The organism is Liquorilactobacillus capillatus DSM 19910 (assembly GCF_001434915.1).
Classification (GTDB): Bacteria; Bacillota; Bacilli; order Lactobacillales; family Lactobacillaceae; genus Liquorilactobacillus; species Liquorilactobacillus capillatus.
Window position 1 is genome coordinate 1 of sequence record NZ_AZEF01000016.1, and the last position, 57,671, is coordinate 57,671.

Below are 57,671 nucleotides of genomic sequence, written 5' to 3' on the forward strand. Positions count from 1 at the left end.
ACACCACCCAAAGGTGATGCCAAGATCTCCATCAATACGATTTGACTTTGACCCATATTAATTGTCTCTTCGCACATCTAAACCCTGAATCGCATTATCATATGTCCACTGTTTAACTCTTGTCATATCATTAGTGCGGTAATAATCAGCAATCAACTCGTTCCATTCATCCCACTTATCTAGGGGAACATTGATCAACCCAGCACCCCCGTCAATCATGATTTTATTGGCACTTAAAGTCGCTGTCCGTTTATTACCGACCCCAAAGATTTGCTGACGCATATTATGATACATAACCGTCAAGGCTTTATCAGTTGTTGTCGTCTGCGAATCAGCCAACGTTTTTTGTAAAAATACTTGTTCCTCTTGTTCGTTAATCAGTGGTGGTTCAAAGAATTCTTCACTCCCTAAATTAACCCCACCTTGTCCCTGCCGCAACTCGCCAGGAACTAGGGCATCTTCGGCAGCCACTAATTTATTGATTTGCTTTTCTATTGGCAGGGTTAAAGGTTCACTTTGGGACGTCACATATTGCCAGCCCCGTTTTAAATTAACAATCGTTAAAACATCTTCAACTGGCACACCTGCAACGCTCATACCATCCATGATTGTTTGCGTTTGTGGCAGTGTTGTATTAACCCCCTCAAAACGAGCATTAGTATGCACTAACTTGGTAAAGTTTGACCGTGCAAAACGTCGATTTTCTTCGGACGTGAAATTGTACTTGTCTGCATAAAATTCCATATCTGTTCATCTCCTTATCCTTACTGTACAAAATAATTTATTTTAACCAAAATCAATTTGATCCAACGTAGTTTCGGTACTTGCCTGGTCTAAGCCTAAATAAGCTAAGGATCAATTTATTGGCTGATAGTAGAACGCTGTTTTTGGATCCACTTGTAAATTATGAGCATTTTTCAAAACTGTGTTTTTAAAAATCCATACCGAGCTTTTACCAGGGTGCATATTCCGTGTATATATAAAATATACTCTCTTATTAACACGTTCATAGAAAATCCCACGTCTTCTATATAAATTAAAAAAATATGTTCTGGAAAAACCAAAACTGTTATTTTGAGTAGTAAGCACATAATCCCTACCATGTATTTTAATCTTAAAACTTTTTGAATTAAACATTTGAATAGCATAAACTTCATTTGTCGAATATCGATTTTCATGTGTATAGATAATCACAGCACCTAAACTGAGAAGAATCATTAAACACATTAATTTTGAAATTCCTTTTGAAAGCTTCCTTGAGTAACTATCAAGATAAACTAACCCTACAAATAAAAACATAAAAGTTATAATCGCAACTAGCACTTTAGGTGTTTGCAGCATTACTTTATTTGAAAAAAACAGAGTCACAACAAAAGCGAATAGAAAAAGTAAGTATTTACCATAGTCTCTCATAGCTATTCTCCTCAAATGATATCATTGCCAAAAATAAACCTTAATTAATCAATGCTAAAATTATACTAACAATAATTAATACTATATCAGCAATCGGCAATGAGAAACCACCTTTTTATTCCTATTTAGAATCCAATTTTACTTTTCATGATCTTTTAGGTTAATATTAAAAATATATAAAAGGAGATTCTAATGTTTAAAATAATTTTTGCTGTATTTTTATTTCTGGCATTCGCATTCTTAGCCTTCTTTAGTGGAAGAAAAAATACACTTTTTCAGAAAAAGCTACATCCTAAAATAAAAGTAATAATAAATCAACTTAATAACAACAATTTTGAAAAAGTTAAACATACAGAAAAAGAGAAGCAAGAAATACTTGGCTTAAAAAAAAGCTCTTCAGACTTGAAAAAAGATGCCAAATGGATTAGAGAAAAAAGTTCGAAACAATACAAAAGATTTTGGATTTTGTTTTATATTTACTTTCTTTTTTGCCTTAGCGTCTTGCAATTATACTATGCAGGTTTATGGCTACTAATATTGAACTTATTTGTTGGTCTATTTCAAATTGCTTTTCTTATTAACCTCAACATTACACTTTCAAAAAAAATTACTGCAACCTTACGGAGAATAAACATCTTTACAGATACTAACTACATCGAAGAACTAAATGGTATCGGCAGACAGTTTAAAATTGAGCTTTTTTTTGAGATATTGGCAATATTTTCGGCATATTATATGCTTTATAATATATATTTGTACACTTATTAAAAATTAAACTACTATTACATAAAAAACATTGAATGGTTGCTCTTCCTGCTAACATTCAATGCTTTTTGATTCTGATCGAGAATTTAATCAAAAGAAATACTTGCAAATTTAGTTATCCATGCTGATATAGTAGTTCCTACAGTTGTCAAAGTCTCACTGGTAACTTCAATTGTTTCTTCGCCCCAAACTGGATTTTTGGTTAATAAGATTACTCCAAAACCTGCAACAACTGCCAATCCCCATACAGCAATTCCCTCAGAAGGTATTTTAAAAGTTTTTTTTTCCGCAATAGGAGCACTAATAGGAGTTGGATCAATAGGTTGTTCTGGATAGTTAGAATTAAAAGCCATGCTAAGTGTAATAGTATACTCTAGATCAGTATCTACACTACTGATCTCTTTCTTAATTGTTCCTTCAATTAACGTCTTAATTCCTAATTTTCCATTTAACATTGTTGGCCCAGACTTAACATTACCATCTCCTATCAATGGTGCTAAGTCATCTATTACAGCACTAATATTATTTTCTGATAAATCTTTTACAGTACCAAAATATTTTTTTAAAGTGCTATTTGCTTCTAAAACAGGTTTGCCATTTTTTACACTTATAACTCCTAAACTTGCTTCATCTCCCGCACTCCAAGAAGTGCTATATTCAACTTTAAAATCGGCCACTGGTGTTCTTTCTTCTACAGATTTTTCAGCAACAAGCCAATCAACTTTCCCAAAAACATTTTTGAAAATTGGAAATGATTTTAAAATTGATGGAATAAGTTTTACTATTTTATAACCATCTGACGAAGAATCTTCAAATAATTGACACCCCTGATCTTTCCCGGAAGCAGCATCTTGATCAATATCAATCCCAGTTGAACCTGCTGTATATTCTTTAAACTGATCAAAACTCCAGTTTAAAGGCATCTTAAAACCTAAGTTACCACTCCAGCCATAAGACATATTAGCGACAAAACTGTACTTAACCCCGATTTTTTCTGCATACAGACAAACATTACGCGTTCCATAGACCCCAACTTCGTAACCAGAATCTGCGACTGCGGCGAGAACTCCCTTCAAGTACGGAATAACCGTTCCGTCGATATCACCATCTTGAATGTCAACATCAACCGCAAAGTAAATAGTAGTTCCTTCAGGAAAATCTAACTTACGTGCTGCAGCAGTTGCAATGCCACCATCTATTGTTCCTTGACTGTTTGTAAAATATTTTTCTTCATAACCACCATCTTCATAAATTGGAAAGATACGCAGACCAGCTGATGTAATTGCTGTAATTTCATCAGCTGTTAAATTCTTAGGACGTTCATTGCTACCTGTCCCAACTGTTCCCGTAAGGTAACGACCTACAATTTCAAAACCTGCATTTTTAAATTTAGTTACGGTTCCTGAAGTTAAGCGTGTAGCGGTATCAAAAGCTATTGAGTCACGGTCAGTATTTCCATTACTTGTTAATAATCCTTTAATAACAGTTAAGTCAGCTGTTGTAGTATAAGGTTCTAAGTCCATAAACTTACGGAATGCCACAATTGCATTTCCTACTGTCTCGGTAAAGCTACCATCAAAAGCTCCTGTATAAAACCCATTGACATATAAACCATATTGGATAATCTGCACAATTTCACCTGTTGTTCCTTCAGAAACAGTAGGTGTCCTAGCAATTGTTTCCGCTCCATAATTCCCATTAGCTGTAGTTGCGTCTATCCCTTCAACTCGCTGCAACGCATAAATCAACGCTGTATTAGTTCCCCGTTGATAAACACCATCACATGGCAAAATCCCTAAATCATTACTATATTTTTTATTCAATGCCTGTTGCATTTCACGGATTCTCTTATCACCATTCTCTAACAAGGTGAAAGCACTCATATCAAACAAAGCAGACATCAAATTAACCGTTAAATTACCGTCAGTATCCACCCCCGCATCACGCTGCAAAGATTTAATTGCCGCAACTAGATCTTCATCATAACTTTCTGTAAAACTATTTGGACTAATACCCTTGCACCAAAAAGCTCCTTTAATCAATTTAACAATCTTACTTGAAGTATTTTTCTTAATAGTATCAATTACTTTTGCCAGAGCAGCTTTAGTTTGATCGCCAAAGCCCTCACCTAGCTCAGACAACTTCAGTTCATGCTGCAATCCTTCACGTAAGCTATAAATTGTTGACCAACCTGTTTGACCATTTTCAGGTGCTTTATGGAATCCATTAATACCTCCGTATGTTTTATTAAGCCACTGTTGTGTTGCTAATACCATTTGATCCATCTAGAAAACTTCCTTTCCTTTAATCTGGACCAAGCATAAAACCTATTTTTAAAATCATCAAACGTATGTTCGATATTTATTTGTTTAAATTTATTGATACACAATTCTACAAAAAGATAATTCCAAGTAAACAAATAGACTCCAACAATTAAGTTGGAATCTATAAATGAAACAGATTGATTAAGTCTGCTTAAAGTGATGCATTCTAAGTACTATAACAATTTATCTATCTACTGACTTAGTAATCAAGCTAATTATTTATATCTAGCCTTGAAAGCTAACAAAAAGTAGATTTAAAGCACCAGAATTTAATTATCCTGATATTTTTGATTATTTTTCAGTTTCTCCTTTTTTTTAAATGAATTAATATAACTTTACAATGTCTGCTAAAATTTCACTTAATTTAGAACCTCATGCATCCTAGCCTTTTGTATCAGCTTGCTTGATTATAGATACGAAAAAAGGCCCCTAAATCCAAGGTGTCCCCTTGTGGTAGCCAATAAGTACCAAACATATCCTAGGCCTTGATCATCTAATTTTTATTGTGAGGTTCTATAAACGTCAAAAATCGATGATTCCAAATCTGATCTTGATAAAAGTTACTCGTCTGTTGGGCAGTCATCATTTGATTGGATATAGTTGTTGTTAACCCTCGAACCATTTCTAAATGGTATCCCAAACCATGCGCCATCTTAATTGTTGTATCTACGCAAAATTCAACCTGTGCGCCACAAATCTCAATTGACTTAATCTCATACTTATCTAGTATTTTTTGCAGATCAGTATGATAAAAAGAGTTAGCATGAACTTTTTGTATTAATATGTCATGAGAAGACACCTTAAAATCATTAATTATCTTCCAGTTATAACTATTTTTAACTAGGTCTTCATCATTATGCTGAACAAAAATTACAGGTTTATTTTGTGAGTGATAAATGTTAATACGTTCCTTAATTCCAGAAATGACTTTTGTTAAGTTTGCTAATGGTTCTGAGCTACGGCATACTCCGTTTTGCATGTCGATAATCATTAATACATCTGCCATATTTTTCTCCTTTAACATACACAGTATTTAATGTAATTACTACTTATTAACCTACTAACGAAAAACCTTATCAATAAAACGGATTACCGTACTTCTCACAATACTGGTAAAATCCAAACCTATACAAATAAATATCTTTATCTATTTGCTCATTGTTTTTAAACTTAATCATCTTCAAAACCTGCTGTGTAAATTCTAGTGGTGCAGTCCCATTAGCAGTAACCAAGTTATGATCGCGTACTGTTTGTTCTTCAAGAAAATCTGATTTATTTTGATACTGATCAAAGTCTTTCCACAAATATTGCGTATTGCCAGTATGTTTGAAATCAGTAAGTAATCCGTTTCTAGCGAGATAATCCACTGCACCACAGATTGCACCCACAAACTTGTTATTCGTTAACCGTTCTTGAATCAGCTGTTTTAGTACATTATTTTTAATTTGCCAAGAATTTCCACCAATTAATATCAACAGCTCACAATCAGCCGGTATTTGCTCCAACTGATAATCCACTGCAGTTTTAAAGCCACCAATTGAAACTACCTCTTGCTTGATCGAAGTAGTTTTTACTTCCCAATTAGGATCTTGATTTAATGTACTTGAAAGATAAGCACCTTCCCAATCAGCATATTCATCTAACAATACAAAAATTGCTTGTTTCATAATAATAAAGTCCCCTATTCTATTGGGATTAGTATCTCACAGTATCCCAAACTTACTAATTCCTGTTTATATCGTTCAATAATTGGCTTGTTGAGAACCTTAAGTTGCTTTTCACAGATAATTTGTTTCATTTTTTGATAAAATTCATTAATTGCTATTTCAGTATGAGGTATTTTAAAAACAGCGTACTTTACAGCAGTTAAAGTCCTTTGATTAATACAGTTATTTTTTAAATTTTCCTTATTGATAATTAAACAAACATCATATCTACAATTCGCATTAGGAACATTCCGCGGATTATCCAAAGCTATACCTAGTATGATTGATCCTTTGAATAGTTTCTCTGCCTTAACCCATTGTTTAAAGGAACGCATTAATTTCCCGTTTTCAGTACCATAAGCGCCTATTCGTCTAAAATAAACGACTTTTATTTCTTTCGTATATTCAATATTCGCTTTTGTGTACTCCGTATTTTTTCTCGGGCGTCCTGTGCTATTAGCATAACCCCAATTAAAACAAAATACACTACTGATTTAAAAATATATTTTTAAAAGGATTATATTCCCTGTATAATAGATCAAGTAGAGAAGTTAAGGCGGTGGCTATTTCCAATCGGAGGTGGTGCTTATGGTGTTAAACCTTTAAAGCCCATAATTCCTAATGAAAGGAGTAGCCTAAGTGTCCGTGTCGGACGCTTTACAATTAATGCTGGCTTTCGGTACATTTATCGTGGCCTTGATCGCATTAATTGTTGAGCTGATTAAAAGTCAGCAAAAAAAATAACCGCCTTAGCTCTGCCAAGCTAGCGGTTATTTAATAATCATAGTATTGTCACCGTCTTAAACGGCTCTACACGGGGAAGCCCTGTTCACGCGGGGCTTCCTTTTTCTTATCCACATTATAGCATGACTATAAGCGACTTTCGACTATTTTAAATCAGATTTCTAGCAATTATAAGGATCATGTATTTGCTTTTTACATTAAAACACCGATAAAAGCTAGCGGAAGTAGTTAGATCATTTACTGATAATAGACCGTGTAGAGCATTTTTTTAATTGACAACAACCGTCGCCCAAAAACCGTTTAATTGCACAAAAATAGACTCCCAGAGAGTTATGTCTAGAAGTCCATGAATGAAGTAGATTGACTAAGTCTACTCATAATAGTAGTTAAACCAAGTGACACTCACATTAACAATATCTACCGAGTTAGTAATTAAGCTAGTTATTCTTTATCTAGCCTTAAGTGCGAACAAGAAGTAGATGCAAAGCACTAATATTTAATTATCCTAGTGTTTTTTTACTCCTCTACCTCTTAACTTTACTACTTGTAAACTTATTAGTATTACTTACAATGTTTGCTAAAATCTTACCTATTTCAAGGTTCCAAACTATGAAAACTGGTTATATTTTCTAACGTAAATAATCCAAAATGGAGGTCTGCATAATTTTGGTCCCCATTGCGAGGGTCGCCTTATATGAAGTCATCTGGTTCTGATACTCCATGTATTTCTGGGCAACATCAACATCTTGTTTATCGGATAAAACATCTGTTAAATTGTTCTTCTCAGTCTCATTTCGGGAAGAAGCCGACTGTAAGCGCGTAGTCGTTGTACTGATCTTCGCCTGAATCGTCGTGAAATTATCCGTGTAATCCTGGCTTGATTTTAATAAACTTCCTGATAAAGTTTCTTTATCATCATTTTTCAATGCTGTAATTAATTTATTGAAGTAGCCACTAATATTTTCGCCCGTTTGTGCACTATCGGATAAGTTCATTAGCTTAGAGCCATCGGCGAACAAATTAACTCCAACACCCTTTGCAATCTCACGTGGCAAATCTTGCTCAGTTCCGTTATACTTGATACCGCTAATTTCGCCATCTTTTTTCTCAACTTCAAAGGGTACAGTTGTCGTATTTTGCCCTGCAAAAATATAACGCCCATCAAAGTTAGTATTAAGCGAATCAACTACACCTGAGATCAACTGTTCAACTTCGTCTTTATTGGCTTTAACAGCTTCTGTAGGGGTTGAGCCGTTAGCTGAAGATTGAATTAAGGCACTGATTCGTTGCATTGAAGTTGTCACGCCGTTTAAAGCCGCATACTGCGTCTGCGACCATGAAATACCGTCTGCGATAGTACTAGAATAAGTCTTATTCTGTGCTAACGAGACATTTAAGTCCATAATTTTTGAGACTAACAACGGATTATCAGATGATTTACTGACTTCTTTAAAAGAAGATAGTTGGTTCATCGATTTTTGAACCTTGCTAGTATTTGTCGTTAAGTTTTTCAGAAAATCATTATAGGTCATATTATCTGAAATGCGCATAAACCTACACTCCCGTTCTATTAATCAGTGTATCTAACATTTCTGAGACAACCGAGATAATCCGAGCATTAGCTTGAAAGCCTTGTTGGAATCTAATGACATCAGACATTTCTTCATTGATTGAAACCCCAGACATTGATTCATTTTTATATTCAAGCTGATTCAACAAGGATAACTGTGCAGATGATGTATTATCCGCCTGCTGCTTCGAGATCCCATTTTTCGTTACTATATTATTAAAGGCATCGGCATAACTAGATCCACCCTCTGTTTGTTTAAAGGTTAGATTAGTTGCATCATAGTTAGCGGTCAAATCGCTATCTGACATTGGATAAGTCAGCTTTAGATCATTAAGATTTGCCAGTGCCAGTGCGCGTGAGCCATCCCCCGCGGCCGTTGTCGTCCCGGCTGGAATTAATGATGGCTTAGCTATAATCGCGGCATCAACTTTAAGATTAGCTGCATATTTATCTGGGTCATCTCCAATATTGAAGAAGCCGCTTGTACTCTGCTTGCCATCTGTAAAGACCATGTTCGTTGTCTTGGCGACAGTCGCTGCAAAGTCATTTAACTCTTGCAAATGTGACTGAATCTCATTAACTGAAGCCTGCAAGCCACCCAAACTTCCGGATGTTACATCTAACTTAGCGTATGTTGGATTATTATCAGCATCACTTTTAGTCAATAAAACTGTCCCAGCTGGGTAATCTTCATTCAGTGTTTGCGTTCCGCCTGTTGTATCGCCATCTTTTGCGACTGAAGACTTCCCAGCTTGATTACCAACAACAACACTAAGCGTATTGCGTTCGTCTCCGTTTAGAATCGTCTGTCCCGAAAGTTGGATCGAAGCTCGGCCATACCGGTCAATTGAAGTCTCAACATTAGCCAGACTTGAAATGTCTTTCAAGAGATTATCCCGCGTATCTAGCAAATCATTGGGTGTTTCACCCGAACTATTCAGATTATAGACCTGTTCATTCAGTGATTGCAGTTGCTTGATCTTCTCATTAAAGTCTAGCGCTGTTTTAGCAATATTTTGTGTTGTATCCGTCTTTAACTGTCCGACTTTATTAGCCATTTCGCTGACAGTATCGACAAAACTGCTGGCTGTCTCGACTACAGTTGCTTTAGATGTTCCCATCTCCGGATTCTTTGATAGCTGGGTCCAGCTATCGGACAGTTTGGAAAGTTGGCTAACAACACCATTATCAGATGGTTCATTTAAGGTATCTTCTAACTGACCCAAAACATCTGATTTTTCATTATAAAATTGATACTGTGCGTTAGCACCACGAACCTGAGAACGGACAAAGTCGTTGACCACGCGTTCAACCCCGTTAGCCTCAACTCCGGTTCCAATCATTCCAACGCCCGCCATCTTATAAGGGGTCGTTGTCTTCATGTCAACTCGCTGACGCGAGTACCCGTCTGTATTCGTATTCGCAATATTATGACTGCTTGTTTGCAATGCGATCTGGTTTGCACCCATACCACTCGTTGCGGTCCCTAATGTGCCGAACAACCCAACCATTCAAATTCCTCCTTACACTTCTTTATCGATCAGCGCCGTTCTTGCCTGCTGTTTGACCGTTTTATACTTTGAATATGTTGCTGCAGGCGACTTAATATTATCTTTAATTGCCGTCATCAGCATCTTCTGGTAGCTAAGAGCCTGCTTAGTCAGCAACATGTTTTCATCTTGCTGAACTTGGACCTGCGCGGCTAGTTCTCTTGTTTTAGCTGAAATAGTCCCCTGATATCCATCGAGGATGGGGACAAATTTTTCTTTCTGTTTTACTAATTCAACCAGTTCTTCAGCCTTATCCTTGATCAAAAGTGTCTTTTCCTTTTTTAATAACCTTGAAAAAGCCATTAGCTGACGTTGGAATTCTATCTCTTTCATAACTAGTTACCTTTTTTTGTATTAAATTCAGCCATCATCTTTGAAGCAATTTTTTCAGCTGAAACTTGATAACTGCCATCCTTAATAGCTTGCTTCAAGCGTGCTACCCGGTCAGAATCAAAGCCTGCCTCTGCTTGGCTATTTTTACGTATTTGTTGTGTCTTATCTGAGAGGCTGACATCTAAAGCCTTGCTTTTAGCCTGTTTATTTACTTGCTTGGCGTTATTTTGTTCAACTTTAAGCCGGTTAAGCTGGTCATTATAACCGTTATTTTGAAATCCTTCTATCTTCATCAGAGCCGCTCCCTTCTCGTTCTGAAATATCCTATACTAACTTTATCGGCAAAAATAAAAAAAGTTAAACCTCTCGGCTAACTTTTTTTAATTTTAAATTTTTCTTAAGAAGTTAAGTATTGGCGACTACTTCTAATTCATCCGATTGATTCGCTGATTAGGTGAAAGGATATTGGTGATTCGGACACCAAAGTTTTCATTAATAACAACAACTTCTCCAGTTGCAATTGGTTTCCCATTAAGCAGAATCTCCAATGGTTCATCAGTCAACTTATCTAGTTCAATAACTGAACCTGAATTAAATGAGAGGATATCCCGCACTGTTTTCTCACTCCGGCCCAAAACAACACTCAAGTTCAGTGGAACATCCAGAATCAGGTCTAAATTATCTCCTTCAGCAACTTCCTTTTCACTCAGTTGCTGGAAGTCAGGTGAACTAACCTCAACTTTTTGCTGTGGCTGTGCCTTCTGAGCGGCAGGTTGTGCAGGTGTCGGCTGTGCCGCTGCGGCTGGTTGCGGTGCTGGTTGAGGCGTAGCCGGCTTTTCAGGAGCTGGCGCAGCTTCTTTTTCACCATTATTACGATCATCCACCACAGTTGCTTTATCTGACATCATTGCATCTGTAATATCTGAAACCATATCTTCGGTAAAGATTTGCATGATCTCACTTTCAATTAGGCCTTCAACTGACAGGTTGAATGAGATCCGGTAAATAACTTGATCCTTAACAATGCCGTCATACTCAATATTAGCTGGTTCTTCCCACAGCTTCACTGTTGGCGGCAAAATATCTACCTTGCGGTCAATCATCGTTGCCATTGAAGTCGAAGCTGAACCAATCATCTGGTTCATGGCCTCAGCTACTGCACTTAATTCCAGTTCAGTGAATTTATCTGACTTCGGTGTTCCATCGCCACCCATCATCAAGTCTGCAATGATAATAGCATCCTTGACTTCTAGCAACATTAAATTGGTCCCCATCAAGCCTTCTTTGAACTCAACGGTCGTCGCAACCTTAGGCGCCTCGATTCCTGCAAGCAGATCATCAAATTTTACTTTAGTAACACGTGGTGTCGTAATACTGACCCGACGCGCTAGAATCGACGAAAGCGTCGTGGCAGCCTGTGACATTGAGATATTACCAACTTCACCGATAATATCCTGCTTTGTCTGTTCGTCAACTCCTGTTTCTGCAGGCTTTTGACTTTCTTTTGAATCGCCGTCTGTTTCTGAATTTGCATTCATTAATGCATCAATTTCTGCTTGTGATAAACCGTCGCTCATTCGTCTTGTTCCCCTTCCAATTTGTCTATCAATTCAACTGCTAATTGTCCATGTCTCTTTCCTGGTTTTACACGATAGAACGGATGTCCTTCAATAAAGGAATCCAGTGGTGCTGCGATCTTGCTATCGAGTTTAACAACATCCCCTACTTCAAGATGCAAGAAATCAGACAACTCCATCTTAGATTCTCCCAATAGGACCTCGATATCCATATCGACCCCATTCAGTCCCTTGCGGAGCTCACGCTCATCATTGCGGTCAAATTTTTGACTTGAATCAAACCAATTACCGAAGCTCAACTTATCTGTGATTCCCTCAAAGAAAACATATGGAATACACAAATTAATAAACGTACTTGTTTCTCCGATATTGATTGTAAAGGTACTTAAAACGACCGGTTCATTTGGTGACATATTCTGCAGTAATTGCGGATTAGTATCCAATCCATCTAAAGTTGTATCTAGTTCAACAATTTCTTTCCACGAATTCTGAAAAACTTCTGTCAGACCTTTAATAACTTCTTCCAAAACAGCTAGCTCGATATCAGTAAAGCCTTTTTTATCAAAAGCCTTTTTCTTACCATCTTGATCAGGAGCCTCTCCTTGCTGCTCAGCTGTTGATCCTACTGGTGCCGGATTTTCATTTGCAGCTGGTTGCTGCTTCTCATCATCGTCATGCTTCTGTTCTTGCGCTGACAAATCCGCACCGCCACAGAGCATTTCAATTATCTTCATACACAGCTGTTGGTTCATTTCAATTATCTGAATCCCCTTTAGAGGTTCAGAGTGGAAGAGCCCCAGTAAAGTTACTCGCGGAATCGAATGAATAAATTCATCATAACTTACTTGTTCGATTGCCGCCAATTGAAGTCTGACATTGGCTCGCATTTGCGTCGAAAGTACATTGCTGCCCATTTTTGAAAAATCCTCAAAGATCATGTGCAGAGTATTGACGTATTCTTTTGAGAGCTTTGTCGGTCTTCTGAAATCGTAGCTTTTTACTTTGGCTGCATCGTTTTCCTCTTCAATTTTTTCTTGATCAATCTCACCGGTGCTCATTGCATTCAGCAGCGCATCGATCTCTTGTTGCGTCAATACTTGATCCACACAGATCCCTCACTTATTAAAAAATCAAATGGTTCACGTCAACTACATTTGCTACTTTATCTTCCAAAGAAACTATTCCCAGATAATGTTTCTCTTTTTCTGTCTTTTCTAGTTCAATGTCTTCTTTGTCGATATCAACAACTTCAACTACTTCTTCGATCAGTAATCCTTTGCGTTCATCCTCTTTCTTCATAATTAAGATATTATGATTGCTTTCAGATGAAGGAACACCGATCAATTCTGATAAACCGATGACCGTCATTACTGTTCCTCGCAGGTTGATCAACCCTTTTACCCAGTTAGGGGCTAACGGAACACGTGTAATTTTGATCGTATCAATGACTTCCTCTACAGAAGCTGCTGAAATCAAATAATACTGCTGGTTCATCTTAAACAGGATCATTTGCATTTAATATCATCTCCTGACTATTTAGGAAAGAGCTTTATCTATAGCTTTGATGACCCGGTCTGTATCGAAAGGCTTGACGATAAAGTCAACGGCCCCAGCACGGATAGCATCCATAACCATTCCTTGCTGTCCCATGGCACTGCACATAATAACTTTAGCATTGGCATCCGCTTCACGAATCATCTTCAATGCTTGAATACCGTCAACTTCTGGCATCGTGATATCCATTGTTACTAAATCAGGCTTAGTCGCTTGGTATTTTTCAAAAGCTTCTTGACCATTTTGAGCTTCATCAGCTACCTCGTACCCGTTCTTACTTAAAATATCTTTTAATTTCATACGCATGAATACCGCGTCATCCACGATTAAAACTTTTTTCGCCAAAATATTTGCTCCTCTCAGATTCCTAAAGATTTTAGTATTTGTTCCAAAACGCCCGTTTCTGGAATTAAGAATAACGAGGCGTCCAATTTTTCTTCAGAATAAGTAAATTCATTTCTGATCACCATGATCTGCTCATCATACTGGTCGAGCGCCATATAGATACTACTGATAACCGCACCAAAATAATCATCTTGGATAACCGGCAGCGCAGAAACCAATTCAACGTTCAAGAGGTTTCCAATCGCACTCAAGAAAGAATTTGAAATAATATTCGTCAATTCGCTGACTGCTGACATCTTAACATTGATATCATCAGTCTTCGCTCCTAACATCAGCTCCGATAATTTATCCGCCGAGTCGTCTGATACCACAAATAAAATTACGCCGCTGTAGTTACCAACGATATTGCTGACTACCGCGTGTACTTCAACATCGGCAGCAATAATTTGCTCGTACAGTTCATGATAACTTAAAATGCTGATTTCGGGAACATGCATATCGATTTTTTGGTTAACTAATTTTGAAATACTCGTCGCTGCGTGTCCACCGCCAATATTAATGACTTCTTTTAAACCGTCTAATTCCAATTCTGAATATGCCATTATTTATTACCCTTTTTCTCGTTGCAGATTGCATTAACATCAAGAATCAAGGCTATTTCACCGTTACCGAAGATCGTCGCACCTTGGTACTTATTGATCTTCTGCAACATTGGATCGATCTTCTTAATAACGATTTCTTGCTGCCCGATCAACTCATCTGCCAAGACGCCATAATACTTCTGGTCGATCTTGACGATAATAGCAAATTTCTTTTTATTAGGATCGGGTTTGATCTGCAATAAATGATCGGTTCGGATAATCGGGATTAAACTATCTTGGAAATGGTAAACTTCTTGGTTAGTCGTCTCAACGATCTCATCTTCTTTGAGCATAACAACTCGTTCCACTACATCTAATGGCACCGCAAAGCTCTCATTCCCGATTCTGACCATCAATGCTTGAATAATCGACAAGGTTAACGGCAACTTAATAATGAACTTAGTCCCAACATGAAGTTCGCTCTTCATCTCAATCGATCCGCCCAACTCACTGATCTTAGCTTGGACAGCATCCAGCCCTACGCCACGACCAGAGATATTAGTGATCTTCTTAGCGGTTGAGAATCCAGGATGAAAGATCAATTTCTTGATATCATCATCTGACATTCCTTCAGTATTAATGCCCTTGCTTTCAGCACTTGCCTTAATGACCGCTGGATCAAGCCCTTTACCATCATCTTCGAGTGTAATAATAACCCGGTTTCCTTCTTGATAAGCCGATAACTTAATCGTCCCTTTACGATCCTTACCTTCTTGTTCACGAATCTCTGGCGATTCAATTCCGTGATCAGAGGAGTTACGCAGTAAATGAATTAATGGTTCACTCAGTTCTGAAACAACCGTCTTGTCTAACTCGGTCTCTTCACCTTCAACGACGAGTTCCATTTCCTTATGTAATTCATTAGCAAGATCACGTACCATCCGTGGGAAACGACTAAAGACTACACTGACCTGCTGCATTCTGATCTTTAGAACAAGATCTTGCAATTCTGAGGTCAAACGTGAAACCTGTTCAAGCGCGTCACGCATTGCATCAGCATTATTACGCATACTGGCATCATCTAACTGATTACGGTAAACGACTAATTCTGAAACCAGATTTAAGAACCGATCTAATCTAGTCAGATCAACTCTGATCGACTGGTTACGAGCATTAGCATGGTGATGCGCCGCCGATGTTTTACCACTTTTTTTTGGTTTTGCCGCAGTAGCTTTTGGTTTAGCTGCTGGCACATTTTTTTGAGCTTGAGGTGCGGCAGCTTCTTTTGGTGCTTGTGCTGCTTCTGCTTGTTGTTTCTCAGCTGTCTTCTGTTTCTTCTCATCAAACGGTTCAATGATTGCTTCATCGATCTCACTGTTACTATCAACATTATGCTTAACCATTTCCAAGTCATCCTTGGTAAGGTAGACAAGTCTGAAATCAGTATCAAAATCACCATCTTCAAGCACATCAACGCTTGGTTCGGTGTGTAAGACATCCCCCTCTTGCTCAAGCTTTTCCATAATCAAAAAGACACGTGGGCCCTTAAGCAATGATTCCTTATCAATTCTGATAGCAACACTGTAGACCTTATAATCGCCTGTGATGGCTTGATGGATAACATCTAAGTCAGCCTCTTCTAAATGTTCAAAAGCTGCTGTCAACGCACCTGTATCATGTTCTTCTTTCTCTGGTTGACTTGCAGCCTGGCCGCCTCCGTTGACACTTTCCTCAACCTTCGCAAGTTCAGCGAGTAAGTCGCTGATCTGGTCTTCACTGAGTTCTTTCTCGTCGCGTAGATCCTCCACCAATTGAGATAAACGGTCTAAGCAGCGAAAGATCAGTGAGATATAATCACTGTTGACCTTGAGCTTACCCGATTTAAAGAAATCAAACAAATTTTCCATCTTATGTGTTAGTTTCGTCATCACATCATAACCCATTGTTGCCGCCATACCTTTTAATGTATGGGCAGCTCGGAAAATCTCGTTAACAAGATCCATATTATCTGGTTCGCTCTCCAGTTCTAGGACATTGTCGTTTAACTGTTGCAGGTTGTCATCACTTTCTTCAAAAAACAAACTGCGATAAACACTGTTATCATCCATTAATTTCAACTCCTTCCTTACTTACTAAACCTTCTGATAAATAAACGAATCTATTTTTTTAAGACCTATTTCTTCCGCCTGCCCAATCGTTTCCGTCGCACCGGTGAACAGAATTCCACCTTGGACTAAAGCGTCGCTTAATTTACGGTAAACTTCATCACGCGCGTCAGCTTTGAAGTAGATTGTGACATTACGACAAACAACCACGTGACAGCCGCTTTCATAACGGTCCTTTAAGAGATCATGCTTTTTGAATGTTATCTTATTCTTCAACATTGGACTGACTTGATACTTGCCCTCTGCATTTTTAGCAAAGTATTTGTCTAGATCTCTTGCGGAAACATTTTTCACTTCATTACTTTGATAAAGCCCAGCCTTAGCTTTTTTCAAGATCTCATCATCAATATCTGTTGCAACTATCCGTCCTGAAGCAATATTATTTCTAGCTAAGATCATCGCTAAAGTGTAGGGCTCGGCCCCGATCGAACAAGCAGCACTCCAGATTTTCGGATGGTCAAACTGCGGGACGATCTGCGTCATTAAACGCTGCTCAAACATCTCGAAAAGACTTTTATTACGATAAAATTCAGTTACATTAATCGTTAAGTGCTCCACAAAGGCATGCCGTGCAACACTATCTGCTTCTAAAAGTTTAGCGTACTGTTCTAACGAAGTTGCTCCAGCCGCTGTCATGATATTCGCTATCCTACGCTGCATCTGTCTTTCCTTATATGCATCGAGCCGAATACCTAATCTGTGCTGGACCCAATCATTAAAAAAATCAAAATTTAATTCCATCTTTTCACCCAACTATCTGCCTAATTTTACGCCCAATCGAATCTAGATCCAGGACTTCATTTACCACATGCTTTTCAATGGCATTGCGCGGCATCCCAAAGACGACACATGTCTCCTTATCTTGGGCAATCGTGTAGCCGCCGTTTGCTTGAATCTGCTGCATCCCCTTAGTTCCATCTTTTCCCATCCCCGTCAATAAAACCGCCACTAAATTTCGACGGTAAGTCTCCGCGGCAGAGTTGAAAAGATAATCAACTGCAGGTCGTGTTCCATGTAATTTTGGCTCTTGATTCAAACTGAGTTTGCCGTTTTTGATAATCATATGATAATCGCCTGGGCAAAGATATACTTTTCGTTCGATTGCCATGCCATCTTCTACTTCACACACAGGAATATTCGTTTCTTGATCCATTCGCTGTGCAAAGGATTTTGTAAAGCCTTTTGGCATGTGCTGTACGATAAAAATCGGGACTTTCGTTGCTGCTGGAAGAGAACGAATAATCGTCAAGAGTGCCCGCGGACCGCCAGTCGATGCACCAATGACTAAGGCTCTAATATGTGTAGCTAAACGCGCACTGGCAACCTGTTTCGAAGTTTCAGTCACTGTTTGCGGCTGTACATTATACTCGGCTGCATTTGAAACAGCCTTTCCCCTCGATCTAACACTCTTGATCTTCATATGAAAATCAAGGACCCATTCATCTTGAATCGACATTAAGTTAACCGGTTTTTCAACAAAATCAGCTGCTCCCGATGCCAATGCTTCAATGGTAACTTCCTTGTTAGTCAGTGAACTCAACATAATAACTGGTGTATCCATCGTTGCCTTTATCTTCCGCAGGGTTTCCAAACCGCCCATCACCGGCATCTCAACATCCATCAAGACAAGATCGACTGGCTGATCATTAAGCATTTCCAATGCTACCTTGCCATTACGTGCTGTTCCGGCAACTTCAATATCGGGCATCTCTTTGAGCAGATCAGTAATGATCTTACGCATAAAAGCAGAATCATCAACTACTAAAATCTTCATTCTCTCCAGTAACTCCTTCATATATATACTGCTTCATGGTGTACAATTCGCACCATCGTCTCAAAATTATTCAAATCAACGATCATTGTTCGACCGCAACTTCCACCCACATGACTCGCGATTAACGGTACACGCAGTTCTTTTAGCATCGCTTCAACTGCTTCAATATTACGCTGACCAATATTACCGGTTTTAGAACTCGTTTTAAAACCAAACATATTAGCTCCGCCAACTATTTTAGCCTTAAAGCGGGCTCGTGGTGCTTCGCTTCGCAGTTTAGCCACCATTTCTGGCAGAGCAAGATCAGCAAATTTCGCAGTATTTAACGTCTGTTTTTTAGCAAAAGGGTGGCTGTCGGGCAGCATAATATGGCTCAAACCGCCTATTTCAGCTTGTTCAGCATAGATAATCGTTCCGATACAAGATCCCAGACCGACTGTGATCAGCTTAGACGGCGCATGTGCTATTTTATAATCTGCAATTCCTACTCTAACTTCACTCTGAATCAGTACCATCGCTAGTATTACCTTTATCAGCATTTAACTGGTCAACTGTTGCTAACAATTCTGATTCTTGTCGGTTATCAAAGAGATAATTTAATTCAATTGAAATAACGACCTTATCGTCTAATTTCAAGAATTTGTCGATATATCCACGTTTTAAGTTAGCTCTGCCTAATTCTTGTTCATAATTCGTTTCTTCTAAGTAAGAAATTCCTATGATATTCTCAACGAAGATTCCTAATGAGCTGTCTTTCCAGTCACACAGAATTACCTTGTTATCGTCTGAGGATTCTGTGTATTGTCCAAAGAGCTTTCTACGTAAGTCAATAATGGGGATCATGTGTTCTTGATATTCATACACACCCAGAATATAGTCTGCTACTTCTGGTAAAGTGATAAAATTACTAGCTTCAATCACTCTTGTAACAGCTTTGACTGGCATCGCAAATAACTGCTCATGACTTTCGAACACTACATATTGTTCCATTAACGCCAATCCTTTCTTTGAAAATGTAATTTTAAAGCATTTAAATTATAATTAAACCTTAAAACTATCTACTTGGAACTTCAAAACGCTGGCAATATCCTCAATATCCTTAACCGATGCTTCGAATTTCTTAACAACATTGTAGAATTCTTCGACATTGGCAGTTGCTTCTTGAGTTCCAGCAGATGTTTCTGCAATCGCGGATGTAATGTTTTCCATTGATTTTGTAACCGTGTCTTTTTCTTCAACTACACCGCTAATATGTTTTTCGACAACATTGATACTTTCAACGAACTTCTCAACCATCCCGGATATTTCCTTAGTTGAGTCCATTGCCTTGTCTAAGTTATCTGTCTGTTGTTCGCCGCTAGCATACGATTCATTCATAGCTGTCGTCATATGCTTCGACTTATCTCGAATAACTTCGATAATATCTCGGATATTCTTAGCTGACTTGCCACTTTCTTCAGCTAGAGTCCGTACTTCTTCAGCAACAATCGCGAAACCGCGCCCTGCTTCACCGGCACGTGCGGCTTCAATTGAAGCATTCAACGCTAATAAGTTAGTCTGTTCTGAAATGTCGTTGATTAACTGAACAATGTTTCCGATATTTTGGATATCTTTGTTCATATCATCCATTTCACCAACAATTTCAGCCTGGTTATTTCTTTCCTTTGTCCAGCTGTCAGAAACGTTCATTACCATTTCAGTGTTTTTAGCATTACTTTCATTTGCTTTAGTAACATAGTCACTCATATGCGCAACTTCTTTATTGATCTCCTCAATATTAGAAGCTAACTTTTGCATATCACTTGCAGTCTGTTCTGCCTCTGTTGTTTGTGAAGTCGAAGCATCAGCAATGTTATTCATCGTTGCACGGATGTTTTCAATCGTTCCAGATGACTTCTTGGACATTGTTGATAATGAACCAGCGATCTCATTCATATGTCCGCTTTCTTCTTTAATCCCAACGATCATGGCAACAAAGGCATTGATGACTCCATGAAAACCATCTTTAACTTTAGCGATTACCGCATTATCAGAACTTGTTGACTTGAATTTACCTAATTGAGTCATGTCACCTGAACTTACAGCATCCAATATTTTTTGCAGATTTTTCATTTCAACTGTTTCTGCTCCGGCTAACATCAAGGTAATAATCTCATTTGCTATTGCATAAATGACAACAACAACCACACTGAAAATAATAAAACTCCGTGCAGTTTGCTCATCTGCAACACCTCTCACAATAAAGAAGTAACAAATAATCAAAATTAATGCTGTTACCCCCGCTGGAATCAACGGACGCAAACTAAGATTCTTAAAAAAACCTAAAAACTTTTTTCCCATGGTTATACCCCTTCCAATCGACATACTTCATAAAGTATTTAAAATTCAAAGATGCTATCCAATTTTCTTTTTAAATCCGCGCTCCTTTTTTGAATTTGAAAATAGCAATCCCTTACTCTCAATATCGGTAATTTCGCATAAAATTTTAAGCATCAACTCTCACCAGATATAAATATCTTTTGGATCGGCATAACTTGTGTAGCCACCATCATGATCATCACGGATCAAACGACCTCCCTGCAACTCTAAAACACGCTTTCGAAGTGAGTTGACCATCGTACTATCATGAGTCGCCATTATAACTGTTGTTCCTCTTTGATTTAAACGTAAAAACAACTTCATAATTTCGGCAGATGACCTGGGATCTAGGTTGGCGGTCGGTTCATCGGCAATTAGCACAAAAGGCTTATTGACGATTGCTCGTGCAATCGCAACTTTCTTCTGCTGCCCTATGGAAAGTTCTGTCAGTTTTTTATCTTGAGATGCTGTCATCCCCACCAGTTCTAGCACTTCCAACGCTCGTTCTTTCTTTTGCGGCCCCATCACTCCTAGAGCTTCCAAACAATAAATAATATTCTCGAAAACTGAATAATAGGGAATAAATAGATCCTTTTGCATCACAATCCCAATTTGGCGGCGTAATAAATAAAGCCTGTTCAATGCAAGCTTCTCCACATGCATATTTCCTATCTGGATTGACCCACTTGTAGGTAATTCTTCACGTGTAAGCATCCTCAACAAAGTCGATTTTCCTGCTCCACTGGGTCCAACAAGATACACAAACTCACCTTGCTGGACTTTTAGTGAAACATCGATTAAAGCCTTGATATGTTCGCCATAATTTTTATTGACGTTCTTTAAACTGATCAATTTACTCCCCCATTAACTATTCAGAGAACTTGTTGACAATTCCCAGCATCTCATCAGCTGCTTGAACAGCTTTAGTATTCATCCCATATGCTCGCTGCGTAATAATCATATTGCTCATTGAATCCGAGAGATCAACAGTTGAGTTTTCAAGGTGATATTGTTGGATCGTTCCTAAACCACCATTCAAGGATGTATTTAGTTGGGCACCATTAGCTAGCCGATACATATTATTACCCACAGCCTGCAGATTATTCGTGTTATTCGTACTATAAAGTGGGATCCGTCCCACTTGAACAGTCCGTTCGCCATCCTTGACATTAATACTCCCGTTAGCGTCAATTCTGACATTTCCCGCTGGCCAACGATTTTGTGGCACTGTTGTTTCAATTGATAAACGATAGCCTTGCTGGTTGACTAACTCACCATTACTGTTTCGATGAAAATCACCATCTCTAGTTAACAGCATATTATTATTCTGATCGTAAACTCCGAAAAAGCCTTGCCCCTCAACCGCTAAATCATACGGTGAAGCAGTATTCTGGAGGCTTCCCTGTGCAAAATTAATATTTTCTTGATTAACCTCTAAACCTTCATTCAAAGCTGTTCGCGTTGCTTGGGGGCTCAATCCGACCTCTTGCGTGCTGGTCTGATTGTTCAATAGTTCTTGGAAGGTGGTATCTCGATTCTTATAACCAATGGTATTAACATTGGCAATATTATTTGAAACGACATCCATACTTTTTTGCAAGCCGTTCAAACCCGACTTGTTAATCGATAACAGACTATTCATATTCATTGTTATGCTGACCTCATCCTTATATCTTTCCTAATTCATTTACTGCTTTGCCAAGTGTCTCATTATTAGAACTTAATATTTTCTGATTAGCTTCAAATTCGCGTCCTGTTTGGATCAGTGCAACCATTTCATCAGCAGTTGAGACATTCGATTGTTCCAGATATCCTTGGCGTACATCTGCACCTTGCAGCTGATTTCCCTGTGTATTACTAATAAAATATGTATTTCCGATATCTTGTAGTGCCTGTTGGTTATCAAAGGCTGTGACCTGAAAGTTTTGTTCACCTGATCTAGCTGGTTGACCAGCTGTATTCAAAACAGCGTAACCTTCTTGTGTTACATATTGATTTTGTCCATTGAGGTTAAAGTTACCATTTCTAGTGTAAGCAGTCTGGCCATTAGGCATTCTAACTGTAAAATAGCCGTCATTGGTAATTGCAAAATCTGTTGTTCTGCCAGTCTGGTGTAATGCGCCCTTTGTTTGATCAAGATATGAGCCATCTAGTTGATTGCCAAAGGTAAAGCCGCCAATCTCCGTTCTTTCATTTGCATTCGCCCCACCCTGATAGTTATGCAGCTGGGCTTCTTTGAGCGTGCTTTGAAACAGATGTTTAGCACGGTATCCTGTCGTATTAACGTTAGCAATGTTCCCACTGACGTTCTCCTGGCGTTTCTGCAGTATATCGATGCTTTGCCGTAATGTATCGAGTCCCCGGATCATGATAATTCCTCCTTGATTTGGTTCTTCAACTTAAGTATGATCTTGCCATGAATCTGCGAAACCCGTGCGATTGAAATATCTAAAATAGCCGCGATTTCTTTCAAGGTTGCTTCTTCTTCATAATATAAACTCAAGATCATCTGTTCTCGTTCTGATAACCCTTTGATACTATTCACCAATGCCCGTTTACGTTCTTCTTCTAAAAGCGTCTCCTCGCCATTTTCCGCTAATGGATCTTTAACAATATCCTGCAGTGAGATCCCCTCATCTGCATGTGAAAATAGGGTATCTTCAAGCGAAACACTGGCTAGATAATGGATACTATCATAGATTTTTCCTAACTGCTTTGCATCGATCTTCATTTCACGACAGATCTCAGCATCCGTTACCTCACGTTTTAAGCTCTGCTCTAAATCTTGTTTAACTTTATAAAACTGATTAACGATTGACATTTTATAACGTGAAATCTTTGAATGCTTCCGAATCTCATCAATAATCGCACCTTTGATTCGAATCATGGCATAACTCTCAAAAGGGACTTTTTTGGTCGCATCAAACTTTCTTAGTGCATCAATTAACCCAATTACACCAATATTGTATAAGTCACCATATTCATACTCGGTGCTTTTAACTGATATCCGATTAGCTACACGCTCAACTAACGGCAGATATTTCAACACCTCATCTTCTATGCTTGCCTCGTACATAAAACATCCCCCCTTCACGCCTAAAGCTTGCTTCTTCATAACGATACAATCACTTAGATATTAATATTGCCAACTGTCTCGATTCCAATTTCATTTGGGATCTCATTCAGCGAAAGAACAGCTACATTAGCATAATTAAACGAAATCAGCTTTCGAAAGGCTAATCTGATCTTAGGTGATGTCAAAACTACAAATGAAGTATCGTTGACCATCATTTCCTGCTGAATCTTACCAAGTGCGCTTAAAATACGGTTAACAGATTCCGGTTTTAGAACAGGGTATGAACCCGTTGCCGTCTTCTGAATACTCTGCATAATAAGTTCTTCCACTTTGGGATGGACTGTCACAACATTTAACTGGTTATTCTCATCCGAATACTTATTAGCAATCGTTCGTTTAAGTGCCTGTCTGACATACTCTGTTAAGACTTCTGTGTCCTTAGTAACAACACCGTAGTCAGCTAAAGTCTCCAAAATCGTTGCAAGGTCGTTGATAGGAATCTTCTCTTGTAATAAGTTCTGTAAAACTTTTTCGACTTCACCTAAACGTAAAATATCTGGGATCAGTTCATCGATTACAACATTATACTGGTCCTTAATCCCTTCAAGCAGTTTCTTAACTTCTTGTCGTCCCAGTAGTTCAGGTGCATGTGCATAAATGATTTCCTTCAGGTGTGTTGCAATTACAGTCAATGGTTCAATAATCGTAAAGCCTTGCAGATCAGCTGCTTCCTTATCTTTTTCATCGATCCACATCGCATCCAAGTTAAACGCTGGTTCTTTCGTTGGAATTCCCTTAAAAGGAAAGGGTTCATCGTTGGGACTGATAATCATAAACTTATCAGGGTAAATATCGCCCTTACCAACTTCATTTCCCCGAATTTTAATTGAATAATCGTTTGATTCAAGGTAAAGATTATCGCGAATTCGTACTGGATTCACAAGGATCCCCAACTCACGCGCCGTTTGCTTTCTAATTGAAACGATTCGACTCATCAAACTATTATCAACCGAACTATCAACGATTGGGATTAAGCCGTAACCAATTTCAATCGCAATCGGTTCAACCTGGAAGGAGGAAACTGATTCATCCTCATCCTGTGATTCCTTTTTACGTTGCAGTGCCAGTGTTTGTTCTTCCTTTTTACGTTGTTGAACTGCCTTTTCCTCGCGCTGCTTGACCATCATGCTGGCACCAAACATTGCTAGACCAATCAACATGAAAGGAATAAATGGGAAACCCGGTACGACTGACAGGATCATTAAAATAATTCCAACGATTCTAAACAACTGCGGATAACGAACCACATCACGCGCGATATCCAGCCCAAACGAACTATTATTATCTGAACGAGTTACGATAACCCCAGAAGCAATCGAAATCAGTAAGGAAGGGATGGCACTGACTAAGCCATCACCAATCGCCAACTTACCAAACTGGGAGAGTGCGTCTGTGACTGACATATCTCCTTTAACAGAGAAAATAATTGCACCACCGATCAAGTTGATCAGTGTTACCAAAATACTGGCGATCGCGTCCCCTTTAACAAACTTGCTGGCACCATCCATCGAACCATAAAAATCTGCTTCACGCTGCAGATCCTTACGGCGCTTGCGTGCATCTTCTTCATTGATTAAACCTGAGTTGAGATCAGAATCAATTGCCATCTGTTTACCAGGCATCGCATCCAATGTAAATCTGGCAGAGACTTCAGAAACACGACCGGACCCATTCGTTACAACTACTAATTGAACAACCATAATGATTACAAATAAAATAATTCCGACAATGTAATTACTGCCCGCAACAACATTGGCAAAAGCGTCAATTACATGACCACCATTTCCATTTGTCAAAATCAGCCGCGTTGACGACATATTCAATCCCAACTTAAACATCGTAGTAATCAATAATAACGTCGGGAATGTCGTGAATTCCAGAACAGATCTCGTAAACAGCGTTATTAAGAGAATATTCATCGCTACTGTCAGATTAATAACAATCAGAACATCTAAGATAGGTACTGGCAGTGGGATAATTATTAAACCAATAATTCCGACAACTAAAAACGAGACCAAGACATCAGCATAATTTAATTTTCTGCCACGTTTTTTCTTCTGGGCGGCCTTTTGCATGCGCTTAGTTCCTCCTTAAACTTGAATCAAACGATTAAATCTTATTTTTGCTTTCTTCTTCCAAGCGGTAGACTAAAGCAATAATTTCTGCGACAGATTCATACATTTCAACTGGTACAAACTGCCCCGGTTCCACTTTTTTATATAGAGCATGCGCTAAAGGACGATTCTCAATCATTGGGATATGTTCTTTGCGCGCTTCAGCTTTCATTCGTTGCGCTAACTGATCAGCACCTTTTGCCAACAGCATCGGTACCTCGTCTTTTTCAGGATCATACCTGATCGCCAAGGCAAAGTGAGTTGGGTTAGTAATCAAGACAGTTGCTTTCTTTACATTAGCCACTGCATTGCGAACCATTTCCTGATACTTCGCCTTACGTTGCGATTTAACTTGCGGGTCCCCTTCCATTTGCTTAAACTCTTCTTTGATCTCCTGCTTAGACATCCGCAGATTCTTAAGATGGGTATAGCGCTGATATGCGTAATCAGCTAACGAGAGTACTAATAATAAAATTGCAATCTTCAAGGAAAGATCCTTGGCAAAGTCCAAGACAAAAAACAAAATTTTATTTATCCCCACCGAGCTAAGATTAATTAAGATGGGAATCGTCTGAATAAACTTCTGATAACAGAAATAAGCGATCACACCGAACTTTACCAGTGTTTTAGCCATATTAAAGATTGAACGTAAGCCAAACATTTGTTTCAAGCCATTCCAAGGATTAATTTTCTTAAAATCCGGTTTTAACGGTTTAGCTGTGAATAAAAGCCCCACCTGCATCAAGTTGGCTAAATACCCAATCGCCATGCTGAGCGCCATAAAAGGCGCGCATAATAAGAAAATCATCAATACAGCCTGAATCCCCACCTTTGAGAGGTCGCGGTATTCAACCCGAAACCGGCCAATTTGTTGAATCATTTGTATCAGATACGGCATAAAGTGATTGAGAACAAACTCCCATGATGGCACCATAATAACCGCAAAAGCCAGCAAGGCCAGTGCTGCATTCAATTCCTGGCTCTTTGGTACTTCGCCTCGTTTGCGTGCGTCTTTCAAACGCTTGGCAGTCGGGCGTTCTGTTTTACCATCCTTATCTCCCATATCAACTTCTTACCTCGCTCGTTGAATCGATCTGACAAATTCCATCATATCAGCAATAGACTCAGCTAAATGTGTCCCTAAAAAGCTAGTCAAGTTCGGCAGCAGTAACAAGAAAATAATTAATGAAACAGCCGTCTTAACTGACAAACTCAGCATTAAAACATTGATCTGCGGGATCGACCGCGAGATAATTCCCAACACCAAGTCAATAACTAGCACTGAGACGACTAACGGCGCCGCCAAGCTCAAGGACATTGCAGCCATTCCAGCAAATAACTTCACGACTCCATCAACTGTAAAACCCCTAAGGACGATTGCCCCCAACGGTACTAGTCGAAATGATTCTAAGATGCCGTAAATCATCTGTTGGTGCAGATTCAACATAAAGAACACACATAATGCCAGCCAATAATATAACTTACCAAATTGTGAAGTCAGCATTTGCATCGTCGTATCATAGGCCTGTGCCATTGAGAACCCTACTTGAAAATCAATCATTTGTCCTGCCATCATTACAGCATTAAAAACTAGCTGGCTTAGATAGCCCATGGCTAGACCAAACAGAATCTCCTTAACTGCTGCTAACGAGAAAAGGATCATCGAGAGTTCTTTATACCCATGTACTGCTGGGAACGCCGACATAACTAGGCTAAAACCAACAACCATCTTGGCCATGTTAGGAAACCCGCGTTGCGAAAAAACCGGTCCAATGACAAGGAACGACATAATCCGGCAAAGAATCAACGCTCCCATCTGAACTTGGACCATTTTTTCACCCCACCTTATCCTCTTATAATGAAGAAATCATTTTAAAAATCGACTTAGTAAATTCTAAAAGGATATTCAGCATGAAGTTTCCCGCCAGAATCAATGTGATGAAGATTGCAATCAGCTTAGGAACAAAACTCAATGTTTGCTCCTGAATCTGCGTTGTCGCTTGAAAAATGCTAATTACAAATCCTACGATCATCCCCACCAGAACAGCTGGCCCTGAAATCAGAATGATTCGAATAAAAGCATCACGCACTACGTTTAAAACCATTTCAACTGTCATAAATCACGCTCAACTTCCTAGTAAAAACTTCTGATAAGTGACTCGACCAACAGATACCAGCCATCTACCATTACAAACAGTAGAATTTTAAATGGTAATGAAATCATTACCGGCGATAGCATAACCATCCCCATTGACATCAAGATACTCGAGACGACCATATCGATTATTAGAAATGGAATGAACAATAAGAATCCAATACTGAAGGCCGTGCGTAGCTCACTGATGATGAACGCCGGTGTCACGACCGTCATCGGGATCTTCTTATATGTTTTATAGTGATGCTTATCCTTAGACGCATCCAAAAATAACTGGATATCTTTACTCCTAGTCTGCTTATACATAAAGAGTTTAATACGATTTTCTGAGCGATCAAAAACTTGCTTTTGCGTAATTTCCTGTTTATTATACGGGACGATCGCTTCTTGATAGATATCCGTATAAACAGGTTTCATCGTAAAGAAGGTCAGAAACAGTGCCAATCCGATCAAAACCTGGTTCGGCGGATTCTGCTGCGTTCCTAAAGCACTGCGGGCAAATGACAAGACCATGATGATCCGGGTAAAGGAAGTCGTCATAACTAACAAAATAGGTGCAACTGATAAGAGTGTCAGCAGCAGGAACGTATTAATAATCTGATTAGACCCATTTCCACTTGATAACAAGTTATTAACTGTCGAAGTAACATCATTCGTACTGATCGCCAGCGCAGTAATAGGGAATAGGCTGAAACTGCCGCAAGCAGCTACCACTGTCGTCATCAGTATTGCTGTTTTCTTTCTCATTTGCGACTTCCTTTTTTATTTGCCAACTTCTTAGTAACTTTTTTCAAGATCTCTGTAAACTCCGGCTGTTCTTTTGACTGTTTCTTTTGATTGAGCGAAGCCACAAACTTTGCTGCTTCATCAGCCGTTAGCTCTTTTAAAATTTGATTTTGTTGTTCAGCAAAACTCATTACGTAATACTTATCAACAATCTGAACTACTCCGATCGAAGAGGTCTTGCTGACAGCGATCTTACGTAAAATTTGAAAAGTGTTATTTGTCTGATTAGTATATTTATTTAAGTATTTAAGTGAAATATTGATTAGATAGATAATAATCAGTAAAAAGACACTTACTTTAATTAGTGAGAAAAAAACCTCCATCAGCTGACCTCCTAGTCTCTATTGAACAACTAAGTCTGTTACAAATACTTCTTGAACGATTTGTTGTCCATAAGCACGGTTGATACTATCCTTCAATTCATTTTTCAAATTAGGAATACTGTCAGCCGAATTCAGAATATCTCCTGCTTTTTTCTGTCGCAACACATTGATTACACTGTCACGGACCACCGCAGTATTCTTCTTGATACTCTTGCTGTTATCATCATTTGCAACCAGCAATGAGAGAGAGACTCGTGCATATTTGTCTGTTCCCGAACCGTCATTGGCCAGATTGACCAAAAATTTCTTAACCGGCACAATAACCTGCTTACCAGATATTTTAGCTGTATTGGTGCTCTCCTTAGCTGCTTCAGTCTTCTGATTCGAGAGGATCTTAGAAGTTAGAATAGTTCCCCCAACACCACCGCCAACAGCAATGATCAGAATCAACGGTATGATAATGAGCCACTTGATCCCGCCTTTTTTACGTCCTTCTGTTTCTTCATTTTCCTTTGCCATATCTCACCCAACTCTATCTCTTAATTTCTTGTATCCTTTGGCAGCTGTTGAAAAATCTTTTGCCGATACTCAATGATCAAGTCTACGATCTCAGCAGCTGACTGTTTAACGATCAACGTCTTGCCATCAGTCAGAATTATTACTGTATCCGGAGTTTCTTCAACGCGGTAGATTAAATCTGGATTCAGATAAAACTGGCTGCCATTCATTGATACTAAAGCAATCATATACATCCACTCCCTTTATAGAAGCTGACTTTGGTTACTAACACTTGCCTAAAATACTACTTAGAATTACTTACTATCTCTTTAAATTGATCAATTCCTGTAACATTTCATCTGATGTCGTAATACTACGTGCATTTGCCTGGTAGGCTCTATTAGCGATGATCATTTCAGTAAATTCATTTGAAAGATCGACATTAGACATCTCAAGTTTGCCTGATTGGATATTACCACTACCATTTGCACCAGCCTGACCAAGTGTTGCTTGCCCGGAGTTGGCAGTGGCAGCATAGTTATTACCACCCATTTTTTGCAAACCACCTGGGTTAAAGAAAGTTGCTAATTCAATTTTGCCAAGTACATAAGTCTGACTGCCATATTTGGCACTAACTGTCCCATTTTCATCAACGGCTAATGAGTTATTGCTGTAGTTTTGTCCGCCGGCATTAGGTGGCACTGTGATCGAGCTCGCTGCTCCACTGAAACCTGGATTCCCCCCTTCAACTTGAGGTCCCCCTGTCGTTGCATAACCCATAACTTTAAGTCCGTTAGAGTTGACTAATGCACCATCAGCATCCAACTTAAATGAACCATCCCGTGTGTAGTAATTCGCACCATCATTGTTACGAACTACAAAGTAACCTTCACCACCAATATACAAGTCAGTTGGATTCCCAGTTGATTGCGGTGCCCCAGCCCCTGTTGATGTATCGATCGAACCAGTTTGAACACCGAGGCCGATTTGTTTACCATTGATCCCACCATTATTAGTACTTGGTGCAGTTGCATTTGACATCGTTTGGCTAACCATGTCTTGAAAAGAGACCCGACTAGACTTGTAGCCTGTTGTATTAACATTCGCAATGTTATTTGAGACAACATCCATCTTAGTCTGTAAATTTTTCATTCCACTAACGCCTGAGTAAAGTGATCTTAACATTATTATTCCTCCTATATATGTGCTGCATTTTCTTCTAGCATTCCGAAAACGCAATAGCTTCTTTTCAGTCCAGCTATTTAATTACTTGATAAACTTGATACTATCAATATTTGTTACCGTATTGATCTCCTGCTTATTCAAAGCCGTAATAATTGTGCGATTATGGATATTAGCAATTAAACCCATATCCTTGTACATCAGTAGTGATTCCCGACTACCCTTGTTCTCCAGCTCAGTTAAAGCAGCACCAATCTGTTGATAATCATCATTTTGCAGATGCAACTTACGTGTATCCAATCGTTTACGTGCATGGTTCGAAAGCTTAACACTTTGCTTCTTCTCATCTAATACTTTAGTAAATAATTCTGCTGTTTGGCGCTTTTTAGCTGAAACGCCATGATACCGTGCCGTACCTGCCGTTCTGTCAACCTGTGAAATCGTCATTGGCATTGCTTGAATCACCCGACCTCATTCAATGTGCTCATGCTATATTCCTTGTTATTGACAACAAGCGTGGCATATCCATTGTTGAAACGTACTTTATCGACTTTACCGGAAATATTTCCGCTCCCATCATTGAGAGTGACATTCTTTCCCAAAAGATTGAAAGCTTCTTGTTGCTGCATGATCATTACTGAACTCGTCAGGTTCTTACCCATCGCATTCAACTGATCAAGTGTTGTGAATTGTGCAAGCTGTGAAACATAATCTGTTCCGCCACCACTACCGCTGCTCGAATCACTCCCGCTCATTGAAGGATTACTCATTGAAGCTGCCATAATTTTTAGAAAAGACTCCATGGAAACGCCCGAGGAATTCTTAGTCGTATTATAAGCTGTCGCATCAGCAGCTGATGGAATAACATCTGAAATTGCATTATTCATTAGTTTTGCCTCCCTTATTATGCAAGAATGCTTATCGTACTTTTGCTTTTTTCTTCTTTAGGTGCTTCTTTCACTTTTTGAGCAGCCATTTTTTCTTGATAAAGACTGCCTTTAGCTCGATGCTTAAGCAGTTGCTGCCCAAACTGGCGCTGCGAAGATTGCTGGTTCATCAGGTCCATCTGTAATGAATCAAAACCATTTGCTGCCGGTGCAGCTGGTTTTGAGGTAACGTCATTTCCACTGACGTCTTGATTCTTCAAAACCTGTTCTAATTTAGTTGAGATCGATTCAAGTAACTGCTTAGTATGTTCGCTTTGCACTTTAAACTCTAAACGAACTTGTTGATCAGTAACACTCAATGATACTCTGACCTTACCTAAGTTTTCAGGCAGTAATTGTAACGTCATCGACTTGCTTGTCCCAGCTGCTGTCGTTTTTAACCCTTGCACAATCGGTCGCGTTATTTCAGATGCCTGCGCGGCCGTCAAAAGATTCTTACTCCCAATAGTTGCTGCCGTCGGAGTAGTTGCTGGTGCTGGAGTAGTCAGCGTCGCTGATCGTAAATCAACTGTAAGTGGATTTTGGGTCTCAGCCCGTGTAAGTTTTGCAACTACGACTTGTTTAATAATTTCCGGCGACGTAACGGTTGCCTGCGCGGCTGTACTCTGAATAACTGTTTTTTGAGTAATATCCGTATCAGCTTGTATTTCAACTGGCGCAGAAATTTTTTCAGAAACTTTTTCTGCTTTATTTTGTGGTATAGAAGGTGCAGATTGTGTACTATCTGAAACTATCGTTGGTGCTACTGGTGAACCATTATTTTCGCTTAATTTAATAATTCCCGCTTTAGAATTTTTTTCAGTTGAAACTTTTTCACCTTGGTTGTTACTGCCTTCAACAGTTTGTGGTACGGTTGTTTGTTTTGTCACCGGCGTATTAGCTGCTTTAGAGTCTGGATTTTCCCCAACCTTATTGGCAGCATTATCAGGCTGTGACACTGCTTTAGCGGCTGCTCCAGCTTGGGTACTACCAGCTGTATTAGCTGGACTAGCAGTTTTATCACTTACTGGCGTGCTGTCAGTTTGAACTTTAGCACCTGCTACTGCCAATGTTTGATTTTCCTTATCAGCCGCAGCAGTTTGACCTTTAATTGTCGGCTCAGTAGGTGAGATAGTCTCTTTAACTGTAGCAGCTGCTGGCAAATCCTGAACGGCTGTCTCTTCTTTGCTAACTGCCTTATCAGTAACTAACTTCTGCTTATCGTTTTCAGACTCAGACTGTTGTGCCTTGTTGACATCTGCTTGCTGGCCGGTTGGCTTAACACTAGCTGACGCAGTAGTTGTTTGTGGTTGCTCACCACTCACAGTTGGAGTCTTCCCAACTTCATTTGATTGTTCTTTTTTATCACCAGATATTATGGCGGTCGGTTCATTAACAGCATTTACAACTGCTTGTTGTTGCTTATGTTGGTCGGTCTGCCCCGTAGTCTTAGCAACTTCTTCTGTTCCATCAGCAACTTGGACTTGTCCTTTTTTAAGATCCGCAGTTGGGGCTACTTGGATATCAGCAGTAGTATTAAAAGCAGCTCCGGCAATTAAGTCAGCTGGTGTATCTTTCAGCTTCTCTTTATCTTTCTCATCTACTGGGCTTGTTTGCTGTTCTTGAGAATCAGCTGTCTTCGTTATTTGCTTCTTAGAAGTTGTCTTACCGTTAACTGCTTGCTGTTGATCTTTCGGATCATCCTTCGCCGCATTAAATTGTTGCAGCAGTTGCTTAAAGTTTTCAGGTTGATTCCTAGTCGTGTCGGTCTTGAGTCCCGCTTGTTTAGCCGGCATCGCCATAACATCCTTTGCACTAATTTTTTGCATTTATTCACCTCCTTTCAAATTAAAAATAAACTTCAAACTTAAAAAGCAATTTTAGGGCGGTTCCCCATCTCATCGAGCTGCTTTTGTTCTTCATGCTTAACCTCTTGGAGATACACTACCCGTTGTTTCTCCTCCAGTTTTTCAAGTACTTTTCGTTCTTGCTGTGCCTGGATGACCTCTTGCAAAGCAGCCTCTGCCTTAGCCTGGAGATCAAGCGACTCTGTCTTGATCTCTCCCATACGCCGATCTAATTCAATAAGATAACGCTGTTGAACCTGCATTCTTCCAACCGATAATTCACTAACATCCATTAGGTTGAATTTTTCAGCTCCTAACTGCACCATCTGTTCTTCCCTATCTGCCAGTGCATGTTGTAGAACCGTATATCGTTGTTTGACCTGTTGTTCATTTTGTTTACGAAATTCAAGAATATTCTCCAACGAAAATTTAAAACGTTTGATAAGTTATCCCCCCAATAGTTACTGCCGACTCTCTAACGATGCTGTTTCATCAAATAAACTATTTAATTGACTTAATGTCTGCTGATACTCTGCATGTTCATCAACCTTTTGACAGAGAAAATCATCAATCGGATGATGTAAAGAGATGGCATAATCAATAACTGCATTAGAGCCAGCTTTATACGCGCCAATATCAATCAAATCTTTTGAATCTGCATAGACAGACATGTTCTCGCGCAGTTCACTCGCATGTTGGTAATGTTGTTCATCGACCAATGCTTTCATCAGCCGGCTTAAACTATTTTGCACATCGATCGCTGGATAATGATTGTGTGCCGCTATTTTACGCGAAAGAATGATATGACCATCAAGAATCCCACGAACAGCATCTGCAATTGGTTCATTCATATCATCACCTTCAACTAAGACCGTATAAAAGGCTGTGATTGAGCCTTTACTAGACGTTCCACTACGTTCAAGCAGTTTAGGTAAAGCAGCAAAAACGGATGGGGTGTAGCCTTTCGTTGTTGGTGGCTCACCTGTTGATAAGCCTATTTCACGCTGTGCCATCGCAAAACGCGTTACTGAGTCCATCATCAAGACAACTTTTTTGCCTTGGTCACGGTAATACTCAGCAATCGCTGTCGCAACGTGAGCACCCTTTAGCCGAACCAGTGGAGGCATATCAGAAGTTGCACACACAACGACCGACTTGCGATACCCCTCTGGCCCCAAGTCATTTTCGATAAATTCCCGTACTTCACGACCACGTTCACCAATTAGACCGATCACAATGACATCTGCCTCACAGTACTTGGCAATCATCCCCAACAGCGTACTTTTTCCAACACCGCTTCCTGCAAAGACACCTATTCGTTGGCCTTCGCCAACTGTCAGTAGCCCATCGATCGCTCGAACTCCAGTACTCAAAACCGTCTCGATCTTTTTACGTTCGAATGGATCTGGCGAATCTTGGATAACTGGATAGTCCGTCATTTGGCTTCGATCAAGATTCTTATCAAGCGGACGCCCTAAGCCGTCAAGCGTGTGCCCTAACAAATCATCGTTGACTTTAACTGTCAGGACTTTTCCCGTCGCTTTAACTAGGCAACCGGGCCCGATCCCTTCAAGTTCATCTAGTGGCATTAACAGAACCGTCTCTTTGATAAAACCGACGACTTCGGTTAGAGCAATCTTCTTGCCGCCGCTAAGCAGCACCTGACAAACCTCACCCATAAAGACGTCCAGACCTTCGACCTTAATAATCAAACCAACGATTTCACTGACTTTACCGTAAGAAGTATAAAAGTCATGTTCTTTAGCTTGTTCAAGATAATCATTCAGATTTAACTTAAATTTCATAATAATCACTCAGTTTCTTCTACTTGCTGCAGAAATTTGTGCAACTCTTCTTGCAAATCAAATGTCTCCAACGATTCCGTCGACTCAACTGTTACTTCATATGCTGAAAGGCTTGCATTATCCAACACGATGTACCGTAAATTAGCTATTTCCTTTTTCTTAGCTTCCATCTTTTTCACTAAAACTTCGTGATACCGTGGATGAGCATGGATCGTAATAACCTGGTCTGGTTTTTCAAGTTTGAACAGGATTGGCTCAAGCAAGGGCATCAATTCTTCCGGTTTTTCATCCAACTCATGTTTTACTAGTACTTCAGCCATTTCAACTGCAAAAGATATAATCTTTTTTTGCTCTGCAGCAAGATAATCCTTTGTACTGGCAATTGTTTCTGTTAGATTAGCCTGTGCTTGTTCAGTTAAAGCTTGCGCAGCCTTTTGACCTTCAAGCATCCCTGCTTCATAACCATCTTGATATCCTTTTTCCTGCCCCGCCTTATAAGCAACTTCTTTGATCTGGCTGGCTTCTTTCTGTGCACTGCCAAGGATCTGTTGCTTAATGATCTCCATGCTTTTTTTCTGACTATCACTTAAAACCGCTGCGGTATCCCCACCAGTGTCTTCTACCTTTTTTTTCTTAATGTGCGGCTTAGGGATCTCAGCTTTCGTGACGATCGCTTTTGTTTTCTTATTCTTAGAAATATTGGTTTGCTTCAACAGGTTATTACTTGATAACTGCATCCTGCTCCCCTCTTCCGATATAGATCTCACCGGCTTCATCTAATTTACGAATAACTCCAACAATCGTCTGCTGTGCTTCCTCAACAGCTGATAGACGTGTTGGTCCCATGAATTCAAGTTCCTCCTTCAAGTTCTCAACCGCACGGCTGGAGAGATTCTCGAAAATAAAGCTCTGAATATCATCTGTGGTGCCCTTCAATGCCAATACAAGAACATCATTATCAACATCGCGCAAGACCTTTTGAACATCCATCTTCTCAAGTGTGATAATGTCTTCAAAGGTGAAGAGGCTAGCCTTAACTTCACTTGCCAACTCAGGCTGGCGAACATCCAAATCATTAATAATATTTTTCTCAGTACTACGACTAGCTGAATTCAAAATATCTACAAGGGTATGTACCCCGCCGACATTCTCAGTATCATTCTCAGCATAATTTGAAAATTTATTCTCAATAACTTTCTCAATTCGTTTAACGATCTTGGGTGATGTGCTTGTGATCGTCCCGATCCGTTCCGCAACATCTACCTGAAAATCCGTTGGAAATTGTGACAAAACTTCAGCTGCTTTATCTGGCTGCATATAACACATAATCAAAGCAACTGTCTGTGGATGTTCATCGACCAGTAAATTGACCAGCTGTTGTGTATCAGCCTTGCGTGCGATATTAAAAGGCCGTTCCCGTAGTTGGATCTGGTTTAAAAGATCAATGATCTCCTTAGCTCTTTGCGGTCCCAAGGCTTGGTTCAGCAAGTTTTTTGCATAATCAATCCCACCATCCAATACATACTGTTTAGCTGCCGCAGTGTTTACAAACTCTTCTAGTACCTTTTCACGCTGGTCAGGGCTGACCGCATCCGTGTTAGCAATCTCATAACTTACTTTCTGGATAAAGCTTTCCGGAAGCAACTTCATAATCTTAGATGATGTTTCCGACCCAAGCGAAATCAATAAGATTGCTGCTTTTTTTATACCTTCAATTGAATCCATTCCGCTTACCTCACATCTATTTTTCTTTCATCCACGCTTTAAGCAGATCAGCTACTTCTTCAGGATGTTTATCAGCGTATTCTTTGGCCTTTTGATCCTTGTCTTTTTGTTCTTTTTCTCGTTTAGCCGTAAGAGCCTTGGCCTTTTTCTCTTCAGCTGATGGCTCTGCTGGTTGTACTGCTGGTGTTTCTTCAACTTCTGGCTGTGTTACATCTGCTTCATCTTCGTAATACTCTTCTTCAGCGTTTTTACGTCTTCTCCGGATAAGAAGCACCGTCGCTAAGATTGCTCCTAATAAGACAAGCACACCTGCTCCAATGCCGACATACAGCCAGGTATTTGTTTTTTTCTTCTTAGTCTTCGTATTATCATTTGTCTTCTTCCGGTGATGGACAAAATCAATTCCTTGAACATTGATTGCATCCCCTCTATTCTGGTCAAAACCAATAGCTGAGGAGATCAATGTTTTGATCTGATTTTGGTCTTCTGGCGATAAATCCCCGTTAACAATAACCGAGCTTGTCATTCGTCTAATAGACCCGGGAGCACTGATAACCTTAGTTGTCTGTGTATCCAATTCATTATTAACACTGCGACTATAAGAACCGTTATTGTTACTGCTGCTACTACTTCCTGTAACATTAGACGCATTATTATTTGCTTCACCAGTCTGTGTATTTTGTGTTCCTTGACCATTTCCGGTCGTTTGAACATTTTCACTTCTGATTTTAGGATTGTTATATGTAACCATTTTTCTTTCGATCGAGTCGAAATTCAAATCAAGGTTGACTGACACACGAAGCTTGTTAGTACCGTATATAGGTTGCAAAAGTTTATTAACTTTGCCTTCAAGCATCTTTTCGTAGGCTTTTTTAATCCCCATATATTTTGTACTGTAGTTCGACATTTGATTGTCTTCACTGCTTCCGCCAGACAACACCTGTCCATTACTATCAACGACTTTTACATTTTGTGGACTAAGGTTTTCAACTGCCCCTGCTGTCAAAGCAACGATTCCTTGTACTGCAGAGTCGGAGATCCCACTGCCCTTAAGCGTCAAAACAACTGATGCTTTGGCTTTCTTTTCTTTTCCATCATCATCGAAAACACTCTGCTTAGGTGTTACCAGCATTACTTTGGCCTTCTGAACCTCGTTAAGTGACTCAATAGCACGCTCTAGTTCACCCGTCACTGCCCGTTGGTACATCACCTTGCGATCTTCATCCGTTGTCATTACATTCGTGTTATCAAAAAGTTCAAATCCAGTAGAACTACTTGGTAACTTATTATCTACGGCCAAGTCGATTCTGGTTTGATCCACTTTAGTTTGATCAACCATGATCGTCTTTCCATCATCAGTCAGCTTGTATGGAACATTCTCGTTCTCTAGCTCTTTTGTAACTGTTCCCGCGTCTGCATCGCTCAAGTCTGTAAACAACACTCCATATTGAACACGGGTATTCAGATAATAAACAATACCAATAACAACAAAGATACTAATCAGAGCAAGCGACAACGATATTTTTTTTATACGACTTTGGGATTGCCAGCGATCTTTCAGCCGGCCAAACCCGTCTTTCAATTTATCAAACACTTAGTCATTTCCCCCAATAGAGCCTAGAATTGCATATTCTTGAGATCGTTATATGCATCGAGGCACTTGTTTCGTACCTGAACCGCTGTTTGCAGCGACAATTGGGTCTCAGTCATTTTGGTCATAATACTCCCTAAATCACTCTGATCTCCCCTAATCATGTCAGTCGTTCCTTGGTCCATAACTTTCATATTGTTATTCAAACCAGAAATTGCATTTGTTAGATAATCGCTAAACTGTTTCCCACTATCTTGTGTTCCTAAAACAGAAGATTTATTCAAATCAGTTGCAGTAGCTAACGTTTTCTGGTAGTTCTGTAAACCTGAAGCACTACTTAGTCCGTCCATGTTCCACCCTCATTTCCCTTATTCTTTCGATATCTCTAATGCTTTCTTCAGCATTGTTTTGTTCATCTCAGCAGCTGAAGTATTAGCTTCATATGTCCGCATAGCCTGGATCATGTCAACCATCTCATCGGCCATATTTACATTCGACATTCTGACATAACCGTTTTGATCCGCATCTGGATTGGAAGGATCATAGCTGGTCTTTTCGGTATTATCTGTCTGCATGCCTGTTACTTTAACCCCATAACTTTGGGGTGATCCTTGCAGCTGTGTTCCTGTAGCATCTGTTCCTTGCGCATTCTTTAGGTTCTCAGCAAACTCTACTGATTTGCGCTTATACGGTCCACCTTCAGGGGTTCTCGTTGTATTTACATTCGCGATGTTAGTTGAGATCGTATCTAGCTTTAATCGTTCCAATGCTAAGCCACTTGTGTTGATTGCTAAGCCGTTAAAAATACTCATCAGTTTCTACCTCTTCTCTAGTGATTCAAGACGTAATTCATCATCTGGTAACGTCCATTCAACTGTGAAACCAAAGCACTATAGTACAAACCATTAGTAGCTTGGTTCATCATCTCAACATCTAAGTCAACATTATTGCCGTTCTTCTTAACACTTGTATCGGTGTTTGTCGTAATGGCAGGTGTTACAGTCTCTGATGCTTGGAGATGTTTCTTATTCGTTGTTGCCAATTTAAAGCCATCTGCTCCCATGGCTTTATTCAACTGGTTTTCAAAATCAACGCGCTTAGCTTTATAGTTAGCTGTGTTCACATTCGCAATATTGCTTGAGATAAGCTGTGACCGTGTTGTTGAAACATCCATCGCCTGTTTTAATAAATCATATGCAGCCATCTGGTTTCCTCCTGTAATTAATTAGCAAAGACTTTTATTTATTTTTCTGATAATATTTAACATTTTACATTTAATAAAGTTTATTTTCAACAATACTTAGGAAAGTATACTTGAAAGTAAAATTTTTTTCAATATCAAAAATGCTTTCAAAACAAGGTATCTTATAAGAACAAACACAAAGAAGTCTAGTTCTTAATTAAAATCTAACTTATAGTACCGTTCGCATAAACGTATAATATTGAGAATATTTTATTCTTATTTCTAATAGTAATCATTATTTTATACTTAAAAGGATGTAATATAACTCATTTACAAACGTTAAAAGCGTTTTTCGCCTATTGATTATTACTTTATCCGTTATTTATTACCCGCTAAATTCAAGACTAGAATTATGGTTATAAAACATCCGCCTTAAGTTTTAGAATATTTCAACCGATACAGTACGTATATGCATGTATTGTCACTTAGTTTTAGGAGGAATCAGTAATGGACTTGTTCTTATTCATCGGAATATTTTTAGGAGTTGGTGCTATCGTAGTTGGGATGGTGGCCAAAGGTGCGAGCATAGCCGTTTTAATTAACCCTGAAGCGGTTATCATTATCTTTGTCGGAATAATTGCCGCTATCATCAATTCTTATCCTAGCAAGGAATTAAAAAGAATCCCCAAGATATTTGGCGTCTTGGTGAAGAACCAGCATTATGACTATGTGGGTATTATTCAAGAAATAGTTGAAATGTCTAACACAGCCCGCCGCGATGGTCTCTTGGCCTTGGAAGATCCAGTCCAAAATTTAGAAAACCCATTTTTAAAAACAGGTCTTGAAATGGTCGTCGATGGAATTGAACCTGAACAGATTCGTGAAATCATGGAAAATGAAATCGACGGAATTGAAGAACGGCACCGTGTTGGAGCAGGAATCTTCAAAACGGCCGGCAGTACATCACCAACACTTGGTGTTTTAGGCGCTGTTATCGGTTTAATAGGTGCATTGGGCAACTTAAATAACGTTAATGCATTGGGTGAATCAATTTCATCTGCCTTTGTCGCAACCCTCTTTGGGATCTTCTTCGGATATGTTATCTTGATCCCGTTCAGCTCGCGTCTAACTGTTAAGTCTGAACAGGAAATGCAAGCATTAACGATTATCCTTGAAGGAGTTATGGCAATTCAAGCTGGGCAATCTTCTAAGAGTATCGAAAAGAAACTGTTTAGCATGCTTGGTCCGAGTGACCGTGGTGATCAGGAAGATAAAGAAGACGAATAAGGGGTGTTGAAAACCATTGAAGAAGAAGAAAAAAGAAGAAGAAGTTGACGAAGGCTGGCTGCTGCCTTATTCCGATATGCTGACACTTCTGCTGGCACTATTCATCGTTTTATTTGCAATGGCAAAAGTTGACGATAAGAAATTTCAGCAAATCAAAACTGAATTCAACTCTATCCTCTCCACACGTTCTGGCCCCGGATCCGATTCAATTATCGGAACCAAAGCAGTTGTAAAACAGGAAAAAGGAAAAAACTCCAGTAGTGAAGCCCACGCGTTGGCCCAAGAAGCCCAAGCGCGGCGCCAATTGGAAACCAAACAACTGGAGAATGTAAAGCAGCAATTACAGACTGATTTTACACAAGCTAATTTACAAAACGACGTTAGTGTCACTTTACAAAGTGATGGGATCCATATAACGATGAATAGTAACGCGCTATTTGCTTCAGGCAGTGCAGATCTCACTCCTGAAGTGCAAAAAGGCTTAGACGGGCTCTCACCGCACTTGCAAACTCTAAGCAATAATCCCGTTATAATTGCTGGTTATACAGATAATGTTCCTATTAGAAAAAATGGTCGGTTTGCGTCTAACTGGAACCTAAGTGCTGAACGGGCAATCTCTGTAATGAACTTTTTTGTCTCTAAGAAAGTCTTTGCTGAAAATAATGTCTCAATTCAAGCTTATGGCGAAAACAAACCTAAGGCTTCAAATGATACTTCAGACGGACGTGCACAAAATAGACGTGTTGAAGTAATTATCCAACGGGTTAACAGTTAGCAGACCTTGTTAGCTCAAAAAATTTCTCTGCTAAATTAGCAGCTAAAGATAGTTCTAAAAAGAAGGCAGCAAAACTTTTGTTTTGCCGCCTTCTTTTTGTTAGCTATTTATTCAGTGTAGCTTCAATACATTCCACCAACTAGTTGTATCTGGCTAACTACAAAACACTCCATACTATTACTCATTACTTATCTCTAAAAGCTCAATACCTATCGCCTTGTCTCACACTTTTACCACTAACTAATAGCTTTCTTCAATAATGGTTTCAAACCTAACTTCTCCTCTTGATAGTAATTTCTACAATCGGCTGTCCACTTCTAATTTAGTTCACTCTGTCAGTATGAATAAAGTTATTTTATAACGTTCATTTTACCCTCTGTTATCCTCAGCCTTATTTGTTCTTCCTAGCAAAAAAAGGAGCTAAGCCACCTCAAATGGCTTAACTCCTTAGTAAAAACTTATTTACTGGCTAAACAGTAAACTTATTCGTGTTCTTCTTCAACGTATCTGCTACGTCTTTCAAATCACTCACGTGGTTCGTAAATTCATCCATTGTTGCCAAAACTTCTTCTGAATTTGCTGATACCTCTTCAGTTCCAGCAGAGTTTTCTTCAGTCGAAGCAGAAATGTTTTCTAGGTTCCCCAGCACTTCTGTCTGAACTTTTCCAATCTTTTGACTTGAAACAAACATTTTCCCTATACCATCAATTATCTCCTGATTACTTTGGAAAACCTTTTGGGTTGACTCGCCCGAATGTTTCATCCTATTTGTTAGCTTATCGCTATCTGCAATTGATTCTGTCGTTTGTTGTACCATTTCAGCAGATTGAGCACGAATTTTTCCAACAATTCCTTCAATTTCTTTCGTTGACGCTTTACTTTGCTCTGATAATTTTCTAATTTCTGTAGCCACAACTGCAAAACCTTTTCCTGACTCGCCAGCAGTTGCGGCCTCAATTGATGCATTTAGTGCCAATAAATTTGTTCGATGTGAAATATCGTTGATAACATTAATAATCTTAGTGATATTTTGAATATTATCATCCATATTTTGAATTCTTTTCATCAATTGTTTTAATTTAGCTAATTCAGCATCCCATCCAGTCGATATATCATCTACAATTTCTATATTCTCTTTATTAAGTTCTTTTGAAACATTTGATATGTCGGCCAAATGTTCAGCATTTACTTGTGCCTCTCCCATAACATCAGTCAAGCTTTGCATTTTCTGAACACTCTTTTGTGTTTCTTGTGCTTGTGAACCTGTTACTTCCGCTATGCCGGTAATCGTTTGTGCAACTTCTTCAGTCGCAGTATTAGTTTGTTTCGAAAGTTCCAGTAACGAATCAGCTTTTGCAGCTACCTTATCACTTTGCCCCTGAACTTCTTGGATTAAATTACCAATTGAAAGAACCATCTTATTATATTGAGCTGAAATCTGGTTAATCTCATTACCATTTTCATCCGGTGCGACATTCTTAGCTGCCAGCGATTTGATTCCAAAATGTACATCCTTACCCGCTTCAGTCGTTTTAATAGGCACGATTTCACCTTCACTACCACGTTTAAAGTACGAAGCGAAGAATGCAAGTGTCTCTCGAATCAACTTAGTTGTAAAGATCGTCACTAAAGCTACTAAGATCAACATAATAACCGCGACGATCGCAGTTGTTATAAGCAATGTCCCCAATTCTTTGTTCAAATCATTTTTTTCTACCTTAGAGTATGCCCAAACTGTGCTGCCAGGATAAAGTTTATCATAAGTAATTTGGCTAACACTGTTCGAATTGGATAAGTCGATTCTGCCGCTTGTCTTATCAGCCTTTACCATCTTCTTGAATAATTCAGATTTGCTGATATCATCTCCAGTATTATAACCATCTGAGTGGGATGGATCACCAGTTGCGATAACACGACCATTTTTCGAAAGCAGGTTGACACTTCCCGTTCGCCCAATCTTTAAGGCTGAGGCTGTCTGCTGAACATTCTTAAATGAGACATCTATACATAATACACCACTCTGGCCTTGTCCATTATGAACTGTGATAGATGCCGTCGTTACATAATCACCTGAAGTTGCATCTTTATACGGCTCTGTCCAATGAACAGTCCCACTATCTTTAACAGCACCTTTATACCATGGTCTTGTTCGTGGGTCAAAACCTGCGGGTACTTTCTTAAAGGTTATCATTTTACCATCTGAAGTTGCGAAAGCAACCGTCCGGATACTTGCATTTCCTTCTTTAGCAGCTAATAAATCATGCCGAATATTTTTTAAATCAAAATTTGATTTAAAAACAGCTAATTTAGAAAGATTCTTCAAATTTGTTTCAGTTGTTTGGCGCATATTCTCCGTTGAAGCTAAAACAACTGCTGTTGCACTTTGCTTATTGATCATATTTCGACTAATCAATAATTTTTTTGTAGCTATGTACGGACTGATTGACATTATTAAAACCGGAATAAATGCAATCAGCAACAGCATTAATGTAACTACTTTGTTAATACTTTTGCCCTTACCGCGTTTCATTGAAACTCCCCCTAAGATTTTATACAAGAAACGATCGGTTTCCTTAAGAAGTTCACTTGTCATCTATTCTCTAAAAAGAGTCAGCTATCCAAGGCACTCAAACAGTAACCTTTTTCTTGTCTATATAGTGGTTATCGGTTTAAATAATTAAAAAATTAAGGGGGATAACAAAAATAAGCAGGGAAACTACTGTGCTTTCTCAAACACATTTCCCCACTTTAAAGTAATATTAGGTCTTTTAATGCTCTGAAAAGAACTCATTCAATGCTGTTCCCGTTCTTGATGCCGGAACTTCCATTGCTGCCTGTGGATGTCCACTAAACGTAATTTTCCCACCATAAATACCTGCAGCTGGTCCAACATCAATTAACCAATCGGCTGCAATTACAACATCCAAATTATGTTCAATAATAATTACTGTATTCCCCTCCTCAACTAGCTCATTGAATAGTGCGATCAATCTTTGTGTATCTTTTAAATGCAACCCTGCTGTTGGCTCATCCAAGAGATAAATCTGTCCTTTTTTGTCCAATTCAAAAGCTAGTTTTAAGCGCTGTAACTCACCACCTGATAAGGTTGTTAAAGGCTGGTCTAAGGTTAGATATGCTAATCCTACTCTACTTAAATTCATTAACTTATCCTTCAACTCAGGAAAAGCTGCAAAAAAGGTTATTGCCTCCTTAACAGGTAACGCTAAAACTGCTGCAATATTTTTTCCTTGATAGAGATACTGTAAAGCTTCATTACTGTAGCGCTTACCATGACATAATTCGCAGACTTGTACGACCGGATCCATAAATGCCATATTAGTAATTGTCACACCTTTACCCTTGCAGCGGGGGCAAGCTCCCTTGCTATTATAGCTAAAAAGCTGGGTTGAAGCGTTGTTAGTTTTAGCAAATAAACGGCGAATATGATCTAGGATATCTAAATAAGTCGCGGGAGTTGAACGAATATTTACACCCAATGGCGTCTGTGCCAAATCAACGTAATCAATCTTTAGACTCTGTTTGAGTGCCGTAACTAAAGAGCTTTTCCCCGAGCCAGCGACCCCTGAAACAACAGTCATGATTCCTAAAGGAAAAGATGCGGTAACATTTTTCAGGTTATGCAGTGTAATATTCTTTAACCGTAGTTCGCCTTGCGGAACTCTGCCTTCGCTAAAATGCCGTGGCTTTTTGAGCCACTGTGCCGTTAACGTCTCAGATTGCAGTAATTCCGCATATGTTCCGTTAAACGTAACCTGTCCACCATTTTTACCCGCGCCAGGCCCTATCTCAACAAGATAATCCGCAAAAGAAATCAGTGCGGGGTTATGTTCAACAATTATGATCGTATTTCCCTTTTGCCGCAACTGCATCAAAGCTTGCTTTATTAACTTAATATCATGTGGATGCAATCCTACACTGGGTTCGTCTAAAATATAGACCATATCCGCCAAAGAACTCGTCAAGTACTTAGCTATCTTTATACGCTGCGCTTCCCCACCTGATAAGCTACCCGTATTGCGATCAAGGCTTAAATACCCTAATCCGATGTCAATCAATGATTGAATTTTAGTTTTTAACTCACGTATTACATCAACTGCTAGTGGTGCTGTAATATCTTCCAAAAAATTCATTACATGCAAGAGATCCAGCTGTGTAACCCGGGAAATATTATAACCATTAATCTTGTTTGAAAGTGCTTGTCTATTCAAGCGCTGTCCATGACAAATTGGGCAGATTTGCCGTTGGACGATCTCCGCAAGTGCTTCTTTATGGTGCTTACCTTCTTTACTGTAAAGGATCGAACGTTTGATTCGCGGAACTAAGCCTTCATATTTAGCTGATTTATACCAACCTTCTGGCGGATTGATCAGTTTCTTCTGCGGCGCATGCATTAAAAGTTCATATTCAGCCTCCGTATATTCCGCCAGTGGCTTATTGTTATCAAATAAGCCACTGTTAGCGTACCTTTTCCAACGCCAAGTCCCCGGTTTAAAACTAACAAAGGAAATAGCCCCTTCATTTAACGATTTATTAGGGTCGATCAGCTTTTTTTCATTAAGGTTGTCGATATACCCCAGTCCTTGACATTCAGGGCACATACCTTGTGGTAGATTAAATGAAAAAGTATCTGAATACCCCACAAAAGGCTCACCGATCCGCGAGAATAATAACCGTAACAATGAATATATCCCTGTATATGTTGCCAAGGTTGAACGAGCATTCCCAGTCAATCGTTTCTGCTCGATCACAAGTGCCACCGGTAAATGGCTGATCTGACCTACATGCGGCTGTCCAAACTTGGGAAGGTATTGTTGTGTAAAACTCGGAAAGGTTTCATTTAGTTCACGTCGTGACATTGCTGCCACCGTGTCAAAAACAAGCGATGATTTTCCTGAGCCTGACAGACCCACAAAAACAGTAATTTTTTGTTTAGGGATCTTTAAACTAATATGCTGCAAATTATTCTGCCAAGCATCTTTGACTTCAATAAAACCGTTTTTAAAAAGTTCCTCGTTCTTCATGCCTAACCCTCCAAGTAATGATTTATTTATGTGTATTAATATATTGACACTAAAACTTGGAGAATTCAAATAACTGTCTTTGATATAATTACGCCCTCGTTATCTTTAGAGCTCAAAAAGGGGCTGTGCCAAAAGTTAAGTTTTGCACAGCTCCTTTTTTATTCCGTATAAACGTGTTCCATAAGTTAAAATTCTCCGTCTAACTTCGAATTACTCATAGCAAAGTACTCGCTATATTCGTAATTTCGAGTTATTACTCAAATTTTTCCGACTTATGTCACACTCTTTTTTTGACTCCTATATTGCACAAGGGTATTTTATTTACTTCAATTAGAACTTTTTATTCAACAATTTCAAATTCTTCTGTCAGATTCTTCTCAAGTCTCTCTGAAATTTTCTTCAATTCAGCAACATGAGTCGTAAATTCTTCCATTGTTGCAAGAACTTCTTCAGAATTGGCAGAAACTTCTTCTGTCCCAGCTGAGTTTTCTTCAGTTGACGCTGAGATATTCTCAAGATTCTCCAAAACAGTACTCTGAATATTTTCGATTTGTGAACTTGCCTTTTCAATCTTGTGAATACCTTCAAGAATATTTAAGCCCTTCGAGTAAACATCACGTGATGAACCAATCGCATTTTTAATCAATTCGGTTTGTTTTTTGCCACCAGTAACTGAATCCGATGTCTGTTTGACCATCTGTGCTGATTGATCTTGGATTTTACCAATAATGTCCTCAATTTCTTTAGTAGAGTCTTTGCTTTGATCAGATAACTTTCTGATCTCTGTTGCTACAACTGCAAAACCTTTGCCTGATTCACCAGCACTAGCCGCTTCAATTGAAGCATTTAAAGCTAACAAGTTAGTTTGATGCGATATTTCATTAATAACACGAATAATTTTAGTAATATTTTGAATATTATTATTCATTTTTTCAACACCGTGCATTAATTCTTCCATCTTATCTAATTCACTGTGCCAGTTAGAATTAACTTCCCCAGTAACATCGATATTTTCCTGGTTCATTTCACTTGATTCTTGAGATTTAGTCCCCATAACTTGGACATTTGCATGTAAATCTTGAATTGTTTGTGAAAGATCACGCATCTGAGTTACACCTTTTTGCGTATCTTCAGCTTGCGAGCTTGTAACCTCAGCTATCCCTGTAATCGTCTTAGCAACTTCTTCAGTTGCTGTATTAGTCTGCTTCGACAATTCTAGTAAGGATTCTGACATTTCCGCAACTTTGGTTCCTTCTTTTTGAACATTCTGAATTAGACTACCCACAGAATCAATCATTTGATTGTACTCGTACGCTAAACGCTGTGGTTCGTTTCCATGTTTATCTGGATAAACGAAACGATTAACTCGTCTATCAAAAAAGTTTTTAGCTTTTAACCGTTCTGGAACGATTTTTTCAAATTTCCCTTTACCCGCCGCCTCAAAGAATCTGCTGAGGGTGTTAACAATACTTTTAATTACCCGGACAAAAACAATAGAAATCAAAACTGCAAAAATCAACATAAATATAAGGATAATAATTGAAGATTTGATTAATGAGTTAAGCTCAGGAGTCAATTCATCTTTTTTAAGCTGCGCCATGGCAAAAGTTCCGTTATCGCTACTTCCGTGGCTATAGTAAATCTTCTGGACAGGTGAAGTTCCCGCAACCGAGACACTACCTTCATTTGCCGTAGCTACTGCTGCCCTTTTGAAAACTTCACTACTAGCAACACTTTTGCCGATTAAACTTGTGTCTTTGGAAGCGAGGACCCTTCCGTCATTAGCAACAAGCATAGCATTTCCTGTTCTACCTACATTTAAATGATTTAAAATATCCTGAACATCATCATATAATACTCTAAATGAGAGCACACCAATTTGTCCCTTAGAATTCTGCACTGCCTCAGAAATACTAATAACATTACTTTTAGAAGAAGCATCATAATAAGGCTTAGACCAGTAAACTTGCCCGATGTTTTTAACTGCTCCCTTATACCAAGGACGCGTTTTGGGATTAAATCCTGTTGGGAAAGTTTTCTTGGTTGAAACATACTTACCATCGGCATTTACAAAAATAGTGTCCAACATCACATCATTCTCACTCTCTGCCGCAGAAATTATTTTTTGAATAGTATTCATATCGTATGTACCCTTAAAAAGATCCTCATTCGCCAATGTGGTTAATGTCTTTTTAGCTGAGATATTCATTGAATCTCGACTATCTAAAACCGTTTTAACAGCACTCTCACGACTATTAGTTGTTCGTTCCAATAAAAGATTTCTAGTACTATTATACGAGCTTAAAAGCATTACGACAATTGGGATCAGCGCAATCATTATTAATGTTGCTGCTACTAGGCCGCCGATACTCTTGTTCCTTTGTTTCATAAATTGAAAACTCCTTTATTCTTTATTTCACATCTTAGTGTGCCAGTTATAAGCACGAAAGATAATTAATATCCATAATTTAATATCGGCAGAAACCTCCCAAAAGTTAATAATTATAAGCAGATTTATTTATTTAAAAGCAGAATTTCTTCTTTTTTCAGTAACTATACTTGAAAACGCACTAAAAATAGCTTATTTTTTCAGTAACAAATACTATTACCTGGTAAATACACTCCAAAAAATACTTTTTATTAGCTAACTATCTCAACATGATCTACTTATTTACTAAAACCTTTCCAAAAAGAGTAAACTAGCGTAGCAAAGTTCTAAAATTATGCTAGAATCTATGTTGTAAGCAGTTTTTTTAAAAGCTATTTTTTGCTAGAAAATAACTGACCAAGTTTAAATGTATTCAACAAGGAGATAACCAATGAACCAACCTATCTTTTGTTTAAAAACTAAATTACCCAATATTAAGCTCAAAAAAATGCTAGCTTTAATGGCTGAATGGCAAACAGCCTTTATTTTCCAAGCTCCCTCAAATAACACAATTCGTTTAGCTTATGGAGCAGTGGCAACTTGTCCTTTCCACCAAGGTCAAGATCAATTCGACACGCTCAAAAATTGGCAGGTAGACTTGAAAAAAAGGTTTGTTGAACTCACCCCGCCCCATCCAAATCAGCTTGCACTCGTAGGCAGCTTTTCTTTTGAACAATGTTCAGCTTCGAAAGACTCATTTTGGGAAGAACTTGCCCAAGGCTATTTTTTTCTTCCTCAATACACCATCATAAAAACAGGTGACAAGATTGAACTAATTACTTGTAGCCTTGATGCCGCTGCTATTAAACAAGAGAGTAATGCTTTTGCATATCAGCTACAAAAAGTCTCTAACCAGGCATTGACGCCAGTTTCGCATACAGTTTCTACTCCTACTGCCAATAGCTTGACGACATGGCAAAAAAAGTTAAGCTCAGTTGCTCAAAAAACCACTTCTCCACGGCTTAAGCAAGTCATCTTAACTCATTCGTTCGAAGCATCTTCCAGCACCATCTTCGAACCGCTGGCAATCTGGCGCCAATTAATGTTGATCCAACCACAAACTTATCATATTCTGTTAAAAACTAGTGTGGGTACTTTTATCAGCTCAACTCCTGAAAGGTTTGCTAAATTTCAGGCGAACCAACTGCAAACAGCTGCAGTTACAGGTAATATTAAACGTGGGCAAAGCCCAACTGAAGATCAAGAATTAACAACCGCACTCTTTAGCAACCGGCAATACTTGCAGGAACAAAAAGATGTGGTTAAAACACTTAGAAGTATTTTACAGAAACATCATTTAACTATTAGCTGTTCAAAAGAACCACAATTATTAAGAAATATGGATGTTCAGCATCTTTATACCCCTATTACAGCTAAAGGGCATTTTGAATTATTTAAACTACTTCATGATCTGCACCCGGCTCCTATATTGGGGGGCGTACCATACACTCAAGCTTTAAAACAAATCCAGCAGCTTGAGTCTGAAAGTCGCGGTCTTTTTGGTAGCCCGTTAGGATATTTTAAATTTGATGGTACTGGCGAACTAGCAACTGGTCTTCGGTCCGCCTTAGTAAAGGGAAAGACAACTAGATTATTTGCTGAAACAACATTGGCTAAAGAATTTGCACTCCAAAATGAGACCTCTGCGACACAATTTAGGTTCCAACCATTACTGCAGGTTCTAAAAGGGCGAGTTCCAAGTGCTTTGGTCTCACATTCTAACTAATTGAATACTAATAAGTTGCTTTCCAAACTGATACCAACCTAACCCATTTTAAATTTAGTTATAAAAAAGGTCTCTGGTATAATTGATATAGCTTAAGCAGATAACACCTAGACTTAAAGTTGATGTATAGTTGAACAGTAAGCCACATGGTGTATAATAATATATGATAATCGTTTTTGAGAACATCAGGAACAACTAAGGAGTTTATTAATATGACAACATCAATTAAAATTGTAACCGATTCATCTATTCAACTTACCCCTGAAGAAGTGGAAAAATATGCTATTCATATCGTTCCCCTATCTATTGAAATCGAGGGAAAGAGTTACGTCGATGGTGAAGATATCACTCGGCAGGAACTAATTGATAATCTGCGGGCTGGAAGATATCCTAAAACCAGTCAACCACCATTGGGAAAATTCGTTGAGCTTTATGATCAGTTAGGTGCTGACGGTAGTGAGATTCTAGCTATTACTATTTCTGATGTTCTAAGTGGAACTTTCAATACGGCCCAAACAGCAGCGGGAATGTCAACTTCAAAAGTAACTGTTATTAACAGTAAATCAACTGATCGTGGTCTCGCTTTTCAGGTTTTAGCGGCAGCACAAGATATTGCAGCTGGCAAAACGATTACTGAAATCAAGAAGCATTGCGCTGATATTTACAAACGAACTCGTGTCAATGTTTTGATCGATAACCTAGATTGTCTTGTTAAAGGCGGCAGAGTCAGTCGCTTTGCTGGTGCACTTACCAAACTAATTAACCTCAAAGTCATTGTCCAGCTTAATAATAAAAGCTTGGATGTCGTTGTCAAAGGTCGCAGCCGTAAAACCTTTTTGAAGTTTTGCCAACAAATAGCAGCTGCACATAAAGATAATAAGATTCTTGACTTATCCTTTTCTCATGTAGGGGTCGAACCAGAATTTCTTGGTCGTTTAAAAGATATTATTGTCCCGGAAGAGAACAAGGTAAACTACCTTGAACGTTTAACAAGCCCAATTATTATGACGCACACAGGCTTAAATGCCGTAGGGATCATTACACTTTCTGAAGAACCTGAACTAATAGAAAAATAAGTTAATAAGTAGCACGATTAATTGCGTAAAAAGGGTCTGTATAGACAATTGTCAATAACTGTCTATACAGACCCTTTTTACGCAATTCAATAATTCTTTTCCCCTTTTTATGGAACCCGATAGCAAAAGCTTAATTTAAACTAATTATCTATATTTTGCAACTTAGAGTGACGAATACCATAACAAAAGTACACGATTAATCCTAAAACTAACCAAATTCCAACTGATATTTTAGTAATACTAGGTAACATAACAATGAAATATATACTCAATAATCCAGCTAGTATTGGGAGATAAGGATAAAGTGGCATTTTGAAACCATTGTTATGAATGTCTTTGCGTTTTCGAAGCGGGATGATTCCAAAGGAGATAAAAGTAAAAGCTAATAAGGTTCCAGCATTAATTAAAGAAGCCAACTCTGTTAAAGGAACCAAACCAGCAAAAAAGGCTTGAATTATAGTAGCAATTATAATTGCATTATGTGGTACCTTATGCTTCTTACTAATTGCCCCCATCTTAGCAGGAAGTAACCCATCTCGGCCCAAAGCATAAACTAACCGTGAACCACCAAAGAACATCGTTATCATTGCTGTAAAGATTCCAATCAATGCTCCTACTGTAATTAATTTATTCCAAGTATTCAAATGGATAATTTTTAAGGCATATGCCGCTGGATCATCTACATTCAATTCTGAATAATGAACCACCCCTGTTAATACAAAAGAAAATGAAACATATAAGATAACAGATATTAGAACTGTTCCTAGTATGCCTTTTACGACATTCTTTTCCGGATTAATTGTCTCAGCCGAATTTGCAGCTAGAGCATCAAAACCAATAAAAGCAAAAAAAACGGTCGCAGCTGCTGTAGAAATACCGCCAAGTCCAAATGGCGTTGTATGAAACTGTTTAGGGTAAAATGGTACATAGTTACTTGTCTTAATATAAAAAATACCTACAATAATAAATAAAACAATAATAACCAACTTTATAATAACCGCAACATTTTCAACTTGCTTAGACAGTTGAGACCCATGAGCTATAATAAGCGCAATAACTAAGACAATCACTGTAGCTGAAAGATTTACCACCCCGCCTTCCAGCGGACCACTTTGCCAAGCTTTGGGTAGGTCCAACCCCAATGCGCTTAAAATATTATTATTGAAATAAGCAGCAAACCCTGTGGCTTCAGCAGAAACGGCTAAAAAATATTCTAGAATGAGTGCCCAGCCTAGCATCCAACCAACGATCTCACCATAAACTACAGACCCAAACGAATAAGCTGACCCAGCTACCGGCATTGCCGATGAGAACTCAGCATATGCCATCCCCACAACTCCTGACACCAAAGCAGCTAGCAAAAATGCAATCGTTACCGCGGGGCCTGCATGTAATGCAGCCTCGTGTCCAGGTAAAATAAATATTCCTGTCCCAATTACTGCGCCAATTCCAAGTGCAACTAAATCTCTAGCATGCAATGTACGCTTTAACCTAGAATCAGCTTGTAAATATGTACTTATTTCTTCCCTTTTGAAAATGTTCTTCATAAATTCTCCTTATGCCTTAATATAATTAAAACCCCAATATAACCTAGTTCTCAAAACTATCCATAGAGTTCTACATATAAATATAACATAAATTAAATTCTCCCAATACTTCTAAATCTATATTGTTAAATGCTTTTAGTAAGATTAACCACTCAATTTATATTTCGTAAGTAATGAAAGCTTCGCAAAGTTTTCACTTATAGAGTTGTATTTTTAATAGAACTGATTTCTTTTGCAACTGCGTATACAAGTATATTTGTCCAACTAGCTAATCAATAACCACTTTAGTTCCATATGGAATATTCTCATACATCCATTTAGCATCCGCGACTGTTAAATGGACACAGCCATGAGATGAAGGGCGTTTGCCTAAATCAGCTGCAACCGATTTAAGATATTTACCTTCAGCATCAGTTGGGGTTGAGTGAAAGAGAAATTCACCATGATTCTTCCATGAAACCCAGTAATAGGCACCTTCATCTTCACTCTGACTGTAAAAATAATCGCCCCGCTCACCTTGGATATGATAAACGCCCTTAGGTGTTGCTGTCTTACCTGGTTTTCCAGTAGATGCATACATCGTATAAAGGCACTTATCCTTATCTATCAAATAAACGCGCTGTTTACGTAAAGAGACATGAATCCAGAGGTTAGGATGCTTCGCAATGCTTGGGTATGCAGTTTTCTTCATTGAAGGTTTACGCCAATCTACGTGAAGATGCTGTTGTCTCTTGTTTTTCTTAATTGCAGACTGACTGCTTTCCTTAAGACTGGCTTGCTTAGTCATTTTATTATCTCGTTGTTTAAAGAATTGAATATTTTTTTCAACAAAGACACCTAATAACCCAACAAGCATAATACCCAAAATAAATTTTACAAGTCGCTTATTTACCTGCATCCTTTACTCCCTCCCCAGACATGTAATTCTTTAAAAAATATTTATTAACCAGCATACACTACTTCTGCTCTAAGGATAACTTTTTTGTTATGGAAGTCAAGCAAGTTATTCTGAAATTATCAGTATCGTAAAACTCTTAGTTATTTGGGACGACGCCAACCCAAGAGACACACTAGAGCAATCCCAATAACCGCATCTCCAATGACAAGCAGATTACGGTCCGCAAGCTTAGCACTGCCTAAGTAGACTCCTAGAACAACTGTAATAACTACCACTAGCAACATAAGAATCCACTGCAGTCTACTGAAAGCTAGACCATATTTTTCTTCCCTTTTCGTTATTAACGGCAAAAGTGCCCCTAACCCAATCAAAACGACAATTGCAACAACATTAATAATTAATTCATGCCACCAAACACTGCTGAACTCAGCAACATCTTGTGGTGCAATTCCAAAAATAGTAGCTACTGCTGTGACCATTAATGCCCAAAAACCAACCGTCCATGCAAGCTTATTATTTTTAATAAAGACATATTCAGATGGATAACGTTCTGGATTCTTGCGGACCCGCATAAAGGCATAGAAGATCCAGCAGGTAACTCCTGGTGAAATAATTCCATTCAAGTTAAGCAGCCAATTAAAGACATCATTCATTTCAGGTAAGAAGATTCCTAAAAACAAGATGAACCCTGATAGGAAGCATGTCAATAGATAACCATTGATCGGTAATCCGGCCCGATTCTTTTTACGTAAGAACCGCGGCATATACTTTTGACCAGTATCAGAGATCAGCATTCGCGTCATTGCATCTAATAAAACAGCCAACAAAGCCGCCAAGTAAATCACTTCAGTCCATGCAAACAAATACATGAATAAGTTACCCACGTGGTACTGCTGCCCCAAAGCTTGAAATGCATAATATGATCCATTCATTTTAAGATCATGCGGTAAATGATGTGCATCGAAAAAGATTCCCAGCGAGAAAGAACCAAAAATAGTTAAAAAGGCTGTCATCACAACTAACATCAGCATTGATTTAGGAAATTCACGTCGTGGTTTCTTCATCTTAGTTACAAATGGTGCAATTAATTCACAACCGTTAACAGCATAGATCAACAAACCGACCGTTGTTAAATATTTCAGATCAAACTTCGGAATAATGGCCCCTAGATTCATTGGTTGGGTCGCAATATGTCCCCCCATTCCTAACGATGAGATTGCCATAACAACAAACAGGACTGTCATTCCAAACATCGCAATTCCACCAATAGAACTCAACAACTCTAGTGAACGTTTAAAACGCGACTGAACCATAATAAAGACCACAAAAATCAGCAGTGTCCAGAGTGCGAATTGACTGTTAGACATATCATCCTGGAACTTACCACTACCATTAATGGCCCAGCCAAGCCCAACGACAACTGAATTAGCAGTATCAACAACATATGGAATAGATGCTGCCCAGTAAGTCCATGCCGTAAAGTACCCTAGAAATTCACCATTAGTTCCGCGAATCCATGAGCTAAGGCCGCCGCCCTCCTTGTTAAAGACCGAACCCAACTGTCCAACCATTAACGAATACGGGATAACATACAAGAAGAGCATTAAAATCCATGAAGTAATAACACCCATACCTTGATTCTTAAAGTTATAAATCAAATCATCAAAGCCAATAACTGTTACGAAGGCCATTAAAGCTAAAACGGGCCAACTAATATAATGTTTCCTATTCTCTAAATTATCCATTTTTCCTTCTCTTTGCTTCAGTTTATTTTCTGCTTCTTTAAGAGCAGTTTATTAATTTTTTTGTTGCAGCCTTGCTCGCAAAGCCGCGTCAGTTGCGTAAATATACATTCCGTAACGCGCACGCGTTAAAAGAACATCTAACGAATTTAAAATCAATCTTTCTTTTAGCTGAGCTGCGTTCTTTTTCTTCGCTAAACCATTAAAAGCTGCTTGATCCTGATAGGCAGCCGAACATATTTTAAGACAATCATGCCCTTTATCATAGCAAACACTCGGTCCAAGAATTATTCCAGCATAATTCAGATCAAATCCTTGAATTGTATAGACAGAACCAACCTCTTCAATTGAATCAGACCTTTCAGCCCACGACAGAGTCGCTTGGGGCTGATTGCGATCCCACCGCAGACTAAAGTTACCTGCATTGACAAAATAATCATCGCCATCTAAACGATAAGGAAAGTCATATGTCGCTAACATTCGACTTAAGCCAACAGAACTATTCCGTTTTTTGATCAAATCATACATTGCCTGTGCATCATCCATAATCCTAAAATCAAATTTTTGGGGTGCTGGCAGCGGTAAGATCTTTTTCTGAACCAGAGCCTTGACCCAATTATTAACGTCTTCTTCGGCCTTAATTCTAAATTGTGTCGTTAAATGATAATGCTGCACCTGGTTTACAGAATCTGTCAGTAACTGTAGTTTTCTATTTGTCCAATAACTCTTTCCCTTTAGAACTTGCTTTTCATCAAAGACCAAGATAACGACTTTACTAAGACTGATGATTTCCTGTAACTGATTATTTTGCTTAAAGTGATTATAAGGATCACTTTTAGTTAGTAGTAAGTGCGCCTCATCTACCAAGACGATATCTGCTTCCTGATGTATTTTATGTAAATGATTAATAAAAGTTGTTGGCCTCTCAAAATTCTTCTTCAAAAGTACCGGTTGCTGTGCTGCAATATTTTTATAAAGCTTCAGCATTTCTGGATGATTGACTAAGAGATAGTTACTTGTTTTATGTAATGATGATTCTTTATCTCTAGCTGCCTGTTGGAGTACGTTAAAAAGTGCTGTTAAAATAACACTTTTTCCTGTGCCAGCATCTCCAGAAACA

The 57,671-nt window shown here is 38.8% G+C and carries 58 protein-coding genes (1 of these 58 running past the window's edge); 6 read left to right on the top strand and 52 right to left on the bottom strand.

Features of this window, described 5'->3' with window-relative positions; translation table 11 throughout:
- Positions 1-57 precede the first annotated feature (57 nt).
- Both FC81_RS03695 and FC81_RS03700 read right to left on the bottom strand, forming a co-directional pair.
- Complete coding sequence (locus tag FC81_RS03695) at positions 58-744, bottom strand: Fic family protein (RefSeq protein ID WP_057743112.1); 687 nt, start codon at positions 742-744, stop codon at positions 58-60.
- A 111-nt stretch (positions 745-855) separates the two neighbouring features.
- A complete protein-coding gene (locus tag FC81_RS03700) occupies positions 856-1,413 on the bottom strand; it encodes a hypothetical protein (protein ID WP_057743114.1) in 558 nt (185 codons plus the stop codon).
- 192 nt (positions 1,414-1,605) lie between these two features.
- On the opposite strand from FC81_RS03700, the gene FC81_RS03705 reads away from it, so the two are divergent.
- Complete coding sequence (locus FC81_RS03705; RefSeq protein ID WP_057743116.1) at positions 1,606-2,181, top strand: hypothetical protein; 576 nt, start codon at positions 1,606-1,608, stop codon at positions 2,179-2,181.
- An 83-nt stretch (positions 2,182-2,264) separates the two neighbouring features.
- Here FC81_RS03705 and FC81_RS03710 read toward each other — a convergent pair whose 3' ends face one another.
- The 4 genes from FC81_RS03710 to FC81_RS03725 all read right to left on the bottom strand — a co-directional run bounded on the left by FC81_RS03710 (position 2,265) and on the right by FC81_RS03725 (position 6,618).
- Positions 2,265-4,463, bottom strand: coding sequence for a glycoside hydrolase domain-containing protein (locus tag FC81_RS03710; protein WP_083478744.1), 2,199 nt, complete (start codon positions 4,461-4,463; stop codon positions 2,265-2,267).
- Positions 4,464-4,995: 532 nt separating this feature from the next.
- Complete coding sequence (locus FC81_RS03715; protein ID WP_057743118.1) at positions 4,996-5,508, bottom strand: cysteine hydrolase family protein; 513 nt, start codon at positions 5,506-5,508, stop codon at positions 4,996-4,998.
- A gap of 70 nt (positions 5,509-5,578) precedes the next feature.
- Positions 5,579-6,169 carry a type 1 glutamine amidotransferase family protein gene (locus tag FC81_RS03720; protein ID WP_057743120.1) on the bottom strand — a complete coding sequence of 197 codons (591 nt, stop codon included), beginning with the start codon at positions 6,167-6,169 and terminating at the stop codon, positions 5,579-5,581.
- Between the two features lie 14 nt (positions 6,170-6,183).
- Positions 6,184-6,618, bottom strand: coding sequence for a GyrI-like domain-containing protein (locus tag FC81_RS03725; protein WP_057743122.1), 435 nt, complete (start codon positions 6,616-6,618; stop codon positions 6,184-6,186).
- A gap of 229 nt (positions 6,619-6,847) precedes the next feature.
- Here FC81_RS03725 and FC81_RS11115 point away from each other — a divergent pair, with 229 nt between their 5' ends.
- On the top strand, positions 6,848-6,952 hold the full coding sequence (locus FC81_RS11115; protein WP_006293514.1) for a putative holin-like toxin: 105 nt from the start codon (positions 6,848-6,850) through the stop codon (positions 6,950-6,952).
- Positions 6,953-7,581: 629 nt separating this feature from the next.
- Here the strand turns inward: FC81_RS11115 and flgL are convergent.
- From flgL to flgB, 39 genes are all read right to left on the bottom strand, one after another.
- Entirely contained in the window at positions 7,582-8,502 is a 921-nt protein-coding gene (gene flgL, locus FC81_RS03735; protein WP_057743124.1) for a flagellar hook-associated protein FlgL, read from the bottom strand.
- Between the two features lie 4 nt (positions 8,503-8,506).
- Positions 8,507-10,033, bottom strand: a complete 1,527-nt coding sequence (gene flgK / locus FC81_RS03740) for a flagellar hook-associated protein FlgK (RefSeq protein ID WP_057743126.1) — start codon at positions 10,031-10,033, stop codon at positions 8,507-8,509.
- Positions 10,034-10,045: 12 nt separating this feature from the next.
- Positions 10,046-10,405, bottom strand: coding sequence for a hypothetical protein (locus FC81_RS03745; RefSeq protein WP_057743128.1), 360 nt, complete (start codon positions 10,403-10,405; stop codon positions 10,046-10,048).
- A gap of 2 nt (positions 10,406-10,407) precedes the next feature.
- Positions 10,408-10,698, bottom strand: coding sequence for a flagellar biosynthesis anti-sigma factor FlgM (gene flgM, locus FC81_RS03750; RefSeq protein ID WP_057743130.1), 291 nt, complete (start codon positions 10,696-10,698; stop codon positions 10,408-10,410).
- 132 nt (positions 10,699-10,830) lie between these two features.
- Positions 10,831-11,982 (bottom strand): flagellar motor switch phosphatase FliY, encoded by a 1,152-nt coding sequence (fliY, locus tag FC81_RS03755; protein ID WP_057743132.1) that lies wholly within the window; start codon positions 11,980-11,982, stop codon positions 10,831-10,833.
- Positions 11,979-13,088: a flagellar motor switch protein FliM gene (locus tag FC81_RS03760; protein WP_057743134.1), complete on the bottom strand. Its 1,110-nt coding sequence runs from the start codon at positions 13,086-13,088 to the stop codon at positions 11,979-11,981. Before FC81_RS03760 ends, fliY begins: the two co-directional genes overlap by 4 nt.
- A 16-nt stretch (positions 13,089-13,104) precedes the next feature.
- Entirely contained in the window at positions 13,105-13,497 is a 393-nt protein-coding gene (locus FC81_RS03765) for a chemotaxis protein CheW (RefSeq protein WP_057743135.1), read from the bottom strand.
- A 21-nt stretch (positions 13,498-13,518) separates the two neighbouring features.
- Entirely contained in the window at positions 13,519-13,881 is a 363-nt protein-coding gene (locus FC81_RS03770; protein WP_057743137.1) for a response regulator, read from the bottom strand.
- Between the two features lie 14 nt (positions 13,882-13,895).
- A complete protein-coding gene (locus FC81_RS03775) occupies positions 13,896-14,483 on the bottom strand; it encodes a chemotaxis protein CheC (RefSeq protein WP_057743139.1) in 588 nt (195 codons plus the stop codon).
- A complete protein-coding gene (locus FC81_RS03780; RefSeq protein WP_057743141.1) occupies positions 14,483-16,570 on the bottom strand; it encodes a chemotaxis protein CheA in 2,088 nt (695 codons plus the stop codon). Before FC81_RS03780 ends, FC81_RS03775 begins: the two co-directional genes overlap by 1 nt.
- A 24-nt stretch (positions 16,571-16,594) precedes the next feature.
- Complete coding sequence (locus FC81_RS03785; RefSeq protein ID WP_057743143.1) at positions 16,595-17,368, bottom strand: CheR family methyltransferase; 774 nt, start codon at positions 17,366-17,368, stop codon at positions 16,595-16,597.
- Between the two features lie 4 nt (positions 17,369-17,372).
- Positions 17,373-18,401: a protein-glutamate methylesterase/protein-glutamine glutaminase gene (locus FC81_RS03790; protein ID WP_057743145.1), complete on the bottom strand. Its 1,029-nt coding sequence runs from the start codon at positions 18,399-18,401 to the stop codon at positions 17,373-17,375.
- 17 nt (positions 18,402-18,418) lie between these two features.
- A complete protein-coding gene (locus FC81_RS03795; RefSeq protein WP_057743147.1) occupies positions 18,419-18,916 on the bottom strand; it encodes a chemotaxis protein CheD in 498 nt (165 codons plus the stop codon).
- The gene (locus tag FC81_RS03800) at positions 18,897-19,391 is read right to left on the bottom strand and encodes a chemotaxis protein CheW (RefSeq protein ID WP_057743149.1); all 495 of its coding nucleotides are present in this window, start codon (positions 19,389-19,391) and stop codon (positions 18,897-18,899) included. The genes FC81_RS03795 and FC81_RS03800 overlap by 20 nt, the downstream gene beginning before the upstream one ends.
- Before the next feature lie 51 nt (positions 19,392-19,442).
- Positions 19,443-20,741, bottom strand: a complete 1,299-nt coding sequence (locus tag FC81_RS03805) for a methyl-accepting chemotaxis protein (RefSeq protein WP_057743151.1) — start codon at positions 20,739-20,741, stop codon at positions 19,443-19,445.
- 159 nt (positions 20,742-20,900) lie between these two features.
- On the bottom strand, positions 20,901-21,611 hold the full coding sequence (locus tag FC81_RS03810; protein WP_057743152.1) for a cell division ATP-binding protein FtsE: 711 nt from the start codon (positions 21,609-21,611) through the stop codon (positions 20,901-20,903).
- A gap of 16 nt (positions 21,612-21,627) precedes the next feature.
- Positions 21,628-22,407, bottom strand: a complete 780-nt coding sequence (locus FC81_RS03815; RefSeq protein WP_057743154.1) for a flagellar hook-basal body protein — start codon at positions 22,405-22,407, stop codon at positions 21,628-21,630.
- A gap of 19 nt (positions 22,408-22,426) precedes the next feature.
- Positions 22,427-23,128 (bottom strand): flagellar hook-basal body protein, encoded by a 702-nt coding sequence (locus FC81_RS03820; protein WP_057743156.1) that lies wholly within the window; start codon positions 23,126-23,128, stop codon positions 22,427-22,429.
- A complete protein-coding gene (locus FC81_RS03825; RefSeq protein ID WP_057743157.1) occupies positions 23,125-23,835 on the bottom strand; it encodes a sigma-70 family RNA polymerase sigma factor in 711 nt (236 codons plus the stop codon). The genes FC81_RS03820 and FC81_RS03825 overlap by 4 nt, the downstream gene beginning before the upstream one ends.
- Before the next feature lie 53 nt (positions 23,836-23,888).
- Complete coding sequence (gene flhA, locus FC81_RS03830) at positions 23,889-25,970, bottom strand: flagellar biosynthesis protein FlhA (protein WP_057743159.1); 2,082 nt, start codon at positions 25,968-25,970, stop codon at positions 23,889-23,891.
- Between the two features lie 34 nt (positions 25,971-26,004).
- The gene (flhB, locus tag FC81_RS03835; protein WP_057743161.1) at positions 26,005-27,072 is read right to left on the bottom strand and encodes a flagellar biosynthesis protein FlhB; all 1,068 of its coding nucleotides are present in this window, start codon (positions 27,070-27,072) and stop codon (positions 26,005-26,007) included.
- A 9-nt stretch (positions 27,073-27,081) separates the two neighbouring features.
- On the bottom strand, positions 27,082-27,840 hold the full coding sequence (locus tag FC81_RS03840) for a flagellar biosynthetic protein FliR (RefSeq protein WP_057743163.1): 759 nt from the start codon (positions 27,838-27,840) through the stop codon (positions 27,082-27,084).
- Positions 27,841-27,862: 22 nt separating this feature from the next.
- Positions 27,863-28,126, bottom strand: coding sequence for a flagellar biosynthesis protein FliQ (gene fliQ, locus FC81_RS03845; RefSeq protein WP_057743164.1), 264 nt, complete (start codon positions 28,124-28,126; stop codon positions 27,863-27,865).
- 17 nt (positions 28,127-28,143) lie between these two features.
- The gene (gene fliP / locus FC81_RS03850; RefSeq protein ID WP_187327406.1) at positions 28,144-28,887 is read right to left on the bottom strand and encodes a flagellar type III secretion system pore protein FliP; all 744 of its coding nucleotides are present in this window, start codon (positions 28,885-28,887) and stop codon (positions 28,144-28,146) included.
- Between the two features lie 20 nt (positions 28,888-28,907).
- A complete protein-coding gene (locus tag FC81_RS03855) occupies positions 28,908-29,273 on the bottom strand; it encodes a flagellar biosynthetic protein FliO (RefSeq protein WP_057743168.1) in 366 nt (121 codons plus the stop codon).
- A gap of 18 nt (positions 29,274-29,291) precedes the next feature.
- The gene (locus FC81_RS03860; RefSeq protein ID WP_057743169.1) at positions 29,292-29,792 is read right to left on the bottom strand and encodes a flagellar basal body-associated FliL family protein; all 501 of its coding nucleotides are present in this window, start codon (positions 29,790-29,792) and stop codon (positions 29,292-29,294) included.
- A 20-nt stretch (positions 29,793-29,812) separates the two neighbouring features.
- Positions 29,813-30,019: a flagellar FlbD family protein gene (locus FC81_RS03865; RefSeq protein WP_057743171.1), complete on the bottom strand. Its 207-nt coding sequence runs from the start codon at positions 30,017-30,019 to the stop codon at positions 29,813-29,815.
- A 73-nt stretch (positions 30,020-30,092) separates the two neighbouring features.
- Positions 30,093-30,956: a flagellar basal-body rod protein FlgF gene (flgF, locus tag FC81_RS03870; RefSeq protein ID WP_057743173.1), complete on the bottom strand. Its 864-nt coding sequence runs from the start codon at positions 30,954-30,956 to the stop codon at positions 30,093-30,095.
- An 81-nt stretch (positions 30,957-31,037) separates the two neighbouring features.
- Positions 31,038-31,406 (bottom strand): flagellar protein, encoded by a 369-nt coding sequence (locus tag FC81_RS03875; protein WP_057743346.1) that lies wholly within the window; start codon positions 31,404-31,406, stop codon positions 31,038-31,040.
- Between the two features lie 8 nt (positions 31,407-31,414).
- A complete protein-coding gene (locus FC81_RS03880; RefSeq protein ID WP_057743175.1) occupies positions 31,415-31,840 on the bottom strand; it encodes a flagellar hook capping FlgD N-terminal domain-containing protein in 426 nt (141 codons plus the stop codon).
- 17 nt (positions 31,841-31,857) lie between these two features.
- A complete protein-coding gene (locus tag FC81_RS03885; RefSeq protein ID WP_057743177.1) occupies positions 31,858-33,708 on the bottom strand; it encodes a flagellar hook-length control protein FliK in 1,851 nt (616 codons plus the stop codon).
- 38 nt (positions 33,709-33,746) lie between these two features.
- On the bottom strand, positions 33,747-34,148 hold the full coding sequence (locus FC81_RS03890) for a flagellar export protein FliJ (protein WP_057743179.1): 402 nt from the start codon (positions 34,146-34,148) through the stop codon (positions 33,747-33,749).
- Between the two features lie 39 nt (positions 34,149-34,187).
- Positions 34,188-35,531, bottom strand: coding sequence for a flagellar protein export ATPase FliI (fliI, locus tag FC81_RS03895; protein ID WP_057743349.1), 1,344 nt, complete (start codon positions 35,529-35,531; stop codon positions 34,188-34,190).
- Positions 35,532-35,536: 5 nt separating this feature from the next.
- Positions 35,537-36,268: a FliH/SctL family protein gene (locus FC81_RS03900; RefSeq protein WP_057743180.1), complete on the bottom strand. Its 732-nt coding sequence runs from the start codon at positions 36,266-36,268 to the stop codon at positions 35,537-35,539.
- On the bottom strand, positions 36,252-37,256 hold the full coding sequence (gene fliG, locus FC81_RS03905) for a flagellar motor switch protein FliG (protein WP_057743182.1): 1,005 nt from the start codon (positions 37,254-37,256) through the stop codon (positions 36,252-36,254). Before fliG ends, FC81_RS03900 begins: the two co-directional genes overlap by 17 nt.
- A gap of 16 nt (positions 37,257-37,272) precedes the next feature.
- Positions 37,273-38,850 (bottom strand): flagellar basal-body MS-ring/collar protein FliF, encoded by a 1,578-nt coding sequence (gene fliF / locus FC81_RS03910; RefSeq protein ID WP_057743184.1) that lies wholly within the window; start codon positions 38,848-38,850, stop codon positions 37,273-37,275.
- Between the two features lie 23 nt (positions 38,851-38,873).
- Complete coding sequence (gene fliE, locus FC81_RS03915) at positions 38,874-39,197, bottom strand: flagellar hook-basal body complex protein FliE (RefSeq protein ID WP_057743186.1); 324 nt, start codon at positions 39,195-39,197, stop codon at positions 38,874-38,876.
- Positions 39,198-39,215: 18 nt separating this feature from the next.
- A complete protein-coding gene (gene flgC / locus FC81_RS03920) occupies positions 39,216-39,659 on the bottom strand; it encodes a flagellar basal body rod protein FlgC (protein ID WP_057743187.1) in 444 nt (147 codons plus the stop codon).
- A 17-nt stretch (positions 39,660-39,676) separates the two neighbouring features.
- Positions 39,677-40,051, bottom strand: a complete 375-nt coding sequence (flgB, locus tag FC81_RS03925) for a flagellar basal body rod protein FlgB (RefSeq protein WP_057743189.1) — start codon at positions 40,049-40,051, stop codon at positions 39,677-39,679.
- A gap of 486 nt (positions 40,052-40,537) precedes the next feature.
- On the opposite strand from flgB, the gene motA reads away from it, so the two are divergent.
- Together motA and FC81_RS03935 are read left to right on the top strand one after the other, a co-directional pair.
- On the top strand, positions 40,538-41,317 hold the full coding sequence (motA, locus tag FC81_RS03930) for a flagellar motor stator protein MotA (RefSeq protein WP_057743191.1): 780 nt from the start codon (positions 40,538-40,540) through the stop codon (positions 41,315-41,317).
- Positions 41,318-41,333: 16 nt separating this feature from the next.
- Positions 41,334-42,092 (top strand): OmpA/MotB family protein, encoded by a 759-nt coding sequence (locus tag FC81_RS03935; RefSeq protein WP_057743193.1) that lies wholly within the window; start codon positions 41,334-41,336, stop codon positions 42,090-42,092.
- A gap of 469 nt (positions 42,093-42,561) precedes the next feature.
- On the opposite strand, the gene FC81_RS03940 is transcribed toward FC81_RS03935, so the two are convergent.
- The 3 genes from FC81_RS03940 to FC81_RS03950 form a co-directional block, all read right to left on the bottom strand.
- Positions 42,562-44,622 (bottom strand): methyl-accepting chemotaxis protein, encoded by a 2,061-nt coding sequence (locus FC81_RS03940; protein ID WP_162254813.1) that lies wholly within the window; start codon positions 44,620-44,622, stop codon positions 42,562-42,564.
- Between the two features lie 238 nt (positions 44,623-44,860).
- The gene (locus FC81_RS03945; protein ID WP_057743194.1) at positions 44,861-47,134 is read right to left on the bottom strand and encodes an ATP-binding cassette domain-containing protein; all 2,274 of its coding nucleotides are present in this window, start codon (positions 47,132-47,134) and stop codon (positions 44,861-44,863) included.
- Between the two features lie 340 nt (positions 47,135-47,474).
- Positions 47,475-49,523, bottom strand: a complete 2,049-nt coding sequence (locus tag FC81_RS03950; protein ID WP_057743196.1) for a methyl-accepting chemotaxis protein — start codon at positions 49,521-49,523, stop codon at positions 47,475-47,477.
- Positions 49,524-49,953: 430 nt separating this feature from the next.
- Between FC81_RS03950 and FC81_RS03955 the strand changes: the two genes are divergently transcribed.
- Together FC81_RS03955 and FC81_RS03960 are read left to right on the top strand one after the other, a co-directional pair.
- A complete protein-coding gene (locus tag FC81_RS03955) occupies positions 49,954-51,288 on the top strand; it encodes a chorismate-binding protein (RefSeq protein ID WP_057743198.1) in 1,335 nt (444 codons plus the stop codon).
- A 212-nt stretch (positions 51,289-51,500) separates the two neighbouring features.
- On the top strand, positions 51,501-52,364 hold the full coding sequence (locus FC81_RS03960) for a DegV family protein (protein WP_057743199.1): 864 nt from the start codon (positions 51,501-51,503) through the stop codon (positions 52,362-52,364).
- A 140-nt stretch (positions 52,365-52,504) separates the two neighbouring features.
- Here the strand turns inward: FC81_RS03960 and FC81_RS03965 are convergent, their stop codons facing one another.
- From FC81_RS03965 to FC81_RS03980, 4 genes are all read right to left on the bottom strand, one after another.
- Positions 52,505-53,911 carry an APC family permease gene (locus FC81_RS03965; RefSeq protein ID WP_057743201.1) on the bottom strand — a complete coding sequence of 469 codons (1,407 nt, stop codon included), beginning with the start codon at positions 53,909-53,911 and terminating at the stop codon, positions 52,505-52,507.
- A gap of 268 nt (positions 53,912-54,179) precedes the next feature.
- Positions 54,180-54,809: a L,D-transpeptidase gene (locus FC81_RS03970; protein ID WP_057743202.1), complete on the bottom strand. Its 630-nt coding sequence runs from the start codon at positions 54,807-54,809 to the stop codon at positions 54,180-54,182.
- Positions 54,810-54,949: 140 nt separating this feature from the next.
- The gene (locus tag FC81_RS03975) at positions 54,950-56,554 is read right to left on the bottom strand and encodes an APC family permease (RefSeq protein WP_057743204.1); all 1,605 of its coding nucleotides are present in this window, start codon (positions 56,552-56,554) and stop codon (positions 54,950-54,952) included.
- Positions 56,555-56,605: 51 nt separating this feature from the next.
- On the bottom strand, positions 56,606-57,671 hold the 3' portion of the coding sequence (locus tag FC81_RS03980) for a DUF2075 domain-containing protein (RefSeq protein WP_057743206.1). The gene runs 134 nt beyond the window's last position; the window shows 1,066 of its 1,200 coding nt (coding positions 135-1,200); the start codon falls outside the window, past its right edge; it ends in the stop codon at positions 56,606-56,608.

What these genes read in the sequence shown, in the direction of transcription:
- fliY (WP_057743132.1), bottom strand. Translation starts at nt 11,982, where the DNA reads ATGAGCGACGGTTTATCACAAGCAGAAATTGATGCATTAATGAATGCA.
- FC81_RS03695 (WP_057743112.1), bottom strand. Translation starts at nt 744, where the DNA reads ATGGAATTTTATGCAGACAAGTACAATTTCACGTCCGAAGAAAATCGA.
- fliG (WP_057743182.1), bottom strand. Translation starts at nt 37,256, where the DNA reads ATGGATTCAATTGAAGGTATAAAAAAAGCAGCAATCTTATTGATTTCG.
- motA (WP_057743191.1), top strand. Translation starts at nt 40,538, where the DNA reads ATGGACTTGTTCTTATTCATCGGAATATTTTTAGGAGTTGGTGCTATC.
- FC81_RS03960 (WP_057743199.1), top strand. Translation starts at nt 51,501, where the DNA reads ATGACAACATCAATTAAAATTGTAACCGATTCATCTATTCAACTTACC.
- FC81_RS03860 (WP_057743169.1), bottom strand. Translation starts at nt 29,792, where the DNA reads ATGGCAAAGGAAAATGAAGAAACAGAAGGACGTAAAAAAGGCGGGATC.
- FC81_RS03745 (WP_057743128.1), bottom strand. Translation starts at nt 10,405, where the DNA reads ATGAAAGAGATAGAATTCCAACGTCAGCTAATGGCTTTTTCAAGGTTA.
- FC81_RS03840 (WP_057743163.1), bottom strand. Translation starts at nt 27,840, where the DNA reads ATGGTCCAAGTTCAGATGGGAGCGTTGATTCTTTGCCGGATTATGTCG.
- flgB (WP_057743189.1), bottom strand. Translation starts at nt 40,051, where the DNA reads ATGGCTGCATATGATTTATTAAAACAGGCGATGGATGTTTCAACAACA.
- FC81_RS03970 (WP_057743202.1), bottom strand. Translation starts at nt 54,809, where the DNA reads ATGCAGGTAAATAAGCGACTTGTAAAATTTATTTTGGGTATTATGCTT.
- FC81_RS03955 (WP_057743198.1), top strand. Translation starts at nt 49,954, where the DNA reads ATGAACCAACCTATCTTTTGTTTAAAAACTAAATTACCCAATATTAAG.
- flgK (WP_057743126.1), bottom strand. Translation starts at nt 10,033, where the DNA reads ATGGTTGGGTTGTTCGGCACATTAGGGACCGCAACGAGTGGTATGGGT.
- FC81_RS03855 (WP_057743168.1), bottom strand. Translation starts at nt 29,273, where the DNA reads ATGGAGGTTTTTTTCTCACTAATTAAAGTAAGTGTCTTTTTACTGATT.
- FC81_RS03825 (WP_057743157.1), bottom strand. Translation starts at nt 23,835, where the DNA reads ATGTACGAGGCAAGCATAGAAGATGAGGTGTTGAAATATCTGCCGTTA.
- flhA (WP_057743159.1), bottom strand. Translation starts at nt 25,970, where the DNA reads ATGCAAAAGGCCGCCCAGAAGAAAAAACGTGGCAGAAAATTAAATTAT.
- flgF (WP_057743173.1), bottom strand. Translation starts at nt 30,956, where the DNA reads ATGTTAAGATCACTTTACTCAGGCGTTAGTGGAATGAAAAATTTACAG.
- FC81_RS03900 (WP_057743180.1), bottom strand. Translation starts at nt 36,268, where the DNA reads ATGCAGTTATCAAGTAATAACCTGTTGAAGCAAACCAATATTTCTAAG.
- FC81_RS03820 (WP_057743156.1), bottom strand. Translation starts at nt 23,128, where the DNA reads ATGATCCGGGGACTCGATACATTACGGCAAAGCATCGATATACTGCAG.
- FC81_RS03965 (WP_057743201.1), bottom strand. Translation starts at nt 53,911, where the DNA reads ATGAAGAACATTTTCAAAAGGGAAGAAATAAGTACATATTTACAAGCT.
- flhB (WP_057743161.1), bottom strand. Translation starts at nt 27,072, where the DNA reads ATGGGAGATAAGGATGGTAAAACAGAACGCCCGACTGCCAAGCGTTTG.
- fliQ (WP_057743164.1), bottom strand. Translation starts at nt 28,126, where the DNA reads ATGACAGTTGAAATGGTTTTAAACGTAGTGCGTGATGCTTTTATTCGA.
- FC81_RS03865 (WP_057743171.1), bottom strand. Translation starts at nt 30,019, where the DNA reads ATGATTGCTTTAGTATCAATGAATGGCAGCCAGTTTTATCTGAATCCA.
- FC81_RS03780 (WP_057743141.1), bottom strand. Translation starts at nt 16,570, where the DNA reads ATGGATGATAACAGTGTTTATCGCAGTTTGTTTTTTGAAGAAAGTGAT.
- FC81_RS03800 (WP_057743149.1), bottom strand. Translation starts at nt 19,391, where the DNA reads ATGGAACAATATGTAGTGTTCGAAAGTCATGAGCAGTTATTTGCGATG.
- flgC (WP_057743187.1), bottom strand. Translation starts at nt 39,659, where the DNA reads ATGAGTATTTTTAACGGCTTAGCAATCAACACAAGTGGCTTAGCATTG.
- FC81_RS03765 (WP_057743135.1), bottom strand. Translation starts at nt 13,497, where the DNA reads ATGCAAATGATCCTGTTTAAGATGAACCAGCAGTATTATTTGATTTCA.
- FC81_RS03720 (WP_057743120.1), bottom strand. Translation starts at nt 6,169, where the DNA reads ATGAAACAAGCAATTTTTGTATTGTTAGATGAATATGCTGATTGGGAA.
- FC81_RS03945 (WP_057743194.1), bottom strand. Translation starts at nt 47,134, where the DNA reads ATGAAGAACGAGGAACTTTTTAAAAACGGTTTTATTGAAGTCAAAGAT.
- fliE (WP_057743186.1), bottom strand. Translation starts at nt 39,197, where the DNA reads ATGGACGGACTAAGTAGTGCTTCAGGTTTACAGAACTACCAGAAAACG.
- FC81_RS03950 (WP_057743196.1), bottom strand. Translation starts at nt 49,523, where the DNA reads ATGAAACAAAGGAACAAGAGTATCGGCGGCCTAGTAGCAGCAACATTA.
- FC81_RS03940 (WP_162254813.1), bottom strand. Translation starts at nt 44,622, where the DNA reads ATGAAACGCGGTAAGGGCAAAAGTATTAACAAAGTAGTTACATTAATG.
- FC81_RS03805 (WP_057743151.1), bottom strand. Translation starts at nt 20,741, where the DNA reads ATGGGAAAAAAGTTTTTAGGTTTTTTTAAGAATCTTAGTTTGCGTCCG.
- FC81_RS03880 (WP_057743175.1), bottom strand. Translation starts at nt 31,840, where the DNA reads ATGAATAATGCAATTTCAGATGTTATTCCATCAGCTGCTGATGCGACA.
- FC81_RS03975 (WP_057743204.1), bottom strand. Translation starts at nt 56,554, where the DNA reads ATGGATAATTTAGAGAATAGGAAACATTATATTAGTTGGCCCGTTTTA.
- fliP (WP_187327406.1), bottom strand. Translation starts at nt 28,887, where the DNA reads ATGACGACAGTGGTAGCTGCTTGCGGCAGTTTCAGCCTATTCCCTATT.
- flgM (WP_057743130.1), bottom strand. Translation starts at nt 10,698, where the DNA reads ATGAAGATAGAAGGATTTCAAAATAACGGTTATAATGACCAGCTTAAC.
- FC81_RS03705 (WP_057743116.1), top strand. Translation starts at nt 1,606, where the DNA reads ATGTTTAAAATAATTTTTGCTGTATTTTTATTTCTGGCATTCGCATTC.
- FC81_RS03815 (WP_057743154.1), bottom strand. Translation starts at nt 22,407, where the DNA reads ATGAATATGAATAGTCTGTTATCGATTAACAAGTCGGGTTTGAACGGC.
- FC81_RS03875 (WP_057743346.1), bottom strand. Translation starts at nt 31,406, where the DNA reads ATGCCAATGACGATTTCACAGGTTGACAGAACGGCAGGTACGGCACGG.
- FC81_RS03710 (WP_083478744.1), bottom strand. Translation starts at nt 4,463, where the DNA reads ATGGATCAAATGGTATTAGCAACACAACAGTGGCTTAATAAAACATAC.
- flgL (WP_057743124.1), bottom strand. Translation starts at nt 8,502, where the DNA reads ATGCGCATTTCAGATAATATGACCTATAATGATTTTCTGAAAAACTTA.
- FC81_RS03790 (WP_057743145.1), bottom strand. Translation starts at nt 18,401, where the DNA reads ATGAAGATTTTAGTAGTTGATGATTCTGCTTTTATGCGTAAGATCATT.
- FC81_RS03885 (WP_057743177.1), bottom strand. Translation starts at nt 33,708, where the DNA reads ATGCAAAAAATTAGTGCAAAGGATGTTATGGCGATGCCGGCTAAACAA.
- fliI (WP_057743349.1), bottom strand. Translation starts at nt 35,531, where the DNA reads ATGAAATTTAAGTTAAATCTGAATGATTATCTTGAACAAGCTAAAGAA.
- FC81_RS03785 (WP_057743143.1), bottom strand. Translation starts at nt 17,368, where the DNA reads ATGGAATTAAATTTTGATTTTTTTAATGATTGGGTCCAGCACAGATTA.
- FC81_RS03700 (WP_057743114.1), bottom strand. Translation starts at nt 1,413, where the DNA reads ATGAGAGACTATGGTAAATACTTACTTTTTCTATTCGCTTTTGTTGTG.
- FC81_RS03775 (WP_057743139.1), bottom strand. Translation starts at nt 14,483, where the DNA reads ATGGCATATTCAGAATTGGAATTAGACGGTTTAAAAGAAGTCATTAAT.
- FC81_RS03715 (WP_057743118.1), bottom strand. Translation starts at nt 5,508, where the DNA reads ATGGCAGATGTATTAATGATTATCGACATGCAAAACGGAGTATGCCGT.
- FC81_RS03795 (WP_057743147.1), bottom strand. Translation starts at nt 18,916, where the DNA reads ATGGTACTGATTCAGAGTGAAGTTAGAGTAGGAATTGCAGATTATAAA.